At 45.7% G+C, this 49,474-nt stretch carries 38 protein-coding genes (1 of these 38 running past the window's edge); 10 read left to right on the forward strand and 28 right to left on the reverse strand.

Translation table 11 applies throughout. From position 1 onward, the window contains the following. The 3 genes in view from PBAL39_RS20820 to PBAL39_RS20830 are tightly spaced (at most 20 nt apart) and all read left to right on the forward strand, a layout consistent with a single transcriptional unit that may run on beyond the window. On the forward strand, positions 1-2,382 hold the 3' portion of the coding sequence (locus tag PBAL39_RS20820; RefSeq protein WP_198139862.1) for a SusC/RagA family TonB-linked outer membrane protein. It extends 975 nt beyond the left edge of the window; the window shows 2,382 of its 3,357 coding nt (coding positions 976-3,357); the start codon falls outside the window, past its left edge; the stop codon is at positions 2,380-2,382. An 11-nt stretch (positions 2,383-2,393) separates the two neighbouring features. Beyond that, on the forward strand, positions 2,394-3,815 hold the full coding sequence (locus PBAL39_RS20825; protein WP_008245278.1) for a RagB/SusD family nutrient uptake outer membrane protein: 1,422 nt from the start codon (positions 2,394-2,396) through the stop codon (positions 3,813-3,815). A 20-nt stretch (positions 3,816-3,835) separates the two neighbouring features. Beyond that, positions 3,836-4,960 (forward strand): AhpC/TSA family protein, encoded by a 1,125-nt coding sequence (locus tag PBAL39_RS20830; protein WP_008245279.1) that lies wholly within the window; start codon positions 3,836-3,838, stop codon positions 4,958-4,960. A gap of 306 nt (positions 4,961-5,266) precedes the next feature. Here PBAL39_RS20830 and PBAL39_RS20835 read toward each other — a convergent pair whose 3' ends face one another. The 4 genes from PBAL39_RS20835 to PBAL39_RS20850 form a co-directional block, all read right to left on the reverse strand. Beyond that, positions 5,267-5,722, reverse strand: coding sequence for a MarR family winged helix-turn-helix transcriptional regulator (locus tag PBAL39_RS20835; RefSeq protein WP_008245282.1), 456 nt, complete (start codon positions 5,720-5,722; stop codon positions 5,267-5,269). Next, on the reverse strand, positions 5,715-6,152 hold the full coding sequence (locus tag PBAL39_RS20840; RefSeq protein WP_008245284.1) for an EVE domain-containing protein: 438 nt from the start codon (positions 6,150-6,152) through the stop codon (positions 5,715-5,717). Before PBAL39_RS20840 ends, PBAL39_RS20835 begins: the two co-directional genes overlap by 8 nt. Before the next feature lie 10 nt (positions 6,153-6,162). Then, positions 6,163-6,525: a VOC family protein gene (locus tag PBAL39_RS20845; RefSeq protein ID WP_008245286.1), complete on the reverse strand. Its 363-nt coding sequence runs from the start codon at positions 6,523-6,525 to the stop codon at positions 6,163-6,165. Between the two features lie 138 nt (positions 6,526-6,663). Continuing rightward, positions 6,664-7,293 carry a hypothetical protein gene (locus tag PBAL39_RS20850; RefSeq protein ID WP_008245289.1) on the reverse strand — a complete coding sequence of 210 codons (630 nt, stop codon included), beginning with the start codon at positions 7,291-7,293 and terminating at the stop codon, positions 6,664-6,666. Positions 7,294-7,324: 31 nt separating this feature from the next. Between PBAL39_RS20850 and PBAL39_RS20855 the strand changes: the two genes are divergently transcribed. Next, complete coding sequence (locus PBAL39_RS20855; RefSeq protein WP_008245290.1) at positions 7,325-8,212, forward strand: LysR family transcriptional regulator; 888 nt, start codon at positions 7,325-7,327, stop codon at positions 8,210-8,212. A gap of 20 nt (positions 8,213-8,232) precedes the next feature. On the opposite strand, the gene PBAL39_RS20860 is transcribed toward PBAL39_RS20855, so the two are convergent. Both PBAL39_RS20860 and PBAL39_RS20865 read right to left on the reverse strand, forming a co-directional pair. Then, a complete protein-coding gene (locus PBAL39_RS20860; RefSeq protein WP_008245293.1) occupies positions 8,233-9,144 on the reverse strand; it encodes an AraC family transcriptional regulator in 912 nt (303 codons plus the stop codon). 23 nt (positions 9,145-9,167) lie between these two features. Then, positions 9,168-9,983, reverse strand: coding sequence for an SDR family oxidoreductase (locus PBAL39_RS20865; protein ID WP_008245295.1), 816 nt, complete (start codon positions 9,981-9,983; stop codon positions 9,168-9,170). 222 nt (positions 9,984-10,205) lie between these two features. On the opposite strand from PBAL39_RS20865, the gene PBAL39_RS20870 reads away from it, so the two are divergent. Further along, positions 10,206-12,437: a S41 family peptidase gene (locus tag PBAL39_RS20870; RefSeq protein ID WP_008245298.1), complete on the forward strand. Its 2,232-nt coding sequence runs from the start codon at positions 10,206-10,208 to the stop codon at positions 12,435-12,437. 22 nt (positions 12,438-12,459) lie between these two features. Here the strand turns inward: PBAL39_RS20870 and PBAL39_RS20875 are convergent, their stop codons facing one another. The 5 genes from PBAL39_RS20875 to PBAL39_RS25860 all read right to left on the reverse strand — a co-directional run bounded on the left by PBAL39_RS20875 (position 12,460) and on the right by PBAL39_RS25860 (position 18,652). After that, positions 12,460-13,011: a hypothetical protein gene (locus tag PBAL39_RS20875; RefSeq protein WP_008245300.1), complete on the reverse strand. Its 552-nt coding sequence runs from the start codon at positions 13,009-13,011 to the stop codon at positions 12,460-12,462. A 120-nt stretch (positions 13,012-13,131) separates the two neighbouring features. Continuing rightward, positions 13,132-13,572: a hypothetical protein gene (locus PBAL39_RS20880; RefSeq protein WP_008245302.1), complete on the reverse strand. Its 441-nt coding sequence runs from the start codon at positions 13,570-13,572 to the stop codon at positions 13,132-13,134. Positions 13,573-13,846: 274 nt separating this feature from the next. After that, the gene (locus tag PBAL39_RS20885) at positions 13,847-15,421 is read right to left on the reverse strand and encodes a RagB/SusD family nutrient uptake outer membrane protein (RefSeq protein WP_008245304.1); all 1,575 of its coding nucleotides are present in this window, start codon (positions 15,419-15,421) and stop codon (positions 13,847-13,849) included. A 51-nt stretch (positions 15,422-15,472) separates the two neighbouring features. Further along, positions 15,473-18,457 (reverse strand): SusC/RagA family TonB-linked outer membrane protein, encoded by a 2,985-nt coding sequence (locus PBAL39_RS20890; protein ID WP_008245305.1) that lies wholly within the window; start codon positions 18,455-18,457, stop codon positions 15,473-15,475. A 72-nt stretch (positions 18,458-18,529) separates the two neighbouring features. Then, positions 18,530-18,652: a hypothetical protein gene (locus tag PBAL39_RS25860; RefSeq protein ID WP_008245306.1), complete on the reverse strand. Its 123-nt coding sequence runs from the start codon at positions 18,650-18,652 to the stop codon at positions 18,530-18,532. Between the two features lie 205 nt (positions 18,653-18,857). Here PBAL39_RS25860 and PBAL39_RS24870 point away from each other — a divergent pair, with 205 nt between their 5' ends. After that, positions 18,858-19,664: a helix-turn-helix domain-containing protein gene (locus PBAL39_RS24870; RefSeq protein WP_008245307.1), complete on the forward strand. Its 807-nt coding sequence runs from the start codon at positions 18,858-18,860 to the stop codon at positions 19,662-19,664. Here the strand turns inward: PBAL39_RS24870 and galB are convergent. Genes galB through PBAL39_RS20925 form a run of 6 tightly spaced genes read right to left on the reverse strand, consistent with a single transcriptional unit; the run spans position 19,630 to position 31,063 of the window. Further along, on the reverse strand, positions 19,630-22,095 hold the full coding sequence (galB, locus tag PBAL39_RS20900; protein ID WP_008245308.1) for a beta-galactosidase GalB: 2,466 nt from the start codon (positions 22,093-22,095) through the stop codon (positions 19,630-19,632). The genes PBAL39_RS24870 and galB overlap by 35 nt on opposite strands. A 20-nt stretch (positions 22,096-22,115) precedes the next feature. Further along, the gene (locus tag PBAL39_RS20905; protein ID WP_157274143.1) at positions 22,116-24,284 is read right to left on the reverse strand and encodes a membrane or secreted protein; all 2,169 of its coding nucleotides are present in this window, start codon (positions 24,282-24,284) and stop codon (positions 22,116-22,118) included. Positions 24,285-24,294: 10 nt separating this feature from the next. Next, a complete protein-coding gene (locus tag PBAL39_RS20910) occupies positions 24,295-25,341 on the reverse strand; it encodes a glycosyl hydrolase 53 family protein (protein WP_008245311.1) in 1,047 nt (348 codons plus the stop codon). Between the two features lie 21 nt (positions 25,342-25,362). Then, on the reverse strand, positions 25,363-26,478 hold the full coding sequence (locus PBAL39_RS20915) for a SusE domain-containing protein (RefSeq protein WP_008245312.1): 1,116 nt from the start codon (positions 26,476-26,478) through the stop codon (positions 25,363-25,365). 42 nt (positions 26,479-26,520) lie between these two features. Next, entirely contained in the window at positions 26,521-28,122 is a 1,602-nt protein-coding gene (locus PBAL39_RS20920) for a RagB/SusD family nutrient uptake outer membrane protein (RefSeq protein ID WP_008245313.1), read from the reverse strand. Positions 28,123-28,126: 4 nt separating this feature from the next. After that, positions 28,127-31,063 carry a TonB-dependent receptor gene (locus PBAL39_RS20925; protein WP_232282987.1) on the reverse strand — a complete coding sequence of 979 codons (2,937 nt, stop codon included), beginning with the start codon at positions 31,061-31,063 and terminating at the stop codon, positions 28,127-28,129. A 238-nt stretch (positions 31,064-31,301) separates the two neighbouring features. Here PBAL39_RS20925 and PBAL39_RS20930 point away from each other — a divergent pair, with 238 nt between their 5' ends. Next, positions 31,302-35,366 carry a hybrid sensor histidine kinase/response regulator transcription factor gene (locus PBAL39_RS20930; RefSeq protein ID WP_008245315.1) on the forward strand — a complete coding sequence of 1,355 codons (4,065 nt, stop codon included), beginning with the start codon at positions 31,302-31,304 and terminating at the stop codon, positions 35,364-35,366. Positions 35,367-35,451: 85 nt separating this feature from the next. Here the strand turns inward: PBAL39_RS20930 and PBAL39_RS20935 are convergent, their stop codons facing one another. The 7 genes from PBAL39_RS20935 to PBAL39_RS20965 all read right to left on the reverse strand — a co-directional run bounded on the left by PBAL39_RS20935 (position 35,452) and on the right by PBAL39_RS20965 (position 43,170). Then, the gene (locus PBAL39_RS20935; RefSeq protein ID WP_008245316.1) at positions 35,452-36,201 is read right to left on the reverse strand and encodes a glucosamine-6-phosphate deaminase; all 750 of its coding nucleotides are present in this window, start codon (positions 36,199-36,201) and stop codon (positions 35,452-35,454) included. Between the two features lie 44 nt (positions 36,202-36,245). After that, positions 36,246-36,902, reverse strand: a complete 657-nt coding sequence (locus PBAL39_RS20940) for a carbohydrate-binding family 9-like protein (RefSeq protein ID WP_157274144.1) — start codon at positions 36,900-36,902, stop codon at positions 36,246-36,248. A 19-nt stretch (positions 36,903-36,921) separates the two neighbouring features. Then, positions 36,922-38,127 (reverse strand): N-acetylglucosamine-6-phosphate deacetylase, encoded by a 1,206-nt coding sequence (nagA, locus tag PBAL39_RS20945; protein WP_008245324.1) that lies wholly within the window; start codon positions 38,125-38,127, stop codon positions 36,922-36,924. Beyond that, positions 38,105-39,466 (reverse strand): sugar MFS transporter, encoded by a 1,362-nt coding sequence (locus PBAL39_RS20950; protein WP_008245325.1) that lies wholly within the window; start codon positions 39,464-39,466, stop codon positions 38,105-38,107. Before PBAL39_RS20950 ends, nagA begins: the two co-directional genes overlap by 23 nt. 23 nt (positions 39,467-39,489) lie before the next feature. Continuing rightward, positions 39,490-41,067 carry a beta-N-acetylhexosaminidase gene (locus tag PBAL39_RS20955; RefSeq protein ID WP_008245327.1) on the reverse strand — a complete coding sequence of 526 codons (1,578 nt, stop codon included), beginning with the start codon at positions 41,065-41,067 and terminating at the stop codon, positions 39,490-39,492. 308 nt (positions 41,068-41,375) lie between these two features. Beyond that, on the reverse strand, positions 41,376-42,437 hold the full coding sequence (locus tag PBAL39_RS20960) for a LacI family DNA-binding transcriptional regulator (RefSeq protein WP_008245329.1): 1,062 nt from the start codon (positions 42,435-42,437) through the stop codon (positions 41,376-41,378). An 82-nt stretch (positions 42,438-42,519) separates the two neighbouring features. Continuing rightward, complete coding sequence (locus PBAL39_RS20965; protein ID WP_039867343.1) at positions 42,520-43,170, reverse strand: DUF1349 domain-containing protein; 651 nt, start codon at positions 43,168-43,170, stop codon at positions 42,520-42,522. 89 nt (positions 43,171-43,259) lie between these two features. Here PBAL39_RS20965 and PBAL39_RS20970 point away from each other — a divergent pair, with 89 nt between their 5' ends. Together PBAL39_RS20970 and PBAL39_RS20975 are read left to right on the forward strand one after the other, a co-directional pair. Beyond that, complete coding sequence (locus PBAL39_RS20970) at positions 43,260-44,024, forward strand: LuxR C-terminal-related transcriptional regulator (protein WP_008245331.1); 765 nt, start codon at positions 43,260-43,262, stop codon at positions 44,022-44,024. Between the two features lie 57 nt (positions 44,025-44,081). After that, positions 44,082-44,645, forward strand: a complete 564-nt coding sequence (locus PBAL39_RS20975; RefSeq protein WP_039867344.1) for a DUF4256 domain-containing protein — start codon at positions 44,082-44,084, stop codon at positions 44,643-44,645. 82 nt (positions 44,646-44,727) lie between these two features. Here PBAL39_RS20975 and PBAL39_RS20980 read toward each other — a convergent pair whose 3' ends face one another. Both PBAL39_RS20980 and PBAL39_RS20985 read right to left on the reverse strand, forming a co-directional pair. After that, the gene (locus tag PBAL39_RS20980; RefSeq protein WP_008245334.1) at positions 44,728-44,925 is read right to left on the reverse strand and encodes a hypothetical protein; all 198 of its coding nucleotides are present in this window, start codon (positions 44,923-44,925) and stop codon (positions 44,728-44,730) included. A gap of 77 nt (positions 44,926-45,002) precedes the next feature. Next, positions 45,003-46,508, reverse strand: coding sequence for a PLP-dependent aminotransferase family protein (locus PBAL39_RS20985; RefSeq protein ID WP_008245335.1), 1,506 nt, complete (start codon positions 46,506-46,508; stop codon positions 45,003-45,005). A gap of 64 nt (positions 46,509-46,572) precedes the next feature. On the opposite strand from PBAL39_RS20985, the gene PBAL39_RS20990 reads away from it, so the two are divergent. Next, on the forward strand, positions 46,573-48,426 hold the full coding sequence (locus PBAL39_RS20990; protein WP_008245336.1) for a TonB-dependent siderophore receptor: 1,854 nt from the start codon (positions 46,573-46,575) through the stop codon (positions 48,424-48,426). Positions 48,427-48,483: 57 nt separating this feature from the next. Here the strand turns inward: PBAL39_RS20990 and PBAL39_RS20995 are convergent, their stop codons facing one another. Together PBAL39_RS20995 and PBAL39_RS21000 are read right to left on the reverse strand one after the other, a co-directional pair. Beyond that, entirely contained in the window at positions 48,484-49,242 is a 759-nt protein-coding gene (locus PBAL39_RS20995; protein ID WP_008245337.1) for a hypothetical protein, read from the reverse strand. Positions 49,243-49,266: 24 nt separating this feature from the next. Beyond that, positions 49,267-49,474, reverse strand: a 208-nt coding sequence (locus PBAL39_RS21000; protein ID WP_008245338.1) for a hypothetical protein, incomplete at its 5' end; no start/stop codon positions are given.

Raw genomic sequence — 49,474 nt, forward strand, 5'->3', positions numbered from 1 at the left:
TATGGTTCCAGGGGTGGAAACGGCGTGGTCCTGATTACCACCAAAAAAGGCCAGATCGGCGAGATGTCCCTCGGGGTGAACATTAACCAGGGTTTTATGACTGCACCAAAACCACTCCAGTTAATGAGTACGCAGCAATACCTGGATATGCGCCGTGAGGCTTTCGAAAATGATGGCCTCGCTGTACCAAATATCTCAACTTCGCCTAATGACCCCAATTTTGATGTCAATGGCACATGGAGCCAAACGGCAAATACCGATTGGCAGAAAGAATTAATTGGTCAGTTTGCGGCGTACACGAACGTCAACCTATCACTTACCGGCGGTAATGAAATGGTTCAATATGCCGTTAGAGGTACATTCAACAGGCAAGGAAACTTAGCACCAGGTGATTTTGATGATAAAAGAGGCGGACTTAACTTTAACATCACCACCTATTCAAAAAACAAAAAACTAAAGATTGATTTTTCCGGCAGTTTCCTCAGGGATAATAATCTGAATTCTCAGAGTGACCTTACCCTGTACACGCTGAGGGCACCCAATGCGCCGGACTCTTTTAACCCAGACGGGACATTAAATTTCGGAGGACCGAATTTTGATAATGCGAGTAACCCTTATGCCAATGTAGCGCGGACCTACAACAATAAAACGGATAACATTGTACTCAGTTTGAAACCAACCTATCAGATTGTAAAAGGACTTATTTTTACTGCAAATATCGGACTCACAAACCTAAACAGCAACATTGAAATTAAACAGCCGGTTTCTTCTTATTCGCCTTTATACCTTTCAGTAGTTCCTGCTTCCACCCTTCCCGTCTTGATCAATACCATCAATCAGCAAAAAACCTGGGTTGTCGAGCCACAGCTGAGCTATGAGGTCAGACTGAACGACTTCAAGTTAAGTGCACTGGCAGGTACTACTTTTCAGAAATCAGATAATGAGGGCCATTACTTTGTGGGTACAAACTTTGTTAGTGATGCCGTAATCGGCAATTTATCCAATGCCGGCCAGTTGGCCTCTGGAGATGGGGGTTCATATCAATACAAATATAATGCGATTTACAGCAGGCTGAACGCAAATCTTTCTGATAAATATATTCTCAACTTTACTGCAAGAAGGGATGGCTCCTCCAGATTTGGCCCTGGCAAACAGTTCGGTAATTTCTATTCCACCGCTGCTGCCTGGATATTTTCATCTGAAAAACTGGTTGAAAATACAGTCCCGTTTCTCAGTCTGGGTAAGATGAGGGCCAGTTACGGTACCAGCGGCAATGACAACATCGGCAACTATGCTTATTATGATCTGTATCAAAGCAGGGGTGTAAATACTTATCAGGGATTGACCGGATTTTACCCGCGCACTCTGGCAAACCCGGACGTGGCATGGGAAAAAAATGCCAAGCTTGAATTTGCAATGGACCTTGGTTTTTTTAAGGACAGGATCCTGGCAACTGCAGCCTATTACATAAACCGCAGTTCCAACCAATTGTTAAACTATAGTATCCCTACATTCACCGGTTTTAACGGCATCCCAAGCTATAACTTCCCGGCTACTGTAGAAAACTCGGGCTTAGAGCTTACTTTAAATACCCGGAATATCGCCTCTGGTAACTTTGAATGGACCTCTGCTTTTAACATCTCCTTTAATCGAAATAAGCTGCTAAAATTTGATGACCTGGAAAATTCAAATTATGCAGGTATTCTTGAAATTGGCCAGCCGGTTAATGGCAGAGGCTATGCCTGGATCTATAAAGGCATTGATCCGAATACAGGTTTGTACACAGCCCTCAAAAAAGATGGAACAGTGGGTTCAGGTGCCGGCAACTATGTGAACCTGTATAGTGAGTATCAGGTTACTAGCGTAAATACCTTGCCGAAGTATTTTGGAGGATTAAATAACAGTTTCCGGTATAAAAACCTACAGCTTGATGTATTTCTGCAATTTGTGAAACAGGTAGGCAGACTAAGTTTAACAGATCTTGCACCAGGCTTTTTTAGTACCGACCTTTATGATCAGATCTCAACTTCACAGAGCAATGTTCCCATTCAATTTCTGGACAGATGGCAGCAGTCGGGCGACCAGGCAAAATATCAGCGTTTTACACAATCCTCTGAAGGTATTCGGGCTTTTGGCACCTGGGCGCAGAGCGATGCCAGTTACGTAGACGCGTCTTATATCCGCGCAAAAAATGTAACCCTTTCTTATCAATTACCTACTGCTTTTAAAAATAAGCTGAGGGTAAAAAATGCAAGTGTCAACGTTTCGGCACAGAACCTTTTCACCATAACCTCCTATAAGGGGCGTGATCCGGAAACCCAGTCGTTTTCCACACTTCCACCCCTCAGAGTATTCGTACTGGGTGTACAAGTTAACCTTTAAATTTTACGAAAATGAAATACCTACATTTTATAATCACTATTATCTCATTCACCCTGGCCTCCGGCTGCAAAAAATTTGTTGAACTTGATCCGCCTGACGACAGGCTGACAGAATCCACTGTTTATGCTACAAATGAAACCGCAACATCGGTATTGAACGGATTATATATACGGATCGCTGAGACCAATAACGTGCTGACCAGCTACGCAACAACCTATATGGGTTTCGCTTCTGATGAACTTAAAAATCATTATCTCAATGCGGTTTCACCATATACACAACTTTACCAGAATAATGTGAACATTGATACCGAAATTTATTGGGGCACAACTTATACCCTTATTTACAATTGCAATGTCGCTATTGAAGGCATAGAGAACAGTACTAAACTGAATTCACAACTCAAACTGCAATTGGTGGGCGAAGCCAAATTCATGCGAGCACTGTGTTATTATTACCTCGTAAACACTTATGGTAGAGTCCCGCTCGTCATCAAGTCTGATTACCGGTCGTACCTAATGGCCAAACGTGCCGAAGTTTCTGATATTTATGCGCAGATGATCGCCGATTTACAGGATGCACAGGGTAAACTGAGCAAAAATTACTTAAATGGCGATGCATTAACGCCTTATTCTCCAGGAAATGCCGAAAGGGTACGCCCGACCTATTGGGCCGCTACCGCATTATTGGCACGTATCTACCTCTATGATAAACAATGGGCACAGGCAGAAGCCGCCGCTTCGATTCTGATTGACAACACGTCTATGTTCTCCCTGGTTGCCCCTTCTTCAGTATTCCTGAAAAATACTCAGGAATCCATATTTCAGTTGCAGGCTGTTATTCAGAACAACTATGCTTTATTTGATGCGCGCACATTCGTGCTTACCAATTCCATAGGCACTTCATCAAGCCCTGCGTCTATCAGTCCTCAATTGGAACAGGCTTTCGAGGCAAACGATCAAAGGAAAGCAAATTGGATCGGAACAGCGAATATTTCTGGTGTAAATTACCTGTTCTCATATAAGTACAAAGCCAATACGCCGGTACTAGCAGCCTCTAAACCAGAATACCTAACCTTACTGCGCCTGGCGGAACAGTATCTGATACGGGCAGAGGCACGTGCAAATTTAAATAACGTAGATGGTGCACAAGCAGATATCAATAGGATCCGTAACCGTTCCGGTTTAGGAAATACCCCGGCCAATAACCAGCCTGCACTTCTGGATGCAGTGATGAAAGAAAGACAAGTTGAACTGTTTTGCGAGCAGGGCCACCGATGGTTTGATTTAAAGCGTACCGGCCGTGTGAATGACGTGATGACAGTGGTTACACCAACAAAAGGAGGCGAATGGCAGCCTTATAAACAATTGATGCCTATTCCAGCGTATGAGATAGGAATCGATAAAAATCTAGATCAGAATCCAGGTTATTAACATTAATCAAAATAAATTTTATGAAAAAATACTTCGTACTGCTTACCATGCTACTTTCAATCGCTGCACATGCACAGCAAAAAAAACAGAACCAGTTTGTTCTAAAAGGTACCATCCTAAATGCGTCAAAGCAACAAATATATCTGGAAGAAGCAAAAAGCGTTTCTAATACCAAGTATAAAGACAGCACATTTACGGACGCCGACGGTCATTTTTCTTTTACCGGCAGTATCCCTGATCCCAGATTATTCAACCTGATGATCAAGGGACGGAACCGTATGATGGATATTGCAAACTTTTTTATAGAGAACAATTCGATGATCTATTTAACCGGCAACACAGACAGCTTATACAAAGCCAAAATAAAGGGCTCCAAAGAACAGGCATTGGTGGATGAGTTTGCGCCCGCCTTCAACAAAAACGTAGCTAATTTTACTGCAAATTTATACAAACCTTACAATGAAGCCAAGGCAAAGAACGACAGCGTGGCGATGTTAAGAGAGGGTAAAATTGCCGACCGGAAAGTCATAGATACAGTATCTGCAATGATCTCAAGTTTTGTGAATTTGCACCCTTCCAGCGCGTTTTCGCTCGAACTTGTGGAAATGCTCATGAAATACTCCCGGATATCGACCGCAGACAGCTTAATGCGGATGGTAGATCGGACACCCGCCGGCAAATATGCTCTTGGGTTAAAGCTTCGCCAGAGTTTGAACATACAGCGCAGCCTGGCTGTTGGGGCAATGGCACCTGATTTCCGGCAGCCAGATACCGCTGGTCGGAACGTAGCACTCTCCAGCCTGCGAGGAAAATATGTACTAATTGATTTCTGGGCAAGCTGGTGCGGACCATGCAGGGAAGAAAACCCGAATTTGCTGAATGCCTACCAGAGATATAAAGATAAGAATTTCACTGTACTAGCCATTTCTCTGGACAAGGACAGAAAATCCTGGATAAAAGCAATCAAGGAGGATAAATTGCCATGGGAACAATTGAGCGACCTGAAAGGCTTTGATAATGCTGCCGGCAAACTCTATGCTGTAGGTGCGATACCCACTAACTACTTAATTGATCCTACGGGAAAGGTCATTACATCGAATTTACGCGGTGAAGAATTGGAAAAAAAACTTGCAGAAATTCTATAGTTAAACATCGCCAGGTTACGGGAGATTGTGCATAGTATAATGCAGCACTCTTTTAATAGTAAATTGGCGTTTAAACGCCGAATGATTACCGATTACTAAACTGAACCACTAAATAGCACATGGCCGGACTGGGCTCAAACCCGTTTTAAAGAGCAATCTTCTTAGATCTTACATAAAATAGTTCGAGAAATGTCCAGTGTGGGCTACATTAAAAATCAAGCCTTTAGCATCAAAACGCTAAAGGCTTTTTTATTTAAAAATTGTTTTTTATCTGCGTATAACTTATGACCCAAGACCGGATCAATTTCAAGTATTCTGTTCGATAAGTTCCGCCATCTTTGAATTAAAGGTCGTCAGATCCGCCCCCAGCTTGTGAAAGAAATCCAGATCGGCAGTCTCTACAGCTACGATTGCCTTTTGCAGCACTACTTCTCCCTCTGGAGTCAGCTTGATCGTTTTCGCCCTGGTATCTGTCGGGTGCTCATATCGGGTGATGAATTTCTTTTCTTCCAGTGTCCTCAACACTTTTGATACCATCATCCTGTCCGCGTTCCCCTGATTGGCGATATCAACCTGCGTAACCTTATCACTATCCCTGGACAACCATGCCAATGCACAGAGCAGCGCAAATTGGGTATGTGTCAGGTCCAAAGGATCTAAGACACGCTTTTGTTTCCGCTGCCATAACATGGTCAGCTGGCCCAGAAGGTACCCCGGACTATCTTCTGGCTTTTTAAAATGAAATTCAATTTTTTTAGGCATAGTCTTTTTGCAGCATTTGTGAAGAGATCAGTTCAAAATCATGCTGGTTGATCTCGAAGAAACCAAAACGGAACGGATAGCCCCAGCTTTTCTTATTGCTGATAAAGTCAAGGTCGGGAATTAATGGCAAAATGGAAACATCCCTATTTGGAAAAAAATCAATGTTACGTCTTGATGGGCAAAAGTCTTCGGATACCTGAGCCTGATAGATCTCGTCATCAATAACCTTTCCGATAGCGGTAAATTTCTGACACACCTCCCGTTCTCCCATAGTCTGCTTTCCCGAATAATAGATAATAAAATCATCCTTGCGCATTCTTTTCAAAGGCGACGCCTTGCCATGGCAGGTCTGTGCAATGCCTTCAGCTATCCCCGTTTTCACATGGTCCTTCGAAGCTACGATGACCCAGTATTTTATGCCCCTGTTCATATCAATAGGATTAGTTTGACTTCAGAAAGGTGATGTTGTAACCGTCAGGGTCTTTAGCAATTAGGATTTTTCCGAAAGGGGTCACCTGAATCGGGCCCAGCAGTGTCACTTTCCTAGCTAATAACTGTTCCTGCAAATCCTCTATTTCCTCATCAATAGCAAACCAAAGTGAGGCACCAATCCCTAATTCCTTTCCTTCCAAATTACCAATGGGTGTTCTAATGGCAAAACTTGCCTCACCTTTATTGTATTTAAAAACACAGGCTTGCGGGTTGGGAATCCCTGCTTCTTCAAACCCCAATTTGGTCGTGTAAAACTCTTTTGAAGTCTCAAGATCCCTAACTTGAAGGGATGCAAATTCTAGTTTTCTCATAGCACATACTTTTTGTTGTCACAAATATAGTATACACGACAACATTATCCAAATATATTATCAGTTTAATGATTTGAGGAATTAAGGAATTGGATTCAGGATAATTTCAATGATCATTGAAATACAATTACCCAATCTTTAAATGCCATATTCTCCGGTAAGTGCTTTTTTCTCTATGCTTTTAGCAAAAAGTGGCGTTTCTTCATGGTTGTGTGCGTCCGAAGCCACCTGACGATCATGTGCTGCCTGAGCAATCGTTATGTTGTGAAGTTTCATAAACTCGAAAAATTCAGGCGTTGCTGTGGCATGAATTTCATTGGTGTATTGGCAGGTATTATCGTCCAGCCTGGTGACCTTGAGCTCCCAGAGCACCTGAACTTTGCTCCGTCCATTCGCAGTGATGGAATCCGACACCGATAACATGCGGCAATAGTCAGCCCTATATTCTGTCGCCACGTAATGCTGTACGATCAGCGCATTGCCAATGGTCTCCACGTTAATCGACATCGGCTCCCCTTCCGGAGTTCTCGTAAAACCTGCTGCGATATGGGCGGTGGAACATTTTTGATATTCCGCATCTGGAAGATTGAACAACCAATCTGCAATATTTACTTTTTCTATTGGTGCGTTAATGATGGCTTTTACTGTGGAGTGTGAAAGCGCATTTTCGGGTGTTTGTGTAATTTCCATAAAATTGTTCTTCGTTAATGAATCAAAGGTGAGACTAAATATATTATCGTCTAAACGTTTATTTTCGATATAGTTCATCGTTAATTCCGATTAACTTATAAATTTGAAAATGGAACTTCGCCAACTTAAATATTTTGCAAAGGCAGCCGAACTACAAAACTTTACTGAGGCTTCCAATTTATTATTTATCACCCAAAGCACATTGTCGCAGCAAATCAAACAGCTGGAAGAAGAATTGGGCATCCCTTTGTTTGACCGCATCGCAAAAAGGGTAAGATTGACAGAAGCGGGCAAGACTTTTCTACCCTATGCTCAAAAAACGATAAAGGATTCCGAAGACGGCAAGAACATGCTAAAGGACATGATGAAGCTAAATACCGGCGCGTTAACGATCGGGGTAACCTATGGGCTGACAAATTTATTGACCAAGGCCGTATTGGAGTTTGCAGCGCAATACCCCAACATACAGTTGCAAATTAGCTTCGGCACCACACAGGAGTTAATTGCCAAACTGGAGCAAGGTCAGCTTGACCTCATGTTATCTTTTTCTCAGCAAGAGAAAAACGGTGGTTATCACACAACACCTTTATTTTCTTCATGTCTGGCACTTATTGTACATACCAGTCACCCAATGGCCGACCGAAAGCAAATCAGCATTAAGAATCTCAACAGCCTTCCTTTACTGTTACCTTCCAGTGGTTACAGCATCAGAAATTACCTGGATACCTTATTACAGCGGAACAACTTGTCGCTTGATCTTAAGATGGAGGTGAACGACATCAATACACTTCTACACCTCGTCAACAGCGGCAGATGGGGAACCATACTGATGGGCTCCTCCATATTCAGCCATCCGGACCTAAAAGCTGTTAAAATCACGGGCGAAGGAATGACACGCATGGCGAACATCACCTGGCCTTCAGGCGCCTATCAGAAAAAATCTGCGGCGACACTATCAGCATTACTGGCAAATTATGCTGAAGACTATGTTATATGACAAACCCCTCGGCAGTACCCTCAATCAGCCCCCCTAAACGCTCCTGGCGATTTACCTACTTTCGACTTGAAGAGTTTGTTAAAATGAGAGGGATGTTCAAAGCCCAGCTCATAAGCAATCTCACTTACCGGCCGGTCCGAGTCCCACAACATTACTTTCGCTTTATCGACAAGCTGAAAATGGATGTGCTCCTGTGTTGTTTTTCCTGTATGCCTTTTTAATAAATCGGAAAGATAGTTGGCAGACAGGCATAGCTCCGTGGCAAAATATCTGACATCAGGAATGCCCCTTTGCAAAGGCTTCTCATTTTGAAAATAAGATTTAAGCAACAATTCAAAACGCTGTACAATGTCTCTGCTACTTTTTTCCCGGGTTAAAAACTGCCTGCCATAAAACCGCTGACAATATCCCAGTAGTAACTCAATATTAAATTGAATCAGATCATGGCTATGTGCATCCAGGTTGTTCGTATACTCCCGTTCGATATTCGCCAGACAACCATTCAGTATGGACTTCTCCTGATCTGAGACGTGCAAGGCCTCATTCACATCATAATGAAAGAAAGAATAACCATCTATCCTGCCAGACAGCGAAGACCCATTCAACATCTCAGGATGAAAAAATAGTCCCCACCCGGTTTCCACTTGGCTTTCAGCCTCAGGTGTGATCAACTGACCTGGAGCAAGAAACATCAAAGAGCCTTCATTAAAATCATAATAACGCTTTCCATATTTTAAAGGCCCATGATGTTTTTTGCAGAAGATAGCGTACAGGTCCATCCTGTACGCATACTCAAAAATATCTGCCCGCATCGTTGAACGGTCAATTTCTCCGAAATCGATGACCGAAATCAGCGGATGTCTGGGTTTCGCACAGCCATAAAACTCATGCAAACGACTGATTGACTTTACTTCCACAATTTTCTGCTGCATAGCTAAAGATAACAATATGCTGATTAACCGATGAAGTATTGACGGATCCGTGCGAGAAACTCCTGATCACTCATCTGGCCTCTCTGATCAATAAAAAAATGTGCATCTGCTCCAACAATATAGCGCAATTGCGATGTCCCATCCACTACAGCCTCATAAATGGTATGCGCAACGTCAGTAACACTTGATTGCTCCAAATGATCAGTCAGCTGATGATAGCGTGGAAAGGAAGACGCCATGATCGGATCATAAACAGGAATCTGATTTTCGATCATCACCACTCCGTTCCTGAAGTTTGTGGCAATGCTTCCGGGCTCAATAATTTTCACTTTGATATTGAGTTCGGAAAGTTCGTGGGAAAGTGCTTCCGAGAAACCCTCCACAGCAAACTTGGAGCTGTTGTAGAGTGTCCCAAACGGCAGACCTACTGCACCTGCAATCGATGAAAGGTTGACAATTACTCCAGCTCCCCCTGCTCTTAAATACGGCAGCACCTGTCTAGTCACTTCCATCAACCCGAAGACATTTACTTCATAAAGGTTTTTGATCTGTTCCGCTTTTGCTGATTCGAAAACACCCATCAATCCATATCCTGCGCTGTTGATTAACGCATCGATTTGCCCGAAGTGCTCCACTCCTACTCTGATGGCCTTCTCAATGGATCCCGGATCCTGAACATCCAGGCCAACTACCAGTACATTTTCCAGATTATTCAATTCTGTCTCTTTTTCAGGAGATCGCATGGTCGCAATCACATTCCAGCCATTTCTTTGAAATAGTTTGGCCGACTCCTTTCCAAATCCGGAAGACGCTCCTGTAATCAATATTGTACTTTTCATGTTTCTTTGTTTTAATTTCTATCACAAAGATCAACTGACATGAAACAGGAGGTTTATACATTTCAACGGATTACTTATACATTTCATGGCACTATTTCTCCAATGTATCGACAAGACATCCTCAAGCCGCTCAGCACACCATCAACCCGTTTGAAAAGTTAAAATAAGTTAAAGGCAGATGCAACAAGCTACATTTCCTAAAAATCCTTTTAACTTTCTGACATGAAGTTCATTAACCTCCTCCTGCTCCTGTCCACCTTCCTTTTTTCCATTCCTGCAATTGCACAGATCCAGATCAACGGCAGCTTCGAGGAGCTGGATAAAACGGGAAACCCTGTAGGATGGGACCTCAGTTATTATAAGGAAAACACTTATACCATACAGCTCGACAGCCTCATCAAGGCCAAAGGGAAATATTCAGTCAGCATTTCCGCTGGCGACAAACCCATTGTTGGGAATGCCATTGTACAATCCAGCACACAAAAACTCAATGGGAAACTTTTGTCGCTGGTGGGCAGCATCAGGACAGAGAATGTAAGCGATGGCTGGGCCGGGCTATGGATGCGCGTTGATGGCGAAAAGGACGAACTGGCCAGCGACCTGATGGAGAGCCAGGGTTTGAAAGGCAGTCAGGATTGGAAAGAATACGCCATTCAGATTCCTTACGACCAGGCTAACGCAAAGAGCATCCATTTCGGGGCACTCCTTTTTGGGAAAGGCAAAATATGGGTAGACGGACTCAGGCTTTATCTGGATGGAACCTTAATAGAGAAAATCACGCCGGCTCCCCCCGAACTGGTCCGCGATACGCTGTATGATGAATCCTCCAGAATAAATACCATTCCGCTCTCCCCGGAAATCATCAGGCGTCTCAGCGCAACCGGCAAGATCTGGGCATTTCTCAAATACCACCACCCAATGATCACTGCAGGAAAGTACAACTGGGACCGGCAACTCTTTGAACATCTGCCAGAGATCATCAGTACGCAAAACGACAGCACATTCTCCAATATCATCGAAAAATGGGTAGATCAACTGGGACAGATTAATCCATTATCATTCCGCAAACCTTCCGGAAAAAAGAAAGAAAATATTGTCCTGCAACCTGATTATGCGGGCATGTTCTCAGATGACCTGCTGAGTCAATCCTTAAGAAATAAATTGCAGTACATACTCACCAACAATGACATCAAGACAAGTCATTACATCAGTCTTACCCCAGGCGTTGGAAACCCATTATTCGAGAATGAGAAGTTCTATTCCGCAAGTTTTTATCCGGATGCAGGAATCCGTTTGCTTGCCCTCTACCGCTACTGGGCAATGGTGCAGTACTTCAACCCCAACCGGGCAGTTACGGAAACAGATTGGAATGGGATCCTGCCACTCTACATTCCTGAAATACTCAAAGCAAAAGACAAAAATGAATACCATCAGGTGCTGGCCAGACTCATCTGCAGCATCAGGGATGGCCACGGCTTCCTGAGCAGCAGCGTCTATCAATCCAGCTCCGGTAAGTACAGGCTGCCTTTCGATGCGAAATATATTGAAGACAAGCTTGTGGTTACCGAATACTTAACCGACAATCAGAAGATAAAAAAAGAGATCGCCCCGGGCGATGTGATTGACAAGATCAATGGGAAACCAGTAGCGGAGCTAATCAAAACATTTAGCCCCTACAGTCCTGGGTCCAACATCAGCGCCATCATGCGCGACATGCCAGGCAACTACCTACTCAGATCTGATCGTCAGGAGTTTTCTATAGAGATTACAAGAGAAGGCACTAAACAAGAAAAAACAATTATCGGTGTAGAGAGCGACAAAATCAACTTCAGCGCTTTTTATGGAAAGGACAGTGATCAGCCTTTTCGCCTGCTGGATGAAAACATTGGATATGTACAGGGAAACAAGCTAAAGAAAGAAAACATGGATAGCCTGAAAAGGCTTTTTGCGCATACGAAAGGCATGATTGTCGATATGCGTGGGTATCCCATTGACGACCTCAATGCCACCATCAGCGAATACATACTGGATAAGCCCGAACCATTTGTCAGATTTACCATTGGCTCCATAGCAAATCCCGGCCAGTTTACGCTATCGCCCTCCATAACGGTTGGCAAAAAGAACAAAAATGCCTACAAAGGCAAGGTAATCATCCTGGTCAATGAGGTCACACAGAGCAACGCCGAATTTGTAACCATGGCATTCCAGACCTCCGGACGGACGAAAGTAATAGGAAGCGCCTCAGCCGGGGCAGACGGTAACATCTCCAGGATCGTCCTACCAGGTGGTTTTTCTACCTATTTCTCGGGAATCGGTGTGTATTATCCTGATGGAACCAATGCCCAGCAGAAGGGAGTAAAAATAGATGAAACTGTCCGCCCGACCATCAAGGGGATCTCCGAAGGTGTCGATGAGCTGCTGGAAAGGGCAAAGGAAGTCATCGTTAAAAAATAGTGTCACTTTATCAAAATCAGCATTATTTGATTTGACCGCTAAAGCCAGAAAGCCCATCTTTCTTCATCAACCAATTGTTGTAGGCCCCCCATGGCTTTCCGTTCAACAGCTGAAATGTCGTCGGGAAGCAATCGCATGGGCCAACAGGGCCAAACATTCCGTAATTTTGCTCTGCTATGTAATGCAACCCAGAGAGTGAAAAATAACTGTCTTCGGCTTCTAAGACAATGGTATCGGTAGTTCTAAATTCCGCAAATGGCAATACAGCAATCTTGCGGTCGTCGGCCAGGCTATCACTGATTTTAACCAGGCTGTCCTTAAAAATCTTCTGATCCCGGACAATGTAAAAGTGAACACGCTTTAGTTTTTTATTATTGAATCCGCTAAGTTCAAAATCGAACCTGCCAGTCACCACCTTCATCGTATCACAAACCTCCTTCTGATAAGCGATCCTTTCCTGCCGTTTTACATGTTGCCCCCATTCCACGCTTCCCCAGAATATCGCAATAAGCAGCACGGCTGCGCCTATCAACCCCAGGCAGATCAGGCCTATTATTTTAAATATTTTCTTCATTACACCATCATCGCATTACACGTTCATCTGTAGCAATAACCGCCATCAGAAGAGAACAATATAAAACTATTTATTCCAATCCAATGGCGGGATATTTAAGAAATGAAATCTGAGCGCGTATTAATTCACAACATCAATACTGAATTTCGGAAGATCGGGACAGCCAGGGCTGTTGGAAATAGGAAGATAATTGATATGATCTCCATAGTCCTGCACCAGTACTGTATAACGACAATCCTTCCATGGCTTTGATTTACCCTGTACAGATTCAGTCTGCACTGAAGTAGCGGCTGCCGCTGTCACCGCAAATTCCTGATCCGCGGAAAGTACCCTGGTTTGGCCACCAACTTTTAACGACACCTCTTTATCAGTTACCACGGGATTACCTTTTGCGAAATAGTTCAATACTTCTTCACTGGCCACCTCATTGTTATTAATGGAAGCAATCAGCTCATTAGACATCCGGATGGCTAAAGTATTGTCGGGTGTTTCATTTTGATCTTTCTTACACGAAAGGAACAAGACGGATGCAAGCATCATCATCATAGATAGGTTTTTCATAGTTATCAGGTTTTATGAAACAATGATACCTCGATATCTTCAATGTATATTTAAGAAATAGTATGTGATTGCTATGCTTTAGTAAATGAAAGAGATGAGCGACTATTCGCGGAAGCCATTGCGCGCAGACCGGTCAAAATTATCAATCTCAGCTCAAAATAGAAACGGCCCCCGGTTAATAATCCGGGAACCGTTTATTTAACTAACAACTACTATTTTAATGATGACCGGTAATCGTTGATGACCACCTATAATCCTTAATTCATACGCTGTATCAATAACCTGTATTTTGTTTCAAATTAGGGTTAACAGCAATTTGCTGACTAGGAATCGGATAGACCAGCGTTTTAGGATCCGGATCGGCAGCTTTTTCCTGCCAGGCCAGTAAAAACTTGCCAAAGCGGATCAGGTCTTGTCTTCTCCAGCCCTCCCAGTACAGTTCACGTGCACGTTCGTCCAGCAAATTATCCAGTGTTAACGAGGTATAGGCAGTGACACCACGCTTGTCCCTGATGTCATTTACCATTGTCAGCCCTTCAGCTGCTGAACCATTACCGCCTCTAAGCATGGCTTCAGCCTCCATCAGCAACACATCAGAATAACGATATACCACCCAATCGTTATTTCTTTGACCGGTAACGGCATAGTCAAAGGCATATTTCATCGGCCGGATGCCCGCGGTTTCCAGCGTGGCACCAGAGGTACGGATCGTCACCTCCCTGGTGAAAACCAAGGGTGTGTTAGGTGGATTCCTGGCCATCAGCGGTTGATTGGTACTCCAATTATACTGCTGGCCGGCAAAAAAACCAACATTCTGACGATGGAATGCCTTTTTCTTGTTTGAGGTGGTATCCGCAGCATAGTCATAATAAATACCCCTGCGCTCGTCCGTTTCGGTAAATTTATCATAATAGTCTGACAGCGTACACCAGCCATTCCATCCCCCGGGATTCAGGTTATAGTGGGCAACAGTGTTCCATGTTCTGTCTATAGCCCCTCCCCGTTCACCATTTTTATTGTAAAGGGTGAAAATATTCTCGGTCGACTTCACATCATTGTCGGGAGCGAAATTATCAAAATACTTGCCCGTTGCCGATACGCTGTAAAGACCACTCATGGTAATCTCTTTGGCAAGGCTCACCACCTTATCCATATCTTCTTTGGCAAAGGCGGGCGACTGCCGGTTGAGGAATGTCCCTTTATTCAGGTAAATTTTCATTAAGAGCACCTTTGCTGCATTTCTATTGGCTTCAAAAGCTCTCGTTGGTCCGTTCAGCGGTAAGCTGGCCAATATTTCATTGAGCTCCTTAACCAGGTAATCGATTGCTGCCTGTGGCTGCAGCACTTCTGGTGGCACCCTGAAATCTTCAATAGAAGCACCATCCCTGAGCGGTGCCACACCATAAAGATCCAACAGATCGAACATCGCTAAAGCCCTTATGAACCTTGCTTCCGCAGCCAGTTGCGCACTAGGCTGGTATTTCAACACGTTAGACGCATTATATACCGCAGTGCCCAGACTGACAAAAGTATTGTTCATATACCCGTTGTCAGCATTCCAGGAATGAAGGTGGATGGCGCGGTGCATCCCGTTATCATCCCAGTCGCCACCCCGTGTAGGAGCAATTGCTGCATCTGTGGATATCTCCTGCATCACCCAACGCTGTTCCTGCTGATAGGGTGTGTTCAAAGAAGTATATGCGGTGGTAAGTAAAGCCCCTGGCTCCACATTCGATGCGCCGCCTTCCTGCAGCTCACCTTTAAATTCCTCGTTTAGCTTGGTACAGGATAAACTGCCTGTAACCACTGAACCAACGATGGTGATGTATAATAAAGATCTTAATTTCATCTGCTTATTTTTTAATAATATCCAACTTATGTGGTGACCTGTATTTCGCTTTTAAAGTGAGAAATTGACACCTAACAGCACATTTCTTGAAGGTGGGTAAGGCAAATATTCAATCCCCAGCGATGGAATACCATTGGTGGTACCATCTGTATTGACCTCAGGATCGAATCCAGTATAGCTGGTAATAATAAAGAGGTTCTGTCCGGTGAGCGAAACGTTTAAGTTTTTAAGTGCACCGCCAATATCACCAAAACGGTAGCTCAGCGTCAGGTTCGCCAGCTTCAGGTAATCGCCTTTCTCGAGAAAACGTGTTGAAGGCGCAGCCGAGTTGGAGGTAGATTCCTTAACAGACTGGTTAAAAAATGCTGATCCTATATTTCTTGACGACAAGTTACTTAAGCCCATGGTCGTAGCGGCGGTATTGTTAAACAGGTAATGCCCCAGGGCGCCGTTCATATTCACAGCCAATGATAGTTTTTTATAAGAAACGTTACTGGAAATACCCAATAATGTTGTCGGATTGGGACTATTTGAATAGAACTTATTGATCGCGGGGTCGTTCGCAGTACTGCTGCTGCCGTCAAGGCCACGGTACATGCTTCTGCCTGTCTGAGGGTCAATGCCATCATGAACCGCCAGGTACCATACATTTAATGGCTGACCATTGACCATCCTCTGTCCCAAAACGCCGGAGAAGCCCTGGCCTCTCAATGCCCCAGTTTCATAATAACCTACCAAACCGCTTACACTATTTTTAAGAAATGTAGCATTACCGGTAAGGTCCCAGGTCCAGTCGGTATTTTTGACGATAGTACCTGTCAGCGAGACTTCAACACCTTTATTCACAATCTCTCCGTCCAGGTTCACCCAGATCCTTCCCGCAGGGGCAGGCTGAGCAAGCGTTTGCTCAAATAAAGCATCCGTAGTCTTCTTGTTGAAATAATCTACCGACCCATAAATACGGTTGTCAAAAAGGGCGAAATCTACCCCCGCATTGATGGTCGTCGAGGTTTCCCATTTCAGGTCTGGATTGCCATAATTGGCCTGACTGATACTCTGATTGCTAAAAACCAATCTGTTCAGGGAAGCACCGGAAGGAAACTCCTGGTTTCCAGTTTTACCCCAGCCCAATCTGACTTTCAACTGATTGATCTTCGTATTGGATTTCAGAAATTCTTCCTCGGCAATGTTCCATGCCACGGCCAAAGAAGGGAACGCTGCATATTTGTTGTTTGCACCAAATTTGGTCGATCCGTCTCTCCTTACCGTGGCCGTAAATAAATAGCGGTCCAGGTAATTGACACCACCTCTCAGAAATAGCGACTGCAGCTGATTGGTCGGGTTCCGGTAAGACGAAACCTCTCTTGTAGAGATCGGGGAATATTGCAGGTAATCAAAGTAGTCAAGACCTGCATAGCGGAATCCACCACCGAAAGAAATGTTGTTGTTGTATTTGTAATCAAGATACTCGTATCCGGCAACTGCATTTATGTTCCAGTCTTTGCTGACCTGTTTGTTGTAGGAGAGCATGTGGGTAAGCTGCATATTTGTTTCGCCATTATTGGAGATAAAAGCCTGCTCATTGTTTAATGCTGAAGGATCGATGAGTCCTGCACGATACATACCTTCGCGCATACCTGTCTGACGCATCACGCTGTAAATAAAGCGATACTCCAGATCGTCAGTAATCTTATAATAGGGAGCTACGTTAACCACTGTTGTATTGGTGACTGCCTGATCTTTAAAAGCTTCTAAGCTGGTGAGCGGATTTCGGGTGGTGGCACTCACAAAGGTCAGATTTCCATTTTCATCCCGTAATGGCCGCGTAGGGTTCCATTGAAGTGCCTGTGAGATGACGTTACCTTCAGAACCTACAGTGGCATTAATCGGCGCGTACTTGTTGTCCATTTGTGTGAGGAACAGCGAGAAGTCTACCCCAAGCCTTTTATTTTCCAGAAACCGGAAGTTGCCGGTAAAGTTGGCGGTATATTTTTTTAACTGTGAAGTACGGATGACACCATTCTGGTTCAGGTATCCACCGGACAAACGGTACTTTCCATGTTCGGTACCTCCCGATACGTCAGCATAATAGTTCTGGGTAGCGGCATCCCGTGTGATTGCTTTAAAAGCATCCTCACTGGTACCGAAATCGGCATTCGCCGCTTCTGTGGGCGTATAATACTGTAATGCTTCCCTAAATCTTCCTGCATCCAGCACATCGGGATACTCACGCATGTTGGAGACTCCCCCTGAAGCACCTACAGAAAGTACCGGAGGTCCTTCTTTACCTTTTTTGGTGGTGATGATCACCACACCATTGGCGCCGCGGGATCCATATATTGCTGTTGCAGAGGCATCCTTTAAGATGTCCATGCTGGAAATATCTCCGGGATTCAAATAACTCAGCGGGTTACCTCTATCTGATGAAAATCCTCCGCGGCCTTCAGGCAGCGGCGAATTGCCGGACATCGGAACACCATCCAATACAAACAATGGATTGTTACTCGCTCTGATGGAAGAGTTTCCACGGATGCGTACCGTCACCGCACCTCCCGGCTGCCCGGTATTGTTGATCACCATTACTCCCGGGGTTTTTCCCTGTATCAGCTGGTCGGGACTGGTCATGATCCCTTTATTGAACTTTGTTTCACTGATGGTCACCAGAGATCCCGTAAGGTCTTTCTTTCTGGCAGTACCATAACCAATGACCACCACTTCATTTAATCCCTGATTGCTACTTGGTTTGAGAGAGATCTTAAGGTCATTTCCAGTAATCGGCACCAGCTTGACCTCATAACCAATAAAAGAGACTTCCAATGTCTGTGCGCTGACAGGAACGTTGAGGGAAAAGGCACCATTTTTATCAGTAAGGGTGGCTGCTGTACTGCCTTTCACTTTAATCGTTGCACCGATCAGGGGGCCGTCCGTCTCATCGACAACCCTTCCTGTCAGGACTTTTGTCTGGGCACGGACGATCATCGATGCGAGCAGGAAAGTCAGCATCATTACACATTGTGCAAACACTTTGTTTTTCATACATTTTTTGATTGATGGTTAATTGATTAGAGATTACTGGCAACCAAATGTGATTACATTCAAATGCGATACTCAGGGAGCATCGCCCGGAATGGGGTCATCAATGTCTTCCTGATGTAGTGGGATGCCGGGATGGCCATTTTTGTAATAAAATAAGCCAGGGGTTTCTCCCGGAGAAATTTCTAGGAAAGTCATACGTCTATATTTGGTTGTTGATAGTATTACATAAAAATCAACAAATGAATGGTGTAAGCTCATTCTTAGCGTCTCATTTTTATATCACAGCGTATCTTTTTTGACTTTTATTTATTATTTTAGATTGATATGAAAGCCGGCCGGCCTACCAGCTGTCAATCGTATAACCATCAGTTGTCAGATTTAGAGAAGCAGAATCAGTAATATGAGCCTTATTTTTACTAAAACAGATATCAACGAATTATTGTCTGAAGTGCTCAACGGCCTCAGCGCGCTGGTCAAGAGCAAACAATTGCGATATGAATTTTCATTACCACGGATGACCCTAATCGCTTTTGTGGACAAAGATGCGCTGAAAAAAGCACTGTGGGCACTTAGCTACAATGCGGTCAAATGTGCAGAACGTGAGGTCCACATTAAACTACGGCCATTTAATAGTGATGACAACAGGTTTAACGTCGACATCCATAATGATGGAGCCCTCATACCTACGGAAAGAATACTGACCCCGCGGGCATTGGTCGAATTACACAAGGGCTCTTTAAAATTGATCCCCGCTGAAGAAGGACGGAGTTTCCTCCGGCTGTCCATTCCTATTTTACAGGAAGGGGAATACAGCAGCAACCCCCTCCCCTTATATCAGGAAAACACCGATCAGGAAACATTGGAAAAGGACTTTATACGCCGGCTCAACACCATCATTTACGACAACATTTCGGACATTGAGCTAAATGTGGATGAGCTGGCGAAATTGATGAACATGAGTCGCCCCACCTTATACAGAAGGATCAAAGGGCTTTCAGATTCCACTCCAAATGAACTCATCAACATCTCCCGGCTAAAGAAAGCAGCAGAATTGTTATCCCAGAAAACCTACAACATTACCCAGGTAGCCTCAATGGTGGGATATTCCGTTCAGTCTAACTTTTCCAGAGATTTCCACAAACACTACGGCATGCCACCCAGTATCTATATTGCTACAATGTCTCTACCGCGGCGGACTGCAATTTGATCTTGCTACTTTCCAGCGCGGGACCGGTCACATGTAATGTGATGTCTCCGGATTTCGTGGTCGACTGTACCAGCACGACCAGTTTTCCGCTGAACAGCTTCATCGTTGGTTGCTCAAAACTCTCCAGGGAGGTCGCATCGCCGTTACATACCGCTTTGAACACCCCTTCCCCTTTTACATCAAATTTAAGCGACATGCTGGCGGTAGGGCATGGATTCCCATCTTTATCTACGACCGATACCGTTACAAAGGAAATGTCTTTTCCATCCGCAGCAATTTCCTTCCGGTCTGCTTCCAGAACCATATGGTGGGGCTTACCCGCGGTCACTACCTGTTCTTCCGCTGCAGGCCTACCAGCATCATCATAGGCTACTACCTTCAGCGTGCCAGGCATGTACTTCACATCGTTCCACATCAACCGGTAGCGGTGCTGTGGTGTATCTTTACTTTTCTTCTGTATACCCAGGCTTTTTCCATTCAGAAACAGTTCGGCACTATTGTAACTGGTATAAACAAACACAGGTGTAGTCTCCCCTTCCCTACCTTCCCAGTTCCAATGCGGGAGCAAATGCAGTGTAGGCTTGTCTTTATTCCAGCGACTGCGGTAAAGGTAATACCGGTCTTTGGGTATGCCCGCCAGGTCACAGATGCCGAAATATGAACTCCGTGATGGCCACATTTCGTCGTACGGTGTAGGCTCTCCAAGATAGTCGAACCCTGTCCACACAAATTCCCCGATTACCCAGGGCTTATCATCCTGCAAGACAAAATCATCATCAGGAACATTAGACCAGGAACAGTACTCTAAATCATAAGATGAGCTTTGCAGATCCGGATACTGCTTATCCGCCCCTTTCACAACCGGGAATTTATAGATTCCTCTGGAGCTCACTGTCGATGCTGTTTCAGACCCCAGGATAAAACCTTGCGGGAAGGCCTCGTAGGCTTCGGGATATAAATGCACCCTGTAATTCAGTCCGGGTACATCAAGTAAAGCACCAAAGCCGGATTCCATCGTCGCCTTAACCTGGTCCATACCAACGGTAACCGGCCGCGTGGGGTCTTCCCTATGAAAAATATCCTGCAACCATTTTGCACGCTTGACACCTTCAGCACCCCACTGGTCGGGAACTTCATTACCTGAACTCCACATCACAATGGATGGATGGTTTCTATTGGCCTTCACCAGGTTCACTACATCCTTCTCCGCATCAGTATCGAAATAAAGGTGGTATCCATTTTCAACTTTTGGTTTTGCCCATTCGTCGAAACTCTCCGCAAGGAACATAAATCCCATCTCATCGCACAGCTCCAGTTGTTCTGGGGATGGCATATTGTGTGAACTTCGGATAGCATCGCAGCCCAGGTCTTTAAGAATGGTCAGCTGTCTCCTCAACGCCGCCGTGTTGATGGCTGTGCCCAGTGGGCCAAGATCATGGTGTAGGCAAACACCTTTAAATTTGCGCACCTGACCGTTCAGGCTAAAGCCCTTATTGGCCTCGTACTTGATCTCCCGGATGCCGAAGCGGGTTTTTACTTCATCCTTCAGCACATCACCCTCATACACTTTAGAAACTGCAGTATACAGATACGGATGCTCCGGACTCCAGCGGTTTGGATCCTTAACGGCAATATTCTGATCAAACTCCTGACCAAAAAGCTGATTCGTGTTGGCCGAAATCAACTCTTTACCCTGGGCATCCAGGATCTGCGTCACAAGACGGATGTTTTCACCTGTGACCCTTGTTTTAATGTTAACCTTAGCCTGCTGGTCATTAATAACCGGGGTAGTAATAGAAACACCCCATTGTTCAATGCTCTGCTCATTCTTGATGATCAAATGTACATTGCGATAAAGGCCGGCGCCAGGATACCAGCGTGACGACTTGGGGCGGTTGGACAAATGTACAGCCAGGCTGTTCAACTCACCCGTCAATGCCTGGTCGGTGATGTCCAGATAAAAACTATTGTAACCATAATTCCACTGTCCTACCAACTTGCCATTCAGGTACACACGCGGTTCACTCATTGCTCCATCGAAGAGCAGCAACGTACGCTGACCTTTTTTCAAAGCAGGGATCTTCAATGTATTTCGGTACCAGCCCTCACCAGTATAGGGCAACGAACCCGTTCTTCCTGTTTTTTCCGTTGGTTTGGTTTCCCCGTTCTGTGTGATGGCGACCATCTGCTTGTCGATCTCTTTGTCGAATGGACCAGAGATGGCCCAGTCGTGCGGAACCTTGACAGATTTCCAGTCCCGGTCGTTATAGTTTTTTTCAAAAGCCTTTTCATTTGCACCTCTGAAGAATTTCCAGTTGTCCGTTAATGCAATTTCTATACGGGTCTGGCTGTAGGAGGAGGAGAAAGCAAAAAAAGAGGCGACGAGCAGCTTTAAGCCTAAGCCGCTGAATGTATTTTTTCTGATGTTCATATGTATGATGACCTATTGATCTACTTCAAATAAATGGTTGATATTTCTATACCCTTTCCGAAGGTAACTTCCAGCTTCTCCAGTAATTTTGGATTGAAGTTACGCTTCGTGCCCACCGGACGATAGAGCGTCTGGAAACCGGGATATGGTCTTGGCAGCAGCAACTGAGCGCTTGGCTTCAATGTGGAGAAGGGGATTTTAATGCTTTTAAATTCTTTGCTGAGCTCTACCTTTGCTGCGAAGAAATCGGCCTCTGTATCAATAACGCCAATTTGAATGGTTGCGACGCTGTCATCTGTTGCCCTCGCACGGATCACCAGTGTGTCTGCTGCGATCATACCGGGCAATCGATCTCCAAAATAACTTTGAAAGCCGAGCATGGCTATACTCTGGTCTGCTGGCATGTTGAATTTTACAAAGGGTTTTCCTGCTGAAGGGTATTCCACCGGACGATGTTTCCAATCCGGGTTGTATACCATCATACGATCGGCATCTTTCTGGGCGTCGAAAAGCACAAAAGCAGTCCCGCTGGTCTGTGAGGGGGCAACAAATTCACCAAGTCTGATGTCCGCCCATTCGCTTTCTGCATTCAGGGTGCTATGTATACCTTTACGGGTAAGTAAATAAGTACCGGGACTAATCGAAAATTCACCTCCTGCAGCTGTGCCGCTATGACCGTTACTTGCGTTCAAACCTTTGATGTCAAAGTCTAAACCCAGATCAGCAATGCCAAGCTGCATTTCCGCCGAAGACCAGCGAATGGCTGTAACGACCTTATCGGGGCTCGTACGCTCAAAAGGGTCGCTCAGCGCAATTGCATCCGGCATGACCTCCAGTCGCCAGACACCATCCCCAATCTTATCAGCCATATAAATGCCGGTGCCCGTGTATTTGATCAAAGCGGAGCTGCCGACTCCGGCAATGTGTTTCAAACGGGAAGCGTCAACGGGAGTTGAAGTGGTCGTATTGGAATAGTAAAATTCCTCCTCGGTATTCATCTCACTCAGTGATGCCTGTCTGCTCAACCGGAAGGCGCCGAACAAAGTATCTGAAGTCTGCTGTTTCGCCCTCGGCAAAAGATGAAATGCTTTCGAGGCGATCAATAAGCTGATGGCCTTGGAAGGCGTGTAGGCCATATTCAAATAATGCGTCTGGTATTCCGTGTTGCCCTGCGCCGTTGCCATGGGGTCATACGCAAATTGCGTCGCCCATTGGAAACCCGCCACACGGAAACTTTTAGCCATTGCAGGATACATATAGGAATCCATCACATCCCCCGCATCAAATTCATAGACCATCTTCGCCCGGTTTTTAAAGCCGGGAATGCTATCAAAAGGAACCTCATATTTAGCTACATGCGGCAGGTAATTGCCTTTGAGTGTGTGCCCGGACACCAGCCCGGTGGGATACCATTGGAAACTATGCCCCTGCACATTGGCTTTGACGATCGCATCCGCATACTTCGGTGATTCACTGATGTTATAAAAAACAGGTTTGGACCAACCTGTGCTCCGGATGGCTTTCACCATGCGATTGATATAGGTTGTAGTCAGAGCTTTAGCTCCACTATGCTGAGGTTCGTTGTTCACCTCCGCAGCGATGATGTCCGGATCGTTTTGATAAGTCAGCCCGGTATAAGGATTCTTATGCCGAAAAAATTGTTTCAGGTAGCGTTCCTGTGCCTGGAAAGCGGCCTCTTCCGTCAGCGCTTTCTGTTTACCATATTTACTGGAAAAACTTCCCCTGTCTTCATCTTTCTCAGGATAACCATTGCCCCAAAAAGCAATTGGCGTGATGAGTGTTTTAATTTTTCGTTTCTTCAGCTCAGCAATCAGGAAATCAAAGAGCCTGAGGTGCTCGTTGTTGATCAGGTTGCCCACACTGTCGGAGATCTCCACATCCCATACATGTACACGAAATGCATCCAGGCCCAATCGGGAGAAGTGATATACATCATCCTTAATGGCTTGCTCTACAGAAGTCCCTGTCCGCTGAATAGAGCGGTATCCGTAAGCGAAGGGAGCCGTATAGTTCGTCCCGAAAAAAGCGGCTTCGGAGCCATCCTTCTGCCAGCGCATCACGCCTTGTTTGTCCACAAAGATTCCCGTTTTCGCGTTTTTTGCCTGTGCAAACCCGGTGAGGCTGAATGTGGCTGCCGACAAAAAAACCAACACACTTTTTAGAAACATAATCAAATCGTTAAGGTAAAAAAGCATCCATTGCTACTGTAGGCTTACCGGCATCGTCAAAAGCCGCCAGGCCATATCCATTCCAGCTGCCGTAAGATTGTGGCTCCCAGTAGAAAACCCCCAGCCCCTTATTGTCCGGCAACGATTTATTCTTGGCAATCAGGTCGCTGATAAAAGCCTTCGCGGCTACAGGTTCAGCCGCAGGCATCCCGATCTCACAAATCATCACTTCAGATCCATAACGTGCAACCATATCATTCATATTGGCGAGGCACTGCGCATTTTTTGCCGACCAGTCGTCCACACCAGGATACAGGGACATCCCTATGACATCCCATTTCGCTCCATTATTCTTCAAGCCATCGAACATCCACCGGAATAGCCCATTGTCATATCCGTTGGAAATGTGTACGATCACTTTAGAATCCGGGTTTACGGCTTTTACGGCATTGTATCCCGAAAGCACAAGATCGGCAAAGTTCTTCATGTTGACGGAGGCTTTACCTTCTTCCCATAACATCCCATTGTTGGTTTCATTACCTACCTGTACCCATTCCGGAACGATCTTGTTGTCTTTTAAGAGCGTAAGCACTTCCACGGTATGGTTGTAAACCGAAGCTTTCAAGGCAGTGATGTCCTGTCCCGCCCAGGCCGCAGGTTTTGCCTGATGTCCAGGATCGGCCCAGGTATCGCTGTAATGAAAATCAATCATCAGTCGCATATTGGCGGCTTTAACGCGTTTGGCTTTGGCAAGTACATCCGCCATGGCCGACCAATCCGTAGCGGGGTTGACCCAAACCCTTAGCCTGATTGCGTTGACACCCTTGGCAGCCAGGATCCTCAGCAGATCCTGCGCAACACCATCATTGTTGTAAAATTTCTTTCCTGCAGCCTCCATTTCCGTAATCCAGCTTACATCAGCTCCCCTGGCGTAGGATCCCGGAGGCTCTGGCTCCGGGTAGAACTGTGTGGCACCGTCGGGACTTTTTTTACAGGCCATACTCATGACCATCAGCAGAGAGAATAACCATAACCATAACCATTTGGTTGTTTTCATGTCTTGATTTTTTAATTATGATTATTTGACTGAGTAAGTATAATTTCCATCACCTGCACTGAGGTCAAGCGTAACCGTGAAAAAACCTGTCTTTGCAACCGGGATATTCACTCCTCCCCAAACCGGTGCCCCGGCAAAGCTGAGTACACCATTTTCCTCCTTGTCCAGCTTATAGCTGATGTCATAGTTGCCGTTGCTCGTGAATGCAAATGCTTTTCCAGCGGTGAGCGATACATTGCTCGCCGTCCAAACCCTGGTGCTTGCATTGTAAACCATTGGGGTCGCAGAAGTACTCCAGCCATTGTCATCTCCGGAGATGAAGAAACGCACAGGTGTATAGTTAATGGTCATGGCATCCAGGTCCACATTTACCTTCATGTAGTTTGGCGCTGGTGTCAACCACAGTCCGCCGCCACCTATACTCAATGTTGTAGCACTGCTCCCCCATCCATAATTCGTATTGTCTCTAGTCGAAATCAGGTTAAAAGCATCACCACCCCATCCGTCAGCATTCGGAAGGTCCAGATAACCTTCATATTTCGCGTTAAATTTCGCAGAGGTCAGCAAGTAACCATTTGTACGCTCAGCAGGAGTTTTCCAGGAGTTTCCTCCTTTCACCAGCAATGCCGGATACTCCACAAATGCACGGTATGGTGTAACCGTCATCGTCAGACTGGCATACACAGGTTTAACGGCAGATGCCAATCCACTGTTTTGCTTAACTTCAGATTTCAGACGAACAGCAATTTTGCTGTTTACATCTACCGGCAGCAACAGCTGCAATGCCAGCAAGGCATTAAAGTCTGCCCCTTTGAAGGTTTTCCTGAGGCTGTCGGCAGCCACTTTCACCTCAATGGCATTCGCCCAGCCATTTTCACCCGATGTATCAGCCGGAAGTGCAAATTGAAGGGTATAGGAAGGAATTACCTTTACACCGTAATCGGCAGCATTGAAGCTAAAAGTAACCACATTACGTTCAGCATTGTCGTCAGACAAGCTTACATCGGCACTTGAGACTGCAAAGCCCTTGATTCCTGCTGATGGCGGAGCCATCACATTCTGGCTATCTTCCTTTTTGCAGGCCGAAAGCACAACCGCAAAAAGGAGCAGATAAAAAAACTGTTTTAACGTTTTCATAATTTCTATATGTTATAGGTAAGCGATAAGCCATACCTCAAATCAATAACCTGTATTTTGAATTAAATTGGGATTTGCCGAGAGGTCTGTTGGCGGCAGCGGGAAAATATTAAACTTATCCGCTACAGCAGTTCCTGCTCTCACGCCACCTTTCCAGGCCCATAAATAGGCTGCAGAAGTGAACTTGTTAAAACGGATCAGGTCAGTTCTGCGCACAGCTTCGTAATAGAGTTCCCGCCCGCGTTCATCCAGGATGAAATCCAGGTTCAGGGCAGTGCTGCTGATGTTTCCAGCCGTGCTGCCGTTGTAGGCCCGTGTCCTGAGGGCATTGACAAAACCCAGGGCCGTGCCCAGGTCGCCACCGCTGCCACCCCTCAATACCGCCTCTGCGTAGGTCAGGTAGACCTCTGCAAAACGGAATAAAGGAAAATCAATGTCCGAAAAGTCCTTGGCAGCATCCTGATTGGGTGCCGGAGCACCGGTCCTGGTCTTATTACGGTATTTTGTGGTAGAGTAACCATCGGTCTCGGAATACAGCTCATTCATCTCCAGGCTTTGTCCGGTCATGTAAAACTGCGCCCGGCTATCCGTGTTGCCGGTCTTGTCGGCAAAAAGGTTGACAAACTGTTGCGTACAACGCAGGCCGCCCCAATCGCCATTAGAACCAGAAACATCTGCAGGCACATTCGCCGGGCCATGCATGAGGTAAGTAGTTCCACCAAAGTTCTGCGTACTGGTACCGTCGTAATTAATGGTCAGGATGTTTTCATCCGTATTCAGGTGGTTGTCTGCGATCGTAAGCTCGCGGTATTTATTATGCAGCGCATAACCTGCGCCAATGATTTTGTTACAATAGGTGATGGCTTCTGTATTTTTCGCTGTGCCGGTATAGACGGCAGCATTTAAATACATGCGCGACAAAAGTGCCCATGCCGCAGCGCGGTCAGCTCTGCCATACTCATTACTTTTTGGTGCTGCCAGCTCATTTTCTATGGCCAGCAACTCCGATTCTACATAGCTGAAGAGCTCAGTTCTCACAATACGTTTTGGAAAATCCTTGGTTGCTACCTGCGTTTCTTCAGTTGCAAAAGGCACGTTACCATACAGGTCCATCAGCACCCAATATTGATAAGCCCTCATGAACCTCGCTTCAGCCCTGAATCTTCGGATTTCTTCCGCATCAGCACCTGTAATTCCACGCTTTGCAATATTGTCGTCGGTCGACTGCCTGATGAAGTCGTTGGCCAGGGTAATCTGAAAATAGGAACGGTAGTAAAGTCCGTTGATGATTGAGTTGATAGATCCCCAGCTGAGTTCATGCAGCCCCTGGACACCTGCATCACTCCTCCACGACCAAGCCGCTTCGTCGGTAGTCAATTCCTGCAGGTTCCAATATAACCTCAGGAAGTCTGAGTTACCTTCATCCTTAATGATTTCTACAGGGATGTCCTGTTGCCCGGTAGTTGCATTTCCGGTAAGCGCAAATGCACCGTATACTTTTGCCAGTGCCTGTTTATATCCTGCAGGGGTTGAATATACCTTATCTGCAGTCAGGTCATTGGTAGGTGCCAGATCCAGCTTATTACAAGCGGAAAGCAAGAGGAGCAGAAAAAGTGGATATAATTTATTGATGTTCCGGTTCATGGTTTTAGTAGTTAAGGTTTAAGCCCAAAGAAAATACACGTGGTCTTGGATAGAGGTTATTGTCTACACCAGAAGGAACCTCCGGGTCTAAGCCCTGGTATTTCGTAATGACAAACACGTTTTGCACACTTGCATTGAGTTGCAGGTTGGCTTTATTTTTAAGGAATGTTCCCAGTTTATAACCCAGGTTGATGTTGTCCATCCTCAGGAAGGAAGCGTTCTCCACATAGTAGTCGCTCAACAGCTGCTGCTCCCTGAAACCAGTAGTCAGGTAATTCGGAGAGGCATTGTTGATCACGGCAGTACCCAGGATCTGAGCAAGGTTACCACGCTGACTAAAAGAGTTATTATACAGATAATTGCCGAGGTTGGCACGGAGCGTAAAGCTAAGGTTCCACTTTTTATACCCCAGGTTGTTGCTGAACCCGAGGAACACCTTAGGGTCTGCCGACTTACCTTTGGTAAAATCGTTCTCTGAAATCAGTCCGTCGCCGTTCTGATCAATGTATACACCCTCAATAGGATTACCCGACTGGTCGTATACCTGCTGCAGCAAATTGAAGGTGCTCTTCGGTGAGCCTACCGCATTGATAAAAGCATTTTGTCCGCCAACACCACCGGCGATGGTCCCTCCAGGGAAACCTCTGTAATTAGGATCATTCGGGATGACCGTCAAATTGGTAATTGTATTTTTGTTGTACGTGGCATTGATGCTGAAGTCCCAGTTGAAATCATCACGTCTGACAGGGACGAAGTTCAGGTTCATCTCCACACCTTCATTTGTCATGTCACCGACGTTTATGATCGCCGTAGCACTGAAGTTGGTACCTGCAGGCTGTGGAACCTGATTGAGGAGGTCACTGGTTTTGCGGCGGTAGTAATCCACACTACCGGTAATCCTGTTGTCCAGAATCCCTGCGTCAATACCAATGTTGGTTGTTGCCGTTTCTTCCCATTTGATGTCCGGGATGTAAGCTGTAGGGCGGTACATCTGGTAAAATGTATCTCCAAACTGATAAGAAGCATTTGGCGTGCTCAGTCCGTAGGTAGACAGATATCCATAGTTTACAATGCCCTCCTGCTGGCCGGTGATGCCGTAGCTGGCGCGCAGTTTAAGGGCAGATATCAATTGATTGTCTTTCAGAAACGATTCATTTTTCATGGTCCAGGCCAGGGCTACAGACGGAAAATATCCGTATTTATAACTGGGACCAAAGCGTGAGGAGCCGTCCCTTCTTATTGTTCCTGTCAGCAGAAAACGGTCATCATAACTATAATTTACACGAGCAAAGTAAGAGATCAACCTGTTCTGCGGTGTGTTGTATGGAAAATCAGGATCTGTGTTTGCGATTTTGGTGCCAGTGGCATCGAAGTCCGCATAATTAAAGAATTTTGTTTGATAGTCATTGTAAGAGTAACCTGCTGTTGCATCCACCCTGCTTTTGATTGAGGCAAACTCTTTCACATAGTTCAGGTAAAAATCTGCCAGCGTGTTCATTCGATTTTGCTTGTACTGCGTACTCACACCCCTCCTATTGATCAGCTCCGCAGCATCCTGATCTACGAACACCGTTCCCTTACCGATGGCAGCATCATAACCCAGGTTCAGGTTGGCACGCAGTTCAGGCAGGAAGTGAAACTTGTAATCCAGCTGTACATTACCAATGCTTCGATAAGGATTTGAGCGGTCTTCACGTTGTTTCAGAAGCCCTAGCGGGTTCCTGCCCACCAGGTTTACCAGTCCACTTGGCGAAGTCGGATCCAGCCATTCCCAATATCCATTGTACTCAGATCTGTTCGTATACACAGCCTGTGTAGGATCAAAGCTCACCGCAGCGCCTATCGCCGCCTGGTTGGCGAACCTTGTTTTCTGCGCGGAGCCTTTCAGGTTGATGTCCAGCTTCAGGTGTTTATCAAAAAAAGTAGGGTTTAATACGAAAGCCATGGAGGTTTTCTCCAGCTTGTCGGTACGGAGCACACCACTTTGATTCTGATACCCCAGAGATAAACGGTAAGGAAAATCCTTGAGCCCACCGCTGATGCTCAGGTTGTTATCAGAAGCAAAGCCATCCTGATAGATCATGTCCTGCCAGTTGGTATCGAATCCCCCAAGCTGTTCCTTTTGGGTCGTTGTACCCAATGTATTCACAATATCCCTCAATTGATCTGCCCTCAGCACATCGACCTGTTTGGTTAGTTTAGTAATGGAGTTGACAGCGCTAAAGCCCACTTTTAAGTCGCCGCTAAGCCCCTTTTTGGTAGTAATGATGAGTACCCCGTTGGATGCCCTGGCGCCATATATAGCTGCCGCAGAAGCATCTTTTAAAACGGTAAATGACTCAATATCGTTTGGGTTGATGAAACTTAAAGGATTTGAAGCTCCCCCCACGGCATTATTTTCGAGCAGCACACCGTCGATCACAATCAAGGGGTCATTACTTGCACTCAGCGAAGAACCTCCTCTGATGCGGATGGTGCTTCCGCTGCCGGGCTGACCACTATTGGAGGTGATCGCCACACCGGACACCTTACCCGAAAGCATCTGCTCTGGGGTGGTGATGCTCCCTTTTTGGAAATCCTTGGCGGATACGACGGCAACCGAACCCGTAAGGTCCTGCTTTCTGACCGTACCATAGCCTACCACGATGACCTCGCTCAATGCAGCGGCATCGTCTGCCAATGATACATTCAGTATGTGCGAAGCAGGGATAGACAGTTCCTGTGTTTTGTAGCCTACAAAGCTGAACTGCAGGATACCCGTACCGCCCGGTACCTTCAGCGAAAACTCACCACCGGGGCCGGTCACGACACCGACATTTGTACCCTTCAGGAGGATGCTGACACCGGGGATCCCAATGCGGTCGCTCACTGCTTTTACCGTACCTGTAACGGTTACCGGTTGCTGGGCTTTAAGGGTAGCTGTGGTTAGAAGAAAAAGCATCAACAATAAGTTGAGCTTTACATTAAATGTAAAGATGTGCATACAGTTATTTGGTTATATTTTACTGGTACAAATGAAAAGTTTATTCGGGTTTTCCACTTGTGCTATCGTGTTTTTTTTTGGTTCTATCTAACATATTTACGGGCTGCAACAGCAAAAAAACGGGTCAAGAAGCATTTACGTCGCAATTTCTGTTAACTTTAAAAAATATAAGCCAAATTACCTGTAACCGTCTGTGATGAACTCATACCTTAAAAATATCCTGTTCATTTTTTTATGCTGTACTTGTCGGATCGCCGTTGCACAAGATCTGAAATTCAAACACATCGGTCTTGATGCGGGACTCTCCAACAGTACCATTGAATGCATCATCCAGGACCACCGGGGTTTCATCTGGTTCGGTACACGCGACGGACTGAACAAGTATGATGGCTTACAAATCACAGTCTACAGGAACAGTAAAGATAAGAACAGTTTATCGGACAATTTCATCCGCCACATTTATGAGGACAAAAACAAAAAACTCTGGATCGGCACCTCCCGGGGGTTGAACTGTTTTGACCCCGAAAGCAATAGTTTTAAACGTTATCCTTCCGCCCCCCTAACCAAAAAATTCCCAGGCAACAACGACATCAGGGCGATTGAAGAATACGGCAATGGACTTTGGATCGCTTCCTTGAACGGGCCTCTTGCCTTTCTGAACACAAAAACGAATGCCATCAGCCGTTTTAACTACCAGACCAACGACATACATACCGATAAAAAAGGCAACCTCTGGATTGCTACCGACAAAGGTTTATACCGGTACGATACAAAAAAAGCTCAATTCCAGATGGTGGGAGGTCTCTCCAGCTATAACCTTCGCGTCATTGCCGGTTCGGGCGATGGTACGTTGTGGCTGGGTACGGAGGAACAGGGCATGATCGCTTATCAACCGCGATCCGGCAATATCAAACGCTACAGGCATGAGGAAACCAATGCCAATAGCCTTGGAAGTGACCTTGTGCGAGCCATCGTGGTTGATGAATCAGATCAGCTCTGGATAGGTGGCATTAATGGTGGATTGGACCATTTCAACCCCCGGACAGCTATTTTCAAAAACTACCAGAATGAACCCGGCAACACACAAAGCCTGTCGCAAAGAACCGTCTCTGCCATCTGCCGCGACCGGCAGAACAACCTTTGGGTAGGTACACATCGTGGAGGCGTTAACCTCTATACCCCAGGAGCGGAAAGGTTCAAACTCGTACAGCAGGAACTCAATAAAAACAGCCTGAGTTATAATGATGTCAAAGCCTTTTTTGAAGATGAAAACGGCAACCTCTGGATCGGAACAGATGGAGGCGGATTAAATTTCTATGACCGGCAGGCCCGCCGCTTCAGCCATTATAAATTTGATCCCTTCAGACCCATGAGCCTCGGATCCAATGCGGTACTGAGCATCACCGAAGATCGCTTCAGACAACTTTGGATTGGTACCTGGGCAGGCGGACTCAACCTGATGAACAAAACTTCAGGTACATTCACCCGCTTTACAAATAATCCCGCTAACCCAAACTCCATCTCCTCCAACTATGTACAGACCACTTTTGAAGACAGCAAAGGCAACTTGTGGATAGGCACTTACTATGGTGGTTTAAACCTCATGGACAGAGGAAGCAAAACGTTCAGCCGACTGGTACAGGGAGCCAACAACACAAAAATAAGCGGCGAAAACATCATCTCCATCAATGAAGACCAACACCAGAACCTCTGGATAGGTACCGATGACGGAGGGTTAAACTGCTACAACCTGAACTCAAAGATCATCACACATTACTTCTTAAATGAAGAAAACAGGCCGGACCTGCGTATCATTTTCATCGACAGCAAGAAAAGGTTATGGATTGGTCAGGCAGGACTATACTTGTTCAACCCGACTAAAAACAGCTTTTCTATTTATACCACTAAAGCCGGACTGTCCACTGATTTCATCAAAGGCATCACAGAAGATGACCTTGGCAACTTCTGGATTGCCACCTCCAGGGGCCTCACCAGGTTTAATCCAGAAACCTTAAGATCTACTTCCTACAGCAAAGCTGACGGCCTCCAGGGGCAGGAATTCGAAGCCAATGCATTCCTCAAAACAAAAAAGGGAGAGATGTTCTTCGGCGGCGTAAATGGCTTCAACTCGTTCTTTCCCGAAGCCATCAAAACCAGCCCTTTCAGCCCTCCGGTATACATCACAGAATTTCAAATCTTCAATAATAAAATGCTGCCGGGCGCAGCAGACTCACCTCTGGAAAAAGACATCAGTTTTACCAACGACATTGTGCTTTCCCACAAGCAGTCTACTTTCTCTTTCAGTTTTGCCGGACTGAATTACACGGCAGCGCAAAACAACAAATATGCCTACAAGCTGGAAGGGCTGGACAAAGAATGGAACTATGCGGGAAATACCACCAAAGCATTTTATACCAACCTGGATCCCGGAGATTATACTTTCACCGTAAAGGCGTCCAATAATGACGACAACTGGAATACCAAAGGCACTTCCGTGCACATCCGCATCACGCCACCATTCTGGGCCACCTGGTGGTTCAGGATGTTCATTGCATGTGTGGTAACGGGAATCGCTTACGTACTGCTCAGCTTTAAGCGCAAAATGGAAATCCGTGCCTTCGAAGAGAAAAAACGCGAGGAAATGCACCAGATCCAGCTGCAGTTCTTTACAAACATCTCTCATGAATTCAGAACGCCCCTGTCGTTGATCCTCGGCCCCATAGACCGGCTGCTAAAAGAAGATTCCAAAGCTGCCTTTCTCCATTATTACAAAACCATCCACCGCAATGCCAACCGGCTATTGAGCCTCATCGACGAGCTCATGGATTTCAGGAAGATTGAGTCAGGTGCACTCCAGCTGAAAGTCATGCCAGGCAACATCAACCTCTTCATCGAAGAGGTCGCAGAGGAGTTCAGCGAGATGGCAAAGGAAAAACAAATCAGCTTCCGTGTAAAACAACTGGTGCGGTCGGAAGAAACCTGGTTCGACAGGCAGGTCATTGAAAAGATCGTGCTCAACCTCATCAACAACTCCTTGAAATATACCCGGCAGGGAGGGGAAGTCCTGCTGGAAATCCTGGATAACCGGGATGATTTCCGTCCGATGTATGAAAACCAGCTCAGCATCACTAACCCCTATCAGGGCAAACAATACGTCTACATCCGCGTGGCCGACAGTGGCATTGGCATTTCGAAGGAATCCATCAACCATTTGTTTGAACGTTATTACCGGATTACTGAATCTCACCTTGGGTCTGGCGTGGGACTGGCTTTCGTCAAGAGTCTTGCCATGTTACATAAGGGCAAAATACAGGTGTCTAGCGAGCGTCACCAGGGCACCGAAATCATCATTGGCGTGCCTTGCAGCAAATCCGACTACCAGCCTGAGGAATTCTGGGGTCAAAGCAATGAACAAGGGGGCACCAGACTAGAGAGCATCAGCTACAAATCGGACCCCTTTTTACCTGCAGACATTCCCCAACCTACGGAAGCAACACTTTTAAATAAACACATTTTAATTGTTGATGACAATGAAGAACTCAGGTCCTTCCTGAAAGATACCTTGAGTCCTTTTTATGAAATCTCAGAAGCTGAAGATGGATATGAGGGTCTGCAAACGGCAAAAGAGAAGTTCCCCGACCTGGTCATCAGTGATGTTATGATGCCCGGAATGACAGGCACCCAATTTTGTAAAGCCTTGAAGGAAGACCTGGAGACCAGTCACATTCCTTTCCTGATGCTTACAGCAAAAAACAGTGTGGAAGCCGAAATCGAAGGTGCCGAATCTGGTGCCGATATGTATTTCAGCAAACCCATCAACATCAATCTACTGCTGATCAATATTAAAAACATCCTGGAGCAACGACAGAAACTAAAAGACCATTACCTGAAAAACCATCAGGCAGACCTGATTGAGCTGGTACATTCCAGTAAAGACAAGGAATTCATGGAAACCCTCCTGAACATCATCAACGGCCACCTCATCAATCCCGAAATGGACATTGATTTTTTATGTTCTGAGATTGGCATGAGCCGTACTAAGCTGTATCAAAAGATCAAAACCATCACGGGCCAGTCGATCGGCGAGTTCATACGCTCCATCCGCCTCCGGAAAGCAGTAGAAATCATGACTCAGGAGGATGTGCTGCTGACGGAAGTGATGTATCGGGTAGGCATTCAAACCCAGTCCTACTTTACTAAAGCATTTAAGAAAGAGTTTGGAAAGACGCCTACGCAATATTTACAGTCGAGAAACAAATAGCCATGATCTAGCGGATAAGCTGACTTTTAGAACGGTTACCTCCTGATGACGACGATTTTATCTGCATACTCGACGTTGCAGGAACCTACAACGCCAATCCGGAGCTGCTGTCAGCATCAAGGTACAACACCACATGTTCATGGCTATTCAATACGGTAGAGGGATATTTCGTACTGAGTTCCTCCTGAAAGGTATTGCTGACCGCCTTTGCCTTCAACTTACCCGGAACCACACAACTGATGAATCCAGCCTTCATCAATGCCGGTATGGTTAAGGTAAGTGCCGCTGTTGGCACCTGATCAAGATGGGTAAAACAGCCATCATTCACCTGTTGTACCCTGCATTCCTGATCCAACATGACCATCTTCACTACTGCAGGATCATTGAAATCAGCAACCGGCGGATCGTTGAAAGCAAGATGTCCATTCTCTCCTATTCCCATACAGACGATGTCAACGGGAAAGTCTTTCAGCAGGAGCGCATACCGCTCACATTCGACATTGATGTCCGCAGCATTGCCATTCAGGTAGTGAACAGCGCGGAATGGATACCTGTCAAAAATGCGTTCTTTCAGGAAATTGCCGAAGGCCTGTGGTGCATCGGCAGGAAGCCCGATATATTCATCCATATGAAAAGCATTAATCCTACTCCATTGGACAGGATGTTCAGACAGCGACTCCAGAAACTCATTCTGGGAAGGCGCAGCAGCAAAGATGACATTTATTGCCTCCTTCTCCTGCAGCAGATGGTCCACTACTACGGCAAAACCTTCAGCCGCTGCTTTGCCCATCTGTACCCTGGACCCATAAATTTTAACATTAATATTGTTCTTCATTTCAAATAATTGACGTTAAACGATCTGCATATTATTAAACTTTGCTAAGCTTCCTCTCCAGCCAGGAATTCCAGCCTTCCGAAGCTTTCCATCCGATGAAAATCGGGCTCTGCAGCATCTATCCTATTCCAGCTTAAAAAATGCGGCTGCGGCAGGCCATCTCCACATTTGTAAAAATTACCGCGGGCCTGCAGCCGACCGAAAGAATTGATCTGATGATGCACAAAGATCTCCTTTGGAATGACCAGCAAGATCTCCCAGTGGTAACCTTTTTGTTCGATAGGAAGCTTCGAATTGATCCTGGAGGAAAAACCAATCTTACTGATCATTTCCAGCGATATCAGGTCGCGGTTTTCGCGCCGGGAACCGTACCCGATTTTGGTAAAACCAAGGCAGTTGAACTCCAGGTTATAATAACATTCGTCATCATCGAAGGCGACAAAAAACTCTACACAGCTGTCGTTATGGATGTCCCCATTATTGACTTCTCTCGCAGCCAGGTATTTCTCCTGTATTTTATATTTCAGCAAAATCGCATTCCCGTTATGCGCAATGCTAAACTCCACCTTGGTATCCGTACTGAACGCAGGCCATGGCTCACAGGATATCGGTTCCTGGTTCAGGATCTCCATTTTTGCCATGAGCAAATTGGTGTCCCTGAACTCACCACACTCGATATAGGAAATGTTTAATGTCTTCACAAGAGCATGTCTAATGTATTCACAGATGCGTTGCTGGTAGCGATGACGAAGTGTATACCATGCGACCACCAACAATAGTAGTATCTACCCGAATGTCCTTATCGAACAGGATCAGGTCGGCGTCTTTATTTTTACTGATGCTGCCTTTCTGATACTGGATGTTCAATATTTTTGCTGGTGTCTCCGTCATCATATGCACGGCGTCAGATAGACTGACTTCCGCAAGTTCCATCATATTCCTGACCAGACGGTCGGCTGTAGCCACACTGCCGGCAAAAGCTGACCGGTCCGGGAGCTTCGCCACACCGTCCTCAACGATCACCTCCATCCCGCTCTTTAGACTACCCAGGATGCTCCTGCCTTCAGGCATTCCCGCTGCCCTCATGGCATCGGTAATCAGGGCAATGTTTTCCAGCCCCTTGATCTTATACACCAGTTTTAAAAGTGGCGGAGGAAGGTGTATCCCATCAGCAATGATTTCCACCGTCATCTCGTCCAGCAAATAGGCGCTTTCGACCACCCCTGCAAAGCGGTACGCATTTCGCCGGGACACCCCGGACATGCAGGAATAAAAATGCGTAGCATGACTGTACCCTACTTTCCAGGCCTCCATTACTTCTTCGTAAACGGCATCCGTATGTGCGATGGCTGCCAGGATACCTTTCTCTTTAAGTGTCCTCCCGAATTCTAACGCACCAGGCAGCTCCGGTGCAGCACTCCAACGCCTGATGACGTCAGTGCCGGCCAGGATTTCCATATATTCTGCGGGATCGGGATTTCTGATGTACTTCGGATCCTGGGCACCTTTTTGAGCCATCGAAAAATAAGGCCCTTCAATGTGCAAACCTATAAATTGTGCACCTTCTGTATTCTTCAAATCTGCATTTTCATAAGTTTTGATGGTATCCATCAGATCCTGATGTTCGCAGCTCAGGGTGGTAGGCATCATTGAAGTCGTGCCGTACTTCGCATGAGTTTTGGCAATTGCCAAAAAAGCTGGTACAGTATTGTCCATGAAATCACGCCCACCGCCACCATGCACATGGAGATCTATAAAACCAGGAGAAAGGTATTTACCTCCCGCATTGATGTGGACTGCGGAAGGGATGTCGATATTTTTGTCACCAACTTCTACAATTTTATCATCAGCAATGACAACGGTGCCATCTTGCACGATTCGCCCTGGTGTAAGGATGTTTGCATTATAAATCTTTGTGTATCTCATAGGGATGGTATTTCTGAGGTTTCCAGTGTTTTAGACTATGACCGTAGAATGCATAAAAAATCAGGTAGAGGTAACATGGTACCAGCACCAGATAGGCTTCACGAAGACCAAACTGGTCGGCAAAATAGCCGTAGATTAAAGGCATAATGGCGTTGCCGCAAAGTCCCATGATCAATAGCGAGGCACCCGTTTTGATAAACCGGCCCAGGTTGTCCAGGGCCAATGGCCATACGCCGGCCCAGATCATGGAATTGGCAAATCCCAGCAATACGATTAACCATACCGACACATCGGTACGGTGCCCAAAAAGGTCAACCTGACCCTTGAGAAAAAGGATCAATACACTGAGTACCAAACCCAGTACCGTGCATATTTTCAGGGCGGTCAGCTGACTCACCAGTTTTGGTATAAAGGAGATGCCAAGAAGGTATCCAGCTATAGTCGCAGTTAAGGTATACGAAGGAAATGTTTTTGCCTCCAGGAAGCTCATCCCATGCTGCGAAGCATAACTCACCACGCTGTCGACCGCAATCACCTGGGAGCCCACATGAAAAAAGATGGCCAGGGCACCCAGCACCAGATGGGGAAAATCGAAAATACTTTTTTTACCAGCATTGGTAACAGCCAGCGTTTCATCTTCGTGATCTGTATCAATCTCGGGTAATGGAGAAAGCCTGACCAGAAAGCCCAGCACCAGCAATACCAGCGCCACCACAGCATAAGGCAGCACCACCCGGCCGATGATCTCATCAAGCACAACCTCCTTCGCTTCTCCTTTCATCAGGGTGACCTGCCTGAACAGCTCATGGTCAGTTTCAGGACGCAGGATGACTGCCGCAAAAAGCAGCGGAGCAATAATACCTGCCAGCTTATTACAGATTCCCATCACGCTGAAGCGCTGAGCTGCCCTTTCCTTTGGGCCGAGGATCGTAATGTATGGATTTGCAGCAGTCTGCAGAATAGATAGCCCCACACCAATGGTAAACAGCCCTGTAAGAAACAAGGGATAAGTCCTCGTTAATCCGGCAGGCACAAAAAGTAGCGCACCTAATCCCATCGCCCAGAAACCACACATCATGCCTTTTTTGAAACCAATCTTCTTCAGGAGCCGCCCGGCCGGTAGCGACATCACCAGATAGGCGATATAAAAGGCAAAGGCCACCAGGTACGACTCAAAGTTATTCAGCTCAAAAGCAATCTTAAAAAAGGGGATCAGGATGGCATTGATCCAGGTCACAAAGCCGAAAATGAAAAACAATAAACCAATGATAGAGATCGAGATGAGTGTATCCCTGGAGTTTAGGGAAGAAGCCTGAACGCTTTTTTCTGGTAATGCCATCTTGAGCTGATCTAACTGAATGTTTACTTAACAGGGTGACTTAACTTACTTTTTAGCAGCTCAAACCGGCTGTTGCGGAGCTGGTTTTCAACCTGAATTTCATCGGCAAATAACAGGTGACGGTTGAGTGCTTCAAACCTGCTGTTCAGTTGACCCGGATCAAGCGTATGAAGTCGCTTAAGTAATTCCGGCGCCCGATCTATAGTGTATGAAGCTGAATTCATCTCACTTTCAATCAGAATACAACTCAGATAAAAGACCCGGATATCGCTCATCAGCAGGTAATGGGCAAACTCTTCTTTATTTTTCAGGGGCTTCAGCGACTGAAGCTCCCGGGAGTTCTGCCTGGCGCTATCCAAAAGGGATGCGATACTTAATCCTGGCTGACTGACTTTTCCCTGGTTGACCTCATACGGTGCGCGTTGCAATGCCGTCCAGAATAAGGTGGCCTGTCTGGCATCTAATCCGTAGGTATCGCGACTATACCGGTCCACAAACTGATCAATATCGAAGTCCCGCGTATTTTTCATCTGGTCAAAATATGCAGTAATGAGCATGCGAAAGCCGGAAATGGGATATACCCTTCGGATGGCTTGCAGGTCGATGAAATCTGAAGTAGATTCCCGTATCCCGGAATACAATCCTGAGGTCGACCAGGAGGTCATCACCATTCCCTGATAACCGAGATCTTTTGCCTGGGGGATGAACATGCGGATATTTTCAAAATGTTTTCTCCACTCTGTCAGGAAGTAATTATCGGGATGGCTTCTGATGGATGGCGAGCCCCAGACCTCAAAGCCTCCTTTTGTCAGTTGATCATGATCTCCAAACCGGTTCAGGGCCCATCCGTAGTTCCAGTCCACAAAGATTGTTTCCTTAGGCAGGCCCACCAGGGCATCCGGATAATTCAAAGCGATGTCTGCCCATATGACCGGCCTTTTACCCAGGCTGACCACAACCTCACACAACATCTTGATGTAATCGCCGTACAGCCTTCCCTTTCCTACCGCAGCGACTTTCTTCTTGGATTCTTCTGAATGCCCGAGCAGGTAAGTCTCATCCCCCCCAATGTGTATGTAAGGAGAATTGTGGGTAGCAATCATATCTTTGAACAAGTCTGTAAACAAAGCCTTACACTCCGCTTCTTTTAGCGGATTTACCTGAGAAAAGTCCTTCTGGTCTTCCCTGATCTCCTTGTAACGATAGTGCCTCAGGATGTATTCCACATGCCCAAAACTCTGCTGGAGAGGGATTACATCGATGTTCAGTGATTTGCAGTAGTCGATAAAACTCTTCACCTCTTCCCTGGTATAGGCGTACTGCCCGGTAATCACACTGTGTTTTTCATAAGGGTATGACGCTTCCCATTCCATGATCAGGGTATTGAAGCCGTTTTTGCTGAGCTGAAGGGCAAATTCCCGCAAGGCGGGCATTTTCATTACCTGTACCCTCAGGTCAAGATGGAAGCCTCTTATTTTGAAGGACTCGCCAGAGCCGGCAGGGTTCATTACCTGTGCATAACTAAACCCTCCAAACAGCAGCAACATCACCAGCATCAGCCTGAGTAGCGCAAACCTGTATTTTACTTTTATTGACCTCATATCTCAGATTATCTTCCTGTATTGATTTAATTTTAATGTTAACCGGCTGATTTAAATGTTCCGTCGCTGAAATTTAATATTTCCCTCATGATTATCGGCTTGTCGCACATTTCTCCTGCTCCTCCCCAGCTAAATAAACACCAGTCGCCAATAAGAACGTGTACGTTAACGAAAATCAGGTAAAAAAAATGAAGCGTATTGTAACTTCAACTCCGATTTACCGTTAAAACAACGAATAACTCATTCGTTAACGTACACGAATATATTATATAACTTTTAAAATTCAAATATTAAGCTCGATAAAATAATCAGTTTCTGTAATAAAGATAATTTTCTTTCGTAATGATGTCGATTGGCATGTATTGCAACTGCTCCACAGTTGGGGCACTGATCAGGTGCTGATAAAGCGACATCAGCCCGCGGTATCCCTGCTCCTGGGGTTTCTGACAAATCAGAAAATCAATAGTTCCGTTTTTCAGGTACGCAATGTTTTCCTCCAGGAAGTCATAACCAATGAGCTGTACGCCCTCAATCGCATTTTCCTGTAAAAACCGGGCAACTGAAGACACCCTTGAATTGGTCACAAAAACCAGATCCGGTTTATTCAGGTCAAACAGTTCAAGCAGTCTTTGCTGCACAGCATCATATGACGTCTCATTGATGTCCACCTTGCCAACTTCAATTGAGAGATCATGAGCAGCAAGACAGGCCCTAAACCCTTCTTCCTTCTTCAGCAGATGGTGCTGAAAGGTAATTTCCCTGGATATATTGACAATCAGGACCTGTTGTGCTTCCTTAACCAGATACTTCGTGAGATGGCCGGCCAGGTATCCGCTCTGGAAAAGATCCGGACCGATATAGGCGACCCTGGGCTGATGCTCAAGATCGGAATTGATCAATACAAAAGGCAGATCACGCTTCGCGCAGTTGTCCAGGAAATCCATAGCTTCCTCCTCGAACATCGGTGCCAGCAGTATACCATCATACCCATTATCGAGGATAACTGCACACTGGTCCCTGAAGGTCTTTTTGTTGTTCTGATCAAAGAAGTAAAAATCTGCGGACACCCCAAAATTCCTGATTTCCGAGGCAGCCTCATTGATCCCTTTCAGGGGCGCATTCCAGTAACCGGTTTCATTGGAGACCGCGGGGATCAGGGCCGCAATCCTGATCACCTTTTTTGAAGCCAGCATCCGCGCCATGATGTTGGGCTGATAGTCCAGCTCAGCAATGATCTGCAGTACCTTCTCCTTGGTTTTTACTGATACTCCAGTGCGGTTATTGATTACCCGGTCAACAGTACCTATCGAAACTTTGGCCAGCCTTGCAATCTCTTTTATGCCCTTTGTAGTCTCCTGTTCCTTTTTCATGATCCTGCAAAGGTAGTTATAATGCAATGCAGTTCAAGAAGAAAGCCCCTTACGGCAGCTCACAGCATTCCTGAAGCCTTCCCTAATTGGCGTTCTTCTTTAACCATTCCAGTCTTCTCTGATCTGCGAGGTGTTTTACCTCAAAGTTTTCGAATTTAGCGGTAAAGCCTTTTCCATCCGGACTTGCCCCCATTACACCGACCATTACCGGGTGGTTGTCCTGAAGATAGGCGTTCCGCATCATCTGATAGGTTTTGTCATCGTAAGAATAAAAGATTTCCACCGCATCCAGCCTCCTGACAGCTTTTATCCATACAAAGGGAGGTGTTTTTTCCAAAGTAATCACACTCCAGTCGCTGGTTTTGTGGGTGACTACCGTACTCAGGTTATATTTGCCATCCACAAACTCAATCCCCGCTTTGATGTAGTTTTCATGATCAATGCGGAGCATCAGCCCTGCCTGGTCAAAACGGGCTTTGTAATCACCGGTGATTTTCACTTTCGCCTCAAACTCACCACCATACGTACTATGGTAAAAAGGAGCGTCATCGACTGTAAACCCGTAGTGCGAAATCCTCCAGTAATCACTTTGAGGCGTTACAAACATACTCAGGAAATTACCTTTAATTTCCCATTTCCCTGGCTCATTAAACCATTGCATCTTTTCAAGACTTTGAGCAAAACCCAGGTGGGCAAATGCGAGGGCGGCTACAGACAAGATCAGTTTCTTCATTTTCATATATTGGATAACCATTAATATTTTTACCTTGACAAAGGTATATCACTGGAAAACAACAGTCAATACTGATAAATAACCATAAGATGAACATTGCCACCTCCCTCAACGAAGAATTACTGAACCAGGTTTTCGGAGATCATCAGGAAATGCAGCTGAACTTGTCCTTCTATCAGAATACAGCGATGATGTATGCCAGAACGGAAAACTCCATCGCTGTCCTGAGTGATATGAAAGCCAATGTCAGCTACCTCTATAAAGGGGCTGTCGCAGAAAGGCTTGGCTTTTCTGAAGACACCCTTTCCAATGAGCTCAACTCCATCTGGGAAGATGAGATTTTCAGTAGGATCCATCCGGAGGACCTGATCAACAAACACCTGCTGGAATTACAGTTTTTCAATATGCTGAAGAGTGTGCCCATTGCAGAAAGGGTAAACTTTTATGTATACAGCAAAATCAGGATCCTCAATGCGGAGGGCACATATACCTATATCAAACACCGGATGTTTTACATCAGCAGTTTCCCAAATGGAAGCCTATGGCTCGCTTTGTGTCTTTACAACATGCTGGATGAAGACCTTCCCATAGACAAGCCCGAGCGTGCGATTGTCAATTCTGCAACCGGGGAGATCATCAAACCTGATGATCAGAAGACCAGCAACATCCTATCGGTACGTGAAAAAGAAATACTTACCCTGATCAGAAGTGGAAAGATGAGTATAGAAATTGCCGACTTATGTTCGATCAGCATCAATACCGTAAATAGACACCGTCAGAATATCCTTGAGAAACTAAGGGTAAGTAACTCACATGAAGCGTGTAGAATTGCGGAACTCATGCGGTTGATTTAATTTTGCAGTGATGAATTTTGTAACTTGGCATTAAAGTTTCACCAGAAAAATAACGCCATGAACAACAAAACACTGTCCGCAGCCGAAAAAGAATCTTTACTGGACATCCTGGAGGCCCGTTTTGAACAATATCCTAACCGTCATCAGGGACTGGAATGGAGCACAATACAGGCGAAGCTCGAAGCCAATCCCGAAAAGCTATGGTCGCTGAATGAAATGGAGAACACTGGCGGAGAACCGGACGTGGTTGGCTACGACAAAACCACCGACGAATACATATTCTTCGACTGCGCTCCAGAAAGCCCGAAGGGCCGTAGGAGTATCTGTTATGACCTGGAAGGACTGGAATCGCGGAAGGAATTTAAACCGGAGCATAACGCCATGGACATGGCCGCGGCGATGGGCGTCGAAATGCTGACTGAGGAACAGTCGCGGGAATTGCAGAGGCTGGGTAAGTTTGACACAAAAACCTCGAGTTGGATCCAGACCCCTGATGCTATCAGAAAACATGGTGGCGCTCTTTTTTCAGATCGACGCTACGACCATGTCTTTGTATATCATAATGGCGCTTCCTCTTACTATGCTGCCCGGGCATTTCGTGGCTCCCTGAGGGTAGGTTAGAAAAACAAACCCGGTGATCTCAGCCAATTATAATTTAAAATAAAATGCCTTAGCCAGATAATTTATGTGGCTAAGGTATTTTCTAAACCGCAGAAGATGCAGTCGTATCGGCATCAGTCCCTTTCTGATCTTCCGGCGCTTTTTCTCCGCTATCCCCGTCTTTAGTCACGAAATCCCCATTTTCGTCATAAGCCTTATCCGAATCACTGCCAGCCAGCTCATTTTCTGGGATTACACCTTCTTTTTTATTTTCTTTGTTTTTCTCTTCCTGATTTTCCATAACGATCTTATTTACTGAAAAGAACAACTCCGGACTCAGGCTGTTTTAATTAAATCATCCACCTTTCAGACTATTAATTATGAATACTTGGGATTGCCCGCAAGTACTGCATGCAGGGACGAGGCTAAAATCTCCACAGCCTTTGTCATCTCCTGATGATCAAGGTGCCCAAAGCCCAGACGAGTTGCTGTGACAGTTTTTGTTTGATACAGTATGGTTTTCGGCAAAAACAAGCCATTTGCAGCACAAACTTTCTGCAGGTTGATCAGGTTGAACCTGTCCAACCATTCTACCCAGATGGCCAGGCCGCGATGAGGGACCTGAAAACGGACATGATCTTTCAGTTTTTCATTCAGCAGTGCAACAAAAAGATCCCTTCGCTCTTTATACGTCTTTTTATTTTTCTTTGAAAGCCGGTGTACCTCCCCATCCTGGATCCAGTCTGTCAACACCTGCTCTTTGATCACATCTATACCCGGTTCGAGGATATTCTGATGTTTCTCCAGCTCTTTAATGAACACTGCAGGAGCAACAATAAATCCCCAGCCAAAACCTGAGGGCAATGATTTTCCGAACGAGCCGACGTATACCACACGTTTACTGTTACCAAAAGCGGCCAAAGGAAGAATCGGGCTATTGTCATAATGAAAATCAAAATCATAGTCGTCTTCCAGGATAACAAAACCAAAGTGCTCCGCCATTTCAAGGACTTCCATCCTCCTTTTTGCACTCAGCGGAATGGTGGTAGGATAATGATAATTGGAGGTCAGGTATAACAACCTGATCTGATGCTTCTGGCAAATCTCCCTCAGGTGATCGGTATTCATCCCTTCTCCGTCAACCGATACCGGAATGATCTGTGCTCCGCCATCAGACAGCGTCATATTGGAAAGGTAGTAACCTGGAGATGCCACAACCACCTTGTCGCCAGGATTTAATAACAATCGCGTCGCCAGGAACAGACTGATCTCATGACTGCTGGCAGTCAGCAGATTTGAGGTGGAAATCCTCAGACAACGCGTTAAATTCAAAAAGTTGGCAAACTGATCCTTAAAGCTGGAATGTGCATACGCCTGGATTTCCTGCCAGCTTCTCGTATTTTTTCTCCGCTTCAACTTCGAGGTATATAACCTCGCAAGCACATCGGTGTGTACAAGCCTCAAATCCGGCAACCCATCATTAAACTGAAAAGGAAGATTACTCACTTCCTTCGGATCTTCCAGCACAGAAGAGCGTTTGAAATCAAATCCGGTTTGCGTTGCAGAACCTTGTGAAGGATTCGAGGAATAGCCCTTTACGGCATTCTGCGGTCGCTGATCCGACAATATAAAAGTGCCAATATTTGCCTTCGTTTCGATGTATCCCTGCAATTCCAAATCTTCAAAAGCCTTGATGAGGGTGTTCCTGTTAACAGACAACAACCTGCACAAGATCCGTGTCCCGGGTAATTTCGTCCCCCCCGGTAGCACGCCCATTTGTATGGCTTTTATGAATTCAAAGACGAGCTGAAGGTAAAGTGCTGTGGATTCCTTGGGATTAAGGTGAATAAAACTTTTAAAGGGAATTTGAACCGGACCATCCATTTTCTAAAAACTGGTATACTTTAGTGGTACGGCAAGGTACTACTTTTGGCAAAACTTTAACGTAATGAGAATAATTTATTTTACCCTGCTGATCCTGCTCTGCATTAAAGTAAGGGCACAGGACGCACGGGATACAGCCATCAACATCAACGAGGTGGTGATCAACGAAAACAGATTCAGCACCCCCATCTCCAAACAAAACCGAAATGTTTACATTATTGACAAGGAGACCATAGCCAAGCTGCCGGCACGCAGCATTCAGGAAATCCTGCAATATGCCAATGGCGTCGATTTAAGACAAAGGGGGCCATTTGGAAGTCAGGTCGACATCAGCGTCGATGGTGGAAGTTTTGAGCAAACAGTAGTCCTATTGAACGGCACAAAAATTATTGATCCTCAAACGGCACACAACATGCTGAATTTGCCTATCCCGGTTGAAGCAATCGAAAGAATTGAGATCATACGTGGTCCGGCAGCAAGAATATATGGCATTAACAGCCTGACCGGTGCCATCAACATCATCACCAAAAAACAGGACCATTCTGGATTTCTAGTGAATGCCTACGGTGGTTCCAACTTTGAGAAAGACAGCGAAGGTACCGGCGATACCTTTTACGGCAGGGGCATTCAGCTCGGAACAGTACTAAGCTCGAAAAAACAACAGCATTCGCTTTTTGGCTCGCATGATAAAAGTAACGGATACAGGTATAACACCCAGTTTGAAAACAATAAGATATTTTACCAGGGTAATTATCAGATTGACAACTCAAATGAGATCATGACCTCTTTTGGTTATATCAATAATCACTTTGGAGCCAATGGTTTTTATGCCGCTCCGGGCGACAGGAATTCTTCTGAAGGCATTCAGACAACCATTGCTGCGGTACAGTCCAGGCATATCCTGTCGGAGCGCTGGACGCTTCTTCCGCGATTGAGCTACCGCTACAACGACGATGATTACCGCTATACCCCGACCACCGGAAGAAGCCGCCATTTCAGCAATTCATTGGCTGCTGAATTCAACACCTCCTATAAGATGAACAGCGGTGAGTTGGGCTTCGGTACAGAAGTACGAAGCGAAGACATCAACTCGTCAAACATTGGAGAGCACGACCGCAGGAACCTGGGGATTTACGGGCAGTATAGGACGTATTTACTTGAAAATCTGAACATCAACATCGGTGCCTATGCCAATTACAACTCCGATTACAAATGGCAGGTGTACCCGGGCCTTGATGCCAGCTACGCCATCACAAGCGGACTTAAGCTGGTTGGAAACATAGGAACCAGTCAGCGGACTCCTTCTTTTACCGATCTGTACCTAAATCAACGTCCAGGTAATATCGGCAACGCTTCCCTGACACCAGAAAACGCCTTCCAGGCAGAATTAGGTTTCAAATATGTCTATCGGAATTTCAGCCTCGACTCTTACTATTTTTACCGGAAAATCTCCAACTACATCGACTGGACAAGGGCAAGCACCAGCGAGCCATGGCAAAGTAATAACATGGGCAGCATGGTTACCGGAGGGTTCAACATCCGGTCAAACTACAGTATGGCGCTAAGCACTCAGGCGAAGCTCAATATCAACCTCGCTTATTCCTACCTGGATTCCGAGTTTCGCGATGGACAGCCTAACCTACAATCCAAGTACCTCATTTCATCACTCAAACATCAGGTAACGAATACTGTAGACCTACAGTATAAAAAATTCTCTGTTTTATTTGCCACGCGTTTTAGCGACAGGATTGCAGGTTCATCCTACTGGGTCAATGACTTTAGGTTAAGCCAGTCACTTCAGAAATTTACGGTTTATGTCGATGCTCAGAACATCTTCGATACCACCTATTCCGAGATTGGTACCATTCCACTTCCTTCACGCTGGTTTAGCCTGGGTATAAAGTTTGTCAATCTTTAAGTTCATAAAAAATCCTCTTCACGGTTTCGTGAAGAGGATAAAATATAGTTAATGCACTTATCTCGGAAACAGCCTCACCAGGTCTTCCTGAGGAAACAATACCGTTTTCCCTTGTGAATCCGCTTTCATGCCCACATACCAGCTCTGCACCTTTCCGCCCTGATAACCATACTTATTTGGCAGCTGAATCCCTGCGTTCATATAGCTATAGTTTACATCGTTGTCGATGAGGTATTCGTTCTTTCCGGCTTTTAGCAGAAAAACATACATCTCCCCTTCCAGGGGAGGTATTTTTATAAATTCCGACCATTGTTTTGGCTGAATATTCCTGGCGAGGTATATAACAGAGTTCACATCTGATCCATCTCCATAGACAATATCAGCTGCCACCCCCTCAGGGAAATCCAAATAAAACGCAATCTGTTCCAATCCTTCAATATCGGCTGGGTAAATGTAGTTCTCTGTCAACTTTTCCCCGTCATAGAAGAAGCTGAACGGCTTTTCCGCCGTAGCGTTATTTTCAATGATGCGCGTGTAAAGGACCTCACCTGTACTTTTCTTTTTCAGTTCCATGTTTATGGGATTTTCGCTTTCAAAAGCAATTTTACCACTAAACCGAACCCTGCCGTAGTACTCCCGGATCCTGACGCCGTCAAAATACTGTTCCAGCGTATCCCCCATCACGAAACCACTAAAGCTCGTTGGGCGTAAATCCTTAATCGGCACAATTGCCGGTTTTCCTTCTTTTTCACAAGAAGAAACGAAAATGGCCAATGCTGTCATTAGCACCATCCATGTATTATATATCTTTTTCATTTAATATCAATCTTGAGTCCGGAATTAAAAATTGTAGGAAAGGGAAAGGCTGAAGCTACGTCCCACATACCTTGTAAAAGTCTGACGATCCCCCACCTGTCTGGAATAACCGGCGCTGTTATCTGCGTATCCTTCTTCAAACTTATTGCTAAAGCCCCATTTGTATCTGTAAGCATCCTTCCATTCAAAGTTCAGCGGCGGTTTTGCATCAATGATCTCATAAGTAGAAGCA

The organism is Pedobacter sp. BAL39 (assembly GCF_000170795.1).
GTDB lineage: Bacteria > Bacteroidota > Bacteroidia > Sphingobacteriales > Sphingobacteriaceae > Pedobacter.

What these genes read in the sequence shown, in the direction of transcription:
- PBAL39_RS20825 (WP_008245278.1), top strand. Translation starts at nt 2,394, where the DNA reads ATGAAATACCTACATTTTATAATCACTATTATCTCATTCACCCTGGCC.
- PBAL39_RS20830 (WP_008245279.1), top strand. Translation starts at nt 3,836, where the DNA reads ATGAAAAAATACTTCGTACTGCTTACCATGCTACTTTCAATCGCTGCA.
- PBAL39_RS20835 (WP_008245282.1), bottom strand. Translation starts at nt 5,722, where the DNA reads ATGCCTAAAAAAATTGAATTTCATTTTAAAAAGCCAGAAGATAGTCCG.
- PBAL39_RS20840 (WP_008245284.1), bottom strand. Translation starts at nt 6,152, where the DNA reads ATGAACAGGGGCATAAAATACTGGGTCATCGTAGCTTCGAAGGACCAT.
- PBAL39_RS20845 (WP_008245286.1), bottom strand. Translation starts at nt 6,525, where the DNA reads ATGAGAAAACTAGAATTTGCATCCCTTCAAGTTAGGGATCTTGAGACT.
- PBAL39_RS20850 (WP_008245289.1), bottom strand. Translation starts at nt 7,293, where the DNA reads ATGAACTATATCGAAAATAAACGTTTAGACGATAATATATTTAGTCTC.
- PBAL39_RS20855 (WP_008245290.1), top strand. Translation starts at nt 7,325, where the DNA reads ATGGAACTTCGCCAACTTAAATATTTTGCAAAGGCAGCCGAACTACAA.
- PBAL39_RS20860 (WP_008245293.1), bottom strand. Translation starts at nt 9,144, where the DNA reads ATGCAGCAGAAAATTGTGGAAGTAAAGTCAATCAGTCGTTTGCATGAG.
- PBAL39_RS20865 (WP_008245295.1), bottom strand. Translation starts at nt 9,983, where the DNA reads ATGAAAAGTACAATATTGATTACAGGAGCGTCTTCCGGATTTGGAAAG.
- PBAL39_RS20870 (WP_008245298.1), top strand. Translation starts at nt 10,206, where the DNA reads ATGAAGTTCATTAACCTCCTCCTGCTCCTGTCCACCTTCCTTTTTTCC.
- PBAL39_RS20875 (WP_008245300.1), bottom strand. Translation starts at nt 13,011, where the DNA reads ATGAAGAAAATATTTAAAATAATAGGCCTGATCTGCCTGGGGTTGATA.
- PBAL39_RS20880 (WP_008245302.1), bottom strand. Translation starts at nt 13,572, where the DNA reads ATGAAAAACCTATCTATGATGATGATGCTTGCATCCGTCTTGTTCCTT.
- PBAL39_RS20885 (WP_008245304.1), bottom strand. Translation starts at nt 15,421, where the DNA reads ATGAAATTAAGATCTTTATTATACATCACCATCGTTGGTTCAGTGGTT.
- PBAL39_RS20890 (WP_008245305.1), bottom strand. Translation starts at nt 18,457, where the DNA reads ATGAAAAACAAAGTGTTTGCACAATGTGTAATGATGCTGACTTTCCTG.
- PBAL39_RS25860 (WP_008245306.1), bottom strand. Translation starts at nt 18,652, where the DNA reads ATGACTTTCCTAGAAATTTCTCCGGGAGAAACCCCTGGCTTATTTTAT.
- PBAL39_RS24870 (WP_008245307.1), top strand. Translation starts at nt 18,858, where the DNA reads ATGAGCCTTATTTTTACTAAAACAGATATCAACGAATTATTGTCTGAA.
- galB (WP_008245308.1), bottom strand. Translation starts at nt 22,095, where the DNA reads ATGAACATCAGAAAAAATACATTCAGCGGCTTAGGCTTAAAGCTGCTC.
- PBAL39_RS20905 (WP_157274143.1), bottom strand. Translation starts at nt 24,284, where the DNA reads ATGTTTCTAAAAAGTGTGTTGGTTTTTTTGTCGGCAGCCACATTCAGC.
- PBAL39_RS20910 (WP_008245311.1), bottom strand. Translation starts at nt 25,341, where the DNA reads ATGAAAACAACCAAATGGTTATGGTTATGGTTATTCTCTCTGCTGATG.
- PBAL39_RS20915 (WP_008245312.1), bottom strand. Translation starts at nt 26,478, where the DNA reads ATGAAAACGTTAAAACAGTTTTTTTATCTGCTCCTTTTTGCGGTTGTG.
- PBAL39_RS20920 (WP_008245313.1), bottom strand. Translation starts at nt 28,122, where the DNA reads ATGAACCGGAACATCAATAAATTATATCCACTTTTTCTGCTCCTCTTG.
- PBAL39_RS20925 (WP_232282987.1), bottom strand. Translation starts at nt 31,063, where the DNA reads ATGCTTTTTCTTCTAACCACAGCTACCCTTAAAGCCCAGCAACCGGTA.
- PBAL39_RS20930 (WP_008245315.1), top strand. Translation starts at nt 31,302, where the DNA reads ATGAACTCATACCTTAAAAATATCCTGTTCATTTTTTTATGCTGTACT.
- PBAL39_RS20935 (WP_008245316.1), bottom strand. Translation starts at nt 36,201, where the DNA reads ATGAAGAACAATATTAATGTTAAAATTTATGGGTCCAGGGTACAGATG.
- nagA (WP_008245324.1), bottom strand. Translation starts at nt 38,127, where the DNA reads ATGAGATACACAAAGATTTATAATGCAAACATCCTTACACCAGGGCGA.
- PBAL39_RS20950 (WP_008245325.1), bottom strand. Translation starts at nt 39,466, where the DNA reads ATGGCATTACCAGAAAAAAGCGTTCAGGCTTCTTCCCTAAACTCCAGG.
- PBAL39_RS20955 (WP_008245327.1), bottom strand. Translation starts at nt 41,067, where the DNA reads ATGAGGTCAATAAAAGTAAAATACAGGTTTGCGCTACTCAGGCTGATG.
- PBAL39_RS20960 (WP_008245329.1), bottom strand. Translation starts at nt 42,437, where the DNA reads ATGAAAAAGGAACAGGAGACTACAAAGGGCATAAAAGAGATTGCAAGG.
- PBAL39_RS20965 (WP_039867343.1), bottom strand. Translation starts at nt 43,170, where the DNA reads ATGAAGAAACTGATCTTGTCTGTAGCCGCCCTCGCATTTGCCCACCTG.
- PBAL39_RS20970 (WP_008245331.1), top strand. Translation starts at nt 43,260, where the DNA reads ATGAACATTGCCACCTCCCTCAACGAAGAATTACTGAACCAGGTTTTC.
- PBAL39_RS20975 (WP_039867344.1), top strand. Translation starts at nt 44,082, where the DNA reads ATGAACAACAAAACACTGTCCGCAGCCGAAAAAGAATCTTTACTGGAC.
- PBAL39_RS20980 (WP_008245334.1), bottom strand. Translation starts at nt 44,925, where the DNA reads ATGGAAAATCAGGAAGAGAAAAACAAAGAAAATAAAAAAGAAGGTGTA.
- PBAL39_RS20985 (WP_008245335.1), bottom strand. Translation starts at nt 46,508, where the DNA reads ATGGATGGTCCGGTTCAAATTCCCTTTAAAAGTTTTATTCACCTTAAT.
- PBAL39_RS20990 (WP_008245336.1), top strand. Translation starts at nt 46,573, where the DNA reads ATGAGAATAATTTATTTTACCCTGCTGATCCTGCTCTGCATTAAAGTA.
- PBAL39_RS20995 (WP_008245337.1), bottom strand. Translation starts at nt 49,242, where the DNA reads ATGAAAAAGATATATAATACATGGATGGTGCTAATGACAGCATTGGCC.